Genomic DNA, 57671 nt, shown 5'->3' with positions numbered 1-57671 from the left:
CGGCGGTCGTGTCCATTTCCTCCTTTATTTCCACCCCAATGAATGGCAGTACCTGGAGAACAATAATGAAAAAAACATTCTGCGCCTCTTTGATCGCCTCTTTTCTGAGCCTGACCGCCGGCACGGCAATGGCCGCCGACGCCAGCGACTGGCCAAGCCGACCCGTGCAGGTGGTGGTCATTGCCAACGCCGGTGGTGATACGGATTTCAATGCCCGAATGATGGCCAAGTACTTCACCAAGCTCACTGGCAAATCCATGGTCGTGACCAACATGGCCGGCGGGGGCGGGACGATTGCCGCCGATGCGGTCAAGAGCGCGGCGCCGGATGGCAACACGATCCTGTTTACTCATACCGGCCAGTTGATCGTGAACGAGGTGGCAGGGCTCTCGGAGGACCGTTTTGACGCATTTGATATCTCCTGCATCGCAGGCGTCGACAAAGGAGCGGTGTTTGTCTCGGCGAAAAGCTCGGGCATCGACACCCTTGATCAACTGATCGAAAAAGCCAAGGCCAAGCCCGGCACCATCACCTACGGTACCGAGATGGGTAACTTCTCCCATCTCCAGGGGCTGATGTTCGAGAAGCTGGCCGGCGTGAAACTGAAAATGGTCGACAGCGGCACAGTGTCCGAAAAAATCGTTGCCTTGCTGGGCAAGCGCATCGACCTCGGCGCCATCAGCTATGGCTCGGTCCAGGATTACATCGCCAGCGGCAAAATGACTGCCCTGGGTCAACCCAACGCCGAGCGCAATGCACTGCTGGGTGAGGTCAAGACTTTCAAGGAACAAGGCGTGGACCTGATTCTGGACAAGCCTTACGTCGTGGCCTTCCCGAAGGGTACGGACCCGGCCATCGTCAAGAAAATGGCCGATACGATGAAGAAAATCACCGAAGAGCCGGAATACGCCGAGGAGCTGAAGAAGTCGTTCAAGCAGCCAGTCAGTTTCCAGGGCACCGAAGAAGCCATTGCCACCCTGAACAAAACCCGCGACAGCTTCATGCAGTTCAAGGACGACATGCGTAAAGCCAAATAACACCGCATGACGGGCTCGGGTGCTAGTGGCCTGTACGGTTGATTTGAGTACACGAATTAGCCACACAGGCCACTAGCACCCGAGAGTCCAGTCCTTCCCAGCAAGAGGAGCCTGTATGGATTCCTATAAAAGAAAAGAGCTGATTGCCGGATTGGCAATGCTCGGTGCCGGCGTAGCGTATCTGGTGTTGACCCTGAATCTGCCGCGCCGCAGTTTCATCGATGCCGCGTTTGTACCCTGGGTGCTCGCCATTGCGCTGTGCCTGTTGGGCGCGTTGCAATTATGGGCTTGGCGAAAGCTGCCGGATCAACCTGCCGAGCCCGCTGAAAAAGCCGAGCCGATTGACTATCCGACGGTCTTCAAATCCCTCGCGTTGGTATTGCTTTACACCGCGCTGCTCCAACCCGCGGGATTCATCGTCATGACCGTGCTTTATCTGTACGCCCAATTCATCGTGTTGACCCCTGCGGAGCAGAAGGTCAAGCACCTCCTGTACGGGTTTATCGCGGTCGTTTCGTCGGTGTTGATTTTTTACATTTTTCGCCATGGCTTCGACTTGCTCCTGCCTGTCGGTCTATTGGATTTCTAGGAGACGGCCATGATTGAACTCATGCAGCAAGGCTTCGGTGCCGTACTGACTCCCTACGTGTTTTTCCTCATCACTCTCGGCGTTGCGGTGGGGATTGTTTTTGGTGCGGTGCCTGGGCTTTCGGCCACCATGGCTATCGCGTTGTGCTTGCCACTGACGTACTCGATGGGGCCCGGTGCGGGACTATCGCTGCTGGTTGCGCTGTTTGTCGGTGCGACCTCGGGAGGGCTGATATCGGCGATATTGCTCAACATACCGGGAACGCCGGCGTCGATCGCCACGACGTTCGACGGTTGGCCGTTGATGAAGAAGGGAATGGGCGTCAAGGCGCTGGGGCTCGGCGTGGTGTTCTCGTTCCTGGGCACCATTTTCAGTATCGCCGCGCTGATGTTCATCGCTCCGATCCTGGCGGATCTGGCCTTGAGTTTCGGCCCGCACGAATACTTTTCCATCGCGATTTTCTCGCTGACGTTGATCGCCACGCTGTCCACCGGCTCGCTGGTCAAAGGCTTGTTCGCCGGAGCCCTGGGCTTTGCCTTTTCGACCGTGGGGATTGCCCCGGTCGAGGCCATCCGCCGTTTTACGTTTGACCTGCCGAGCCTCAATGGCGGCTTCGCCATGCTCACTGTCATGATCGGTATGTTTGCAGTGGCCGAAGTGCTGAAATTTGCTGAAAGCGCACGCCTGAGCCATCGGGCCAAACCACAGCACGTCAGTATGAAAGGCGTAAAAGGTTTTGGTTTTTCGATGAAGGAGTTCGTCGGTCAACTGCCCAATGCCACCCGTTCATCCCTGATCGGCCTGGGCATTGGTATCCTGCCCGGCATCGGTGCCGGTACCTCGAACATCGTTTCCTATATCGTGGCGAAGAAACGTTCCAAAACCCCGGAAGAATTCGGCAAAGGCAAGATCGATGGCGTGGTTGCCAGCGAGACGGCAAACAACGCCGGCATTGGCGGCGCGATGATTCCGCTGTTGACCCTGGGCATTCCCGGCGATACCACCACGGCTGTGATGCTTGGCGGCTTCATGATTCACGGCATCCAGCCCGGTCCTCTGCTGTTCATCAGCCAGGCGCCGCTGGTCTACACGATCTTCGCCGCGCTGATCCTCGCTTCGGTCCTGATGCTGGTGCTCGAGTTCTACGGACTGCGCATGTTCATCAAACTGCTGGCGGTGCCCAAGCACATTCTGTTGCCGATCATCCTGGTGCTCTGTGTGGTCGGCGCATTTGGCCTGAACAGCCGGATCTTCGACGTCTGGGCGGTGCTGCTGTTTGGCTTGCTGGGCTACGGGTTCGTCAAGAGCGGGCTGCCGATTGCACCGTTCATCATCGGTTTCATCCTCGGTCCCATGGCGGAAACCAACTTGCGTCGTGGCCTGATGCTGTCCGATGGCAACTTCGGCGGCTTCCTGTCCAACCCCATCTCAGCAGGCTTTCTCATCCTGGCCGCCGCGTCTATTTCCTGGCACTTGGTGACGGTCATTCGCAACAGGAAAAGCGCTGCTATCGAATTGATGCGCAGCTAGCCCGTTTTCATTGCTGCGTATACGCCGCTGTCACACGAGCCCGTGCGGCAGCGGCTGAACCCGGACGTTCGGAGCATAGCCATGCAAGACACGCCTCCATTACCTTCCGCCGACGACGACCGTATTGCCTGGGTGCGCGTGGCCTCGGTCTTCCTGCCGCTGGCCAATCCCATCAGCGACGCCAAGGTGCTCACCGGTCGGCAAAAGCCGATGACGGAAATCGCCATTCTGTTTGTGGAAATCGAAACCCGGGACGGCCATCAGGGTCTGGGATTCAGCTATTCCAAGCGCGCCGGTGGTCCCGGGCAATTTGCCCATGCCCAGGAAGTCGCCCCCAGCCTCATCGGTGAAAACCCCAGCGACATCTCCAAGTTGTGGGACAAGCTCTGCTGGGCCGGTGCTTCGGTGGGGCGCAGCGGTCTGGCCACCCAGGCGATTGGTGCGTTTGATGTCGCCTTGTGGGATCTGAAAGCCAAGCGGGCAAATCTTTCCCTGGCTCGCTTGCTGGGCGCCCATCGCGATTCCGTTCAGTGCTACAACACGTCGGGTGGGTTCCTCCACACACCGCTTGACCAATTAATGATCAATACCGACCTCTCCCGGGAGAAGGGCATCGGGGGCATCAAGCTCAAGGTCGGCCAGCCTGACCAGGCGCTGGATCTGCGCCGTGTCAGCACCATCCGCAAACATTTGGGGGATGATTTTCCGCTGATGGTCGACGCTAACCAGCAATGGGACCGACCTACTGCACAGCGAATGTGTCGACGTCTCGAGCCGTTCAACCTGGTCTGGATCGAGGAGCCGTTGGATTGCTACGACGCCGAAGGTCATGCCGCGCTGGCCCTGCAATTCGATACGCCGATCGCGACCGGTGAAATGCTCACCAGCGTTGCCGAGCACTGGGAATTCATCAAGCTGCGCGCCGCCGATTACCTGATGCCCGATGCGCCCCGTGTCGGTGGCATCACCCCGTACCTCAAGGTCCAGGCCTTGGCCGAGCAAGCGGGATTGATGATCGCGCCGCACTTTGCCATGGAGCTGCACATTCATCTGGCCGCCACGTACAGCCGCGAGCCATGGGTTGAGCATTTCGAATGGCTGGAGCCACTGTTCAACGAACGCATGCAGACCCGCGATGGACGCATGTTAGTGCCTACCCGGCCTGGCCTTGGGTTGTCCTTGAGCGAGCGGATGGCTGGCTGGACGGCGAACCAGGCAGCGTTCGGGCAGCGTCCGTAAACCAGTCGAGGACAGAGGATGCCATCATTGAGCCTAGAGGTGCTGCAACGCATCGAGCGGGTGGTCGGGCAAGCAGGATTGGTGCGCGACCCTGAGCTGATGCAGGGCTATCTGACGGATTGGCGTAACGCCTATCAAGGCCAGGCGGCCTTGGTGGTACGTCCGGCCACGACCGAAGAAGTGGCCGAGGTGGTACGCATCTGTCATGACGCCCAGGTTGCCCTGGTGCCGCAAGGCGGCAACACCGGCTTATGCGGCGGCTCGATCCCTGACGCCTCTGGCAGCCAACTGGTGTTGTCCTTGACCCGGATGAAACGTATCCGTGAAATCGACCTGGCTAACGAAACCATCACAGTCGAGGCCGGTGTGATACTCCAACAATTACAGGAGACCGCCCACCAGGCCGGTCGCCTGTTTCCGCTCTCACTGGGAGCGGAGGGCAGCTGCACGGTGGGCGGCAACCTGGCGACCAATGCCGGCGGCACGGCAGTGCTGCGATACGGCAACATGCGTGAGCTCACCCTCGGCCTGGAAGTGGTGCTGCCTGACGGCCGCGTCTGGAACGGGTTGCGGGGCTTGCGCAAAGACAATACCGGTTACGATCTCAAGCATCTATTCATCGGCTCGGAGGGCACGCTCGGCATCATCACGGCGGCGGTGCTCAAACTGTTCCCGATGACCCACAGCACGGCGACAGCCTGGGTCGCGCTGCCTTCGCCGCAGGCAGCGGTGAACTTGATCGGTCATGTTCGCGGCTTGTGTGCCGACCGCCTGACGGGCTTCGAGATGATGTCGCGCCAGAGCCTGGATTTTGTCCTGGACCATGTGGCCGGCTGCAGCGACCCGCTGGCTGCGAAGCACCCTTGGTACGCCTTGATCGAATTGCGCGACACCGTGCCCGACGCGCCCCTGGCGCTGCTGCTTGAAAACGCCCTGGCCAGCGCCTTGGAGCGCGGCTGGATCAACGATGCGGTACTGGCCGGCAGCCAGGCACAAGCTGCGGCGCTCTGGGCGCTGCGCGAGGGCATTTCCGAGGCGCAGAATCATGAAGGTCCGAGTCTCAAGCATGACATCAGCGTGCCGGTGAGCCGGATACCGGAATTCATCGAGTGCACCGACAAGGCCCTGCAACAGGACTTCCCTGGCGTGCGCATTGTTTCTTATGGGCACATGGGCGATGGCAACCTGCACTACAACATCAGCAAACCGCTCGGAGATACGGACGCCTCGTTCAAGACCCATGAACACGCGATCATGCAGGTCATCTACCGGATGACGAGTGCCTTCAACGGCAGCATCAGCGCCGAACATGGCCTGGGGCAAGCCAAGCCTGAGGCGGCAGTCCGCTTCAAGGACCCTGTGGAAATCGAGTTGATGCGTGCCATCAAACGCACGCTGGACCCCGCCGGCTTAATGAACCCCGGCAAAGTCTTCGCCACTGTACTGGAGTGACCGCGCCGGGCTCTGCTAGCCTGCTGCTCAAACACCAGGCATGGAGTGGTTAATGTCACACGTCACCACCACGAAAGATCGCGTGCGTATCAAGAACGTCGAAGTCCTCTCGGACAACTGGTACGTCCTGCGCAAAACCACCTACGACTACCTCGGTCGCAACGGCCAATGGCGTGAGCTGACCCGCGAAACCTATGATCGCGGCAACGGCGCGACCATCCTGCTGTATAGCAAGGCCAAGCAAACCGTCGTGCTGACCCGGCAATTCCGCTTCCCGGCCTTCGTCAATGGGCACGATGGCCTGTTGATCGAAACCTGCGCCGGCCTGTTGGATAACGACGATCCACATACGTGCATCCGCAAGGAAACCCAGGAGGAAACCGGTTATATCGTCCAGGACGTGCGCAAGGTCTTCGAAGCCTTCATGAGCCCTGGCTCGGTGACGGAGCGGGTGCATTTTTTCGTCGGCGAGTATTTCGACGAAGACAAGCGGCACGAAGGCGGTGGGCTGGAAGAAGAAGGCGAGGAAATCGAGGTGTTGGAACTGCCGCTCGATCAGGCCCTGGGCATGATCGAGAGCGGGGAAATCTGCGACGGCAAGACCATCATGCTGTTGCAGTACGCCAAGTTGCATCGATTGCTGGGTTAGTTTCAGCTCCCGGCCCGTAGGCGTAGCGAGGCCTTTGGCGAAAGACCAGTGGGCATGGCCGAATATCGCCAGCGCAATACCCATCCTGATAGACAGATGCCTCATAAACGAGAATTGCACGGTCCCTGGAAAGGTGTGCATTTGGCGTAAAACTACCGTTTGTTGTCGTCTGTTGCACTGTAGCGAACAGTTCCATCGTCCTACAATCGGACCATGGATGGAGCAATGAATGAGTAATCGAAAAGCACGTCGGGCCTTGATGGATGTGGAACAGGACCTTTCCAGACCCTTCCAGGATTTCCTCAACAATGAAATCCGGATGAAGCAGGTTCGCAACGCGTTTCGCCGGGATGGCTATTTCCACTTCAAGGACTTTTCATTTCTACCTGGCGAGATGTGGGAAGAGCTTCATGCCGAAGTGCATGGGTTGCTCGATGAATATTCGGCAGGACACGAGGCGACCGTCCTGTTTATCCATGATCCCCACCGCCAGATCCATGTGATCCCTCAAGCGCAGATTGCCGAGGGTGGAGCCGTGGTTCCGGCGCTTTATCACTCCGAGTCACTACGCCACTTCCTCGGCAGTATTGCAGGCGAAGACCTGGTGTCTTGCCAGGATCGCGGTCAGTACCTGATCAGCCGGCTGAATCATCCAGACGATACCCACGGTTGGCATTGGGGCGATTATCCCTACACCCTGGTCTGGATCATCGAGGCGCCGGAGGACCCGGAGGGCGGCGATGTCCTGCAATGCGTGCCCTACAGCAACGACAACAAGGATGACTTGCACGTCTGGGAATACAGCCTGGACAGCCCCGGCAAGGCCTGTCACCACCTCAAGGGTGATGTGTATTTCCTCAAGTCCGGTACCACGCTGCACCATCTGGTGCCGATTCAGCGAAACGCCACACGGATCATCCTCAGTACCAGTTGGCAGGTAGCTCCGGCCGGTGAAGCGATGCCTTGTGGATAAGTATTGAAACGTAGCGATCAGCCCCGATGATTCAACGGTTTATTGTTCAACTGGACTGGGCCTGGCTGTCGTCCTGCATATCGTCCAGGTATTCGGGCTGGTCCTCCTGCTCCGGCAGTTCGGTCACGACGCTGAAATCGGTGATTTCGATGGCACCTTCCCCGTGACCCAGCAAATGGAAGGAGAACGCCTTGCGTGTCTGCGGGTTATCGAAACGGATGTTCATCACCAGCGGTTGTTCGGGCGTCACCGCTACATCGGTGGGCAGTTCCATGGGCACATCCCGCTCGAACTCCTTGGCCTTGAGGGAAATGTAGGCTGTATGGTTCGCCTCTATGGCTCGGATGCTCAGGCTGACGCGGGTTTGTGAGCCCTTGGGCATTTCCAGGTACTGGGCGCCGATCAGGTTGTCGGTCCAGTCGTTGGACACATGGGCTGGAAGTGGAATTTTCTCGGTGCTGCCGAACTGATAATGCTGGTTCAGGGGAGTGCGCAGCAGCGTCTGGTCCAGGGCCGTTGCCCGTGCGCTGATCAGCCTGGCCCGCTGGCCGCTGTAGTGCCCGCCATAGGTCGCCCGGTCAGTGATGAAGCCTTCGCTGGTGTAATAGCGGCAACGCTGCAGGAAGTCGCATTCGGTAAACGTGTTCTTGCCGTCGTGGTAGCGCAGCATGCCATTGGTGAACGACATGATTTCCCGGCCCGTCGTGTAGTGCCGCAACATCGAACGGCCAGACAACGACGCAGGCACCGGGAAACCGAAGTAGTCGAGGATCGAGGCGGTGAGGTCCACGTGACCATAGGTCCCAGACTTGATGCGCGGCAAGGGTTCCGGCGCCAGCATCAGGTTGAAGCCCCAGGAGGACGCCAGGCGTACATCGTCGATGCCATGGGACTCGTCCGAGGTGATCACCACCAGGGTGTCTTTCAGGATGCCCTGGCGTTCCAGGCCGATGAGGAAACTGTCCAGCGCATCGTCCAGGTACCCCACGGCGGCCTGTTTGGCGGTGTCATAGCGCTGCAGGTAGTCATCCGGGGCAGAATAGGGCTGGTGCGTGCCCACGGTCAGCAGGGTGAGCATCCAGGGCTTGTCCGTTTGTTGCAGTTGCCCGACATAGTCCAGTGCGCCTTCGAAGAACGTCTTGTCGTCCTTGCCCCAGGGGAATTCCAGGTATGCGGGTTGGGTGAACCACTCCATGCCCAGGGTCGTGTCGAAACCGATGTGGGGCATGATCCGGTCCTTGGCCATGAACCGCAGGCCCGCACCCTGCAGGAAGTGCGTGACAAAGCCATGCTGGCGCAACTGGGCCGGCAGGCAGGCCAGGTTGCGCTGGGTCTGGTTGAGCATTTCGACGCCCTTGGGCGTGCCGTCGTCGAGCTTGTCGTAGTCGCCGCACAACATCGCGTACAGGCCGCGGATGGTCTGGTGGCTGTGCAGGACGTAATCGGGCGTATTCATACCTCGCTCGGCCCAGGCGCTGAGGCGCGGCATGGGGTTTTCCTGATAGCCGGCGTTCAGGGCCTGACGGTTGGCACTGATATAGGCACCGGGGATGCCTTCCAGGGTGATGACCAGCACGTTGCGCGCCTGGCCTGGCGCGGCCAGCAGTTTCTCTCCATCAAGGTCCAGCCGGGTAAGGCCTTCCATCGGCGGCACCTGGACGCCGGCATCACCTTCAAGCCAATGCTGGATCCGGTCCTGCCCGGCTGCGACCGCCGCCGTGGCGAGTTGATGGGGTAGATTGAACACATTCCATTGGTCCGCCTCGGTGGGACGCCAGGATTGCAGGGTGCCATGGAACAGCAGGAGCAGCGCCGGCAATGCCCAGGCGTGGCACGGCAAGGGCGGTGCGCGGCGTGAGCGGCCTGCCCACTGGACCATCAACCAGATCGCCAGCGCTGTCAGTTGCAGCGCGGCCAACCAGGGATGGGCGAAGCCGCCACTGCTGGAGTTTCCGACGAATTGCGGATCGGTCAGGTAGCGCAGGTCCGAGGGATTGGGCATGCGTCCGACGGCGCTGATCAGCTCGATGTTGGCCAACGTCAGTGCGGTCCAGGCCAGCAGCACAGGCAGCGCCAGCCAGAGGGGGCGCCGGTAAAGCAGCGCGAGCAGCAACCCGCCAACGCCCAGGTCGGACAGGTAGCCCAACGGATCGGACCAACCCAGTGCGAGACGCAGGGCGAGGGGAACGATCAGGACCAGCCCGGCCAAGGTGATCAAAGAGGCGAGGGGACGGGTCAATTCACGGTATAAAACGTTCACGAAAATGGCCTTGTACTGAGTCTACAACCGGCACAAATCCCTGTGGGAGCGAGCCTGCTCGCGATAGCTATAGATCAGTAATAAGGTGGCGACTGATTTACCGCTATCGCGAGCAGGCTCGCTCCCACAGGGTTCTGTGCTGTTTATTAGTCATCAAACGGTAATGATGAGCAAGATGGTAGCAAGGCTGGCCAACTGCAACCGGGTCGCCACGCTACGGTTCGTTTGCCCAGGCCCTACAATGGCCGTGCGGCCTGGCTTTGCGGTGTTTGGAAAACTTGTATCAGGATTTCTCATCGGGGGATGGATGGACAGGTTTCAGGAAATGCAGGTGTTTATCGCTGTTGCCCAGGAGTCGGGTTTTTCGGCGGCGTCGCGGCGCCTGGGTCTGTCGGCGGCCAGTGTGACCCGTGCGGTGGCGGCGCTGGAGCAACGCATCGGCACGCCTTTGCTGGTTCGCACCACCCGCAGCGTGTACCTGAGCGAAGCTGGCCAGCGCTTTCTGGAAGATTGTCGACGGATCCTGGGTGACCTCCAGGAGGCCGAGGATTCGGCGGCCGGCAGCCATGCCCAGCCCAGGGGGCAACTGACGATTACCGCGCCGGTGCTGTTCGGTCAGTTATTCGTCACGCCGTTGCTGGTGCAGTACCTGCAGCAGTATCCGGAAGTGAGCATCAATGCCTTGCTGCTGGACCGTAATGTCAGCATGGTGGAGGAGGGCGTAGACGTCGCCGTGCGCATTGGCGAGCTGCCCGACAGCAACCAGCATGCCGTCCGCGTTGGCGAAGTGCGGCAGGTCGTCTGCGGCTCTCCCGCGTTCTTCGCACAGCATGGTCGGCCCCGGCATCCGCAAGAGCTGGAACGTTCGCTGGTGGTAGCCTCCTCGGCCATCGGCCAGATCAGAAACTGGACCTTTGTCGACGCCGGACAATCATTGGCGGTTCGACCGGTGCCCCGGCTGGTGGTCACAGCCAACCAGGCTGCCATTACCGCCGCCAGCCAAGGGCTGGGCATGACGCGAGTCCTGTCTTATCAAGTGGCGGAGGAGATCGCCAATGGAGGGCTGGAAATCGTCCTGGCCGATTTCGAACTGCCGCCTCTGCCGATTCATGTGATTTACCAAGGGGGCCGCAATGCGCCGGCTCGGGTCCGCAGTTTTGTCGATTTCACGGTCAGTGCCCTGCGCAGAGACCCGGCCTTGAGAGGCTGACGGATTGTTTCGTTGAAAGAAATAATGGATTGCGTTTACGGGTGATTCTCTAGTTTTTAACTGAGAGGGAAGATGACGCCCTCGATGCCGTTCTGCTGACGGCGTCATTTTCAGCGGAGTCGACCATGAACCCCATCAAGCTCTATCACTTCCCGCTTTCCGGACATGCCCACCGTGTTCAACTGATGCTTTCGCTGCTCGAACTGCCGGTCGAGGTGGTTTTCGTCGATCTGGCCAAGGGAGCGCACAAACAGGCGGACTTCCTGGCTCTCAACCCGTTTGGCCAAGTACCGGTGATCGACGATGACGGTGTGGTCCTGGCCGACTCCAACGCCATCCTGGTGTACCTGGCGCAGAAATATGGCAAGGGCCGCTGGCTTCCGAGCGATCCGTTGGGTGCCGCCCGGGTGCAGCGCTGGTTGTCGGTGGCAGCCGGGCCAATCCATGCGGGACCCGCCACGGCGCGACTGATCACGGTGTTCGGCGCGCCTTATAACGCCGAGGATGTGATCGCTCGATCCCACAATTTGTTGAAAGTCATCGATCAACATTTAAGCAGCAGCACCTGGCTCGCCGGTGATGCGCCCACCATCGCCGATGTCGCCGGCTACACCTATATCGCCCACGCGCCGGAGGGCAACGTGTCGCTGGCGGACTACGTCCATGTCCGCGAGTGGCTGGCGCGGGTCGAGGCCCTGCCCGGGTTCGTGGGCATGCCGCGTACGGCTGTCGGCTTGCAGAAGCCCGTCTGAGGGTAGCCTGTAGCACGCGGGAAGGGCCGTTCGGCAATATCGCGGCCCTGACCGGGTTGTGGCACATGAAAACTACGGTGCGATGTCCTCGCCCTATGCCCGTCCAGCGCAAGACACGGTAATCTGCCGGGTTTTAGCGGGTGACGAAGGTTCATGACTTTTCTTTTCCGGACAGCGCTGGTACTCGTCGCGTTGCTATTGCAGGGCTGTGAGCCACCGCCCGCCGCGCCTCTCGATCAACAACTCTATATCTGGCAACGCCAGTGGACCCCGGCCCACGCATTGGCGCTGCGCCAGAGCCATCAGGACTTCTCGAGCTTGCGGGTACTGGCCTTGCAGGCTTTTCCCGGCGCGGGCTGGAGCCGTGCGCGGATCGATCCGGCCTTGCTCAAGGTCGATGGCCGGCCGCTGATCGCGGTGATCCGCCTGGACGGCCAGCTCGGAACCCTGGATCAGGACGAGGTCATTACACAGATCCAGCAAGTGTTGAGTGACTGGCAAGCCCAAGGCCTGACACCGGTGGGCGTGGAGATCGACCATGATGCCGGTACCGCACGACTGCCGGCCTACGGAACGTTCCTGAAACGGTTGCGCCTGACCTTGCCAGCCACGTTGCGATTGAGTATCACGGCCTTGCCGGCCTGGCTCGACAGCCCCGCGCTGCCCGGGCTGCTGGAAGCCGTGGACAGCAGCGTGTTACAGGTCCATGCGGTGAGCGACCCGCGACAGGGGCTGTTCGATCCGCAACAGGCCCGGCACTGGGCCGAACGCTGGAGCAAGGTCACCACGCGGCCGTTCTACCTGGCCCTGCCGGCTTATGGGGTGGCGCTGTTGACCCAGGAGAGCGGCGTGCCGGTGGTTGAAAGCGAAGTGCCGATCGATAGGGGAGGCGAACGGCGGGAGCTCTTGGCAGACCCGCAGCAAGTGGCCGGGCTGGCCGCAACTCTGCGCGCCGAACCGCCAAAGCACCTGTCTGGCTTGATCTGGTTTCGGCTGCCGCTGGCAGGTGACCGACGTGCCTGGAGCCTGACCACCCTCGGCGCGGTGGCTCGTGGAGACACACTGGACAGCCACCTGGCCCTGACGGTGGAGGAAAAAGACGGTTTGTACGATATCCGGTTGGCCAATCGAGGCAATCTCGACAGCCCCTGGCCTCAACGGGTGACGCTTGCCGTCGGCGCATGTGATGGGGTCGATGCCTTGCTTGGTTATACGTTGCAACAAACTCCCGGACTGCTTACCTTCACCCGCATTCAGGAAGGCCGTCTCGCCGCCGGTGCCCAACGGGCCATGGGCTGGGCGCGTTGTACGAAAATTGAACAAGGAGCTTTCAATGTCTACCCGTAAGTGGCCTCGTCGTTTGGTCTGCCCGGTGTTTTGTATGAGCCTCGGCTTGCCGTTGGGCCAGGCGCTGGCCTGTGGTCCGGAATTCCCGATGCGCTTGCTGGACAACCGCGCCCAATCGTTAGCTGAATTACCCGAAGGCAACTTTCGCTTCGAGATCAAGCGTCTGGGCCATGCCATTGCCGGACTCAAGCTCGCCAGCGAGGCGACGCGCAACCCGGATTACAACTACGACGATTCGTCTCCCTACGTGGCACAGCGCAACGAGGCTGAACGGATTGGCCTGACCCCGCCGCAGCAAGCGTTGGTGGAGCGGTTGCGGGCGTTGAATGATATCGACGAGGTCGCTGCGCAAGCGGCGAACCTGCCTGCCGAGCTACGGTTGTATGCCATTGGCGCGGCAGCCTTTGGTGCCGGTGAAAACCAGAGGGCTGTGCAGGCATTCCAGGAGTTGCTGGCGTTGCCGGCGGACCAGCGCCCGTTGCGCAGTACCTGGGCCGCCTATTCCCTGGGGCGGGCCTTGTTTGCCGTAAGTACCGAGGCGGGCAACGAAGATCCGGCGGCATCGCGGGATCAGGCCCGAGCGGCGTTTCGTCAGGCCCGTGACCTGAGCGTGGCCGGTTTCAGCGATCCCCTGGAGCTGGGCATCGCCAGTCTCGGCGAAGAAGCTAGGGTGGCCTATACGGCTGACGATTGGGACAGTGCGATCACGCTGTATGCAGCCCAGTCGCTGCACGGGTCTGAGGTCGGTTACAGCTCGTTGCTGTACCTGGCGGCAGACCTCAATGGCCAGCCGGATGATCGCCTGAGCGAGTTGCTCAAGACCGATGCCGTGCAGCGGTTGTTGACGAGCTACTTGCTCAGCCACATCAGTTGGTGGGATGGAGAGGAGCCATCCGGTGAGAAGAGGCTGGTCAAGCTGCTGCAAGCCAGCAGTCAGGGCAATCTGGATGATGCCGATCGGCTGGCGGCGGTGATCTATCAGCACGGCGATTACGCCAGCGCCAAAGCCTTTGTGGACAAAGCCGGCGACAGTGGATTGGCCTGGTGGCTGCGGGCCAAGCTGGCCGTGCGTGATGGTGACAAGACGGCTGCGGCTGCGGCCTATGCCAAGGCGGCCCAGGCGTTTCCGAAGGATGAATCCTGGGGCAATCGGCGTACGCCGGATTGGGATTACGAGACGGTTCAGCCCAAGTGCCGGGTTGAAGGCGAAAGTGCGATCCTGGCCCTGCAACGGGGCGATTATCTGCAAGCGTTCGATCAGCTTTATCGCGGCCAGGGCAATTATTGGTACGACGCCGCTGCAGTCGCCGAACGGGTACTGACGGTCGAGGAACTGAAACAGTACGTCGACGCCCAAGTCCCGGCGCCACCCCCATTGAGCCAGCAGGATCGCGACAACTACGTGCAACTGCCGGTAGCCGCGCAGCTGCGTAACCTGCTGGGCCGCCGCTTGTTGCGGGAAGGGCGCTATGACGAGGCACCGGCTTACTTCGATAACGCCGATCTACAGAACAAGGCCCGGACCTATGGGCAACTGCGCCAGGAGGCCGAGTCCAAATGGTGGCCTACCCGTCGGGCCGAGGCGTATTTCAACGCATCCTGGGTGGCGCGCGAATGGGGCATGGAGCTGCTCGGCTACGAAATGGCGCCGGACTACGCCTCCATGGGAGGCAACTACAGCCTGGAACCGGTTGAACTGAAGGTCGGGCCGTTGGTGGCCGAGGGGGAGGTGCAGCGCCAGCAGGCTAGCGCCGCGCAACCGAACGAGCGCTATCACTACCGTTTTGTCGCCACTGCCCTGGCGAGCAAGGCTGCGGACAACCTGCCCCATACCAGCCAGGCGTTCGCGGCAGTGTTGTGCAAGGCCGTGGGGTACAACTCGAGCCTGGAGGAACAAAGCGCGTTGTATCAGCGTTACGTGAAAGAAGGTCCTTATGTGGCTTGGGCCGGGTATTTTGGTCATCAGTGCCCCTATCCCGAGTTTAACAAGGCGGACAAACGCTACGTCACCCAGGCGCTCGACCCGGTTCGTTCCGCGTTGCGTCCCTACAAACGCTGGTTGCAGATCGGTGGCGTGGTGCTGGTGGTGGCGGGCGCGCTGGGGTTGATCAATCGACGTCGCAAGGCGCAGAGGTCGGCTGGCTGACTTCGATCCATATGAAAATCTCGTGGCGAGGGGATTTATCCCCGCTGGGCTGCGCAGCAGCCCTTAAACCAGTCAACACACCCTTTGTCTGGTAACCCGCGAGGGTCAGGGTCTAGGGGCTGCTTCGCAGCCCTGCGGGGATAAATCCCCTCGCCACAAAGGCCCCTGTTCATTTTCACCGGTTTGCATCCAGCATGAAGAATTAAAAACAGAAATTTCACAGCTATGGTTATAAGGTAACGCCCTATAACGCAAAGGCTGTGGAATCTGTCCACATGCCCGGTTTTTGATCGCCAAATGCTGGGGTGGTATGCAAGTCGATCTTGATGTCGAGGGAGCACAAGTGGCCGAGCGGCCACGCTTTCAGCAGGCGCAGTCCCAGGGGCGACGCCTTCGGCGGATCGCTTTCGCCCTGGCTGTCCTGGCGGGTCTGGGGTTGGTGTCCGGCTTCTTTGTCGGGCTGTTTTCGCCGCAATCGATGTGGCCGGCCTTGTTGGCGAGTCAAAGTGCGGCATTGCTGGTGCTGGTGGCCGGCCTGCAATCTGCCTGGTGGGTGACGCAGTGGCGCAGCAGGGCATTGCTGCCGATGGCGGTTATCCCGGTCATCGAACGCGAACCGGTAGAGCCATCCGGCTGGTATGAGCGATTGCTGGAGCGCATCGGCGCGCGCTGGATCGGCCTGCTGAACCAGATCGGCGCGCCGACGTTGTGGCTGGCCGGTTGGGCAGGGTTGGCGCTGCTGAGTCTGGAGCAAGCCTGGGATCTGACCCTGCCGGCGGCCACGCTTGGCGCATCGGCCAATGTGGGGGCAGTGCTCTCAGTGCTGTTGGCGTTCGGCTTGTTGGTACTTGAACGCCAACTGGCTCAGCAATCCACCCTTGAATGGCCGGAAGCGCCGCCGCTGGCGCAACTGACCCGCCTGGCGATTATCGTGCTGGTGCTCGGCGCGCTGTGCCTGTTGTTTGCTGATGAGTCGTCCATCTGGCCGGTGCGCCTGGCAGTGCTGATGGGGTTGTTGCCTGGGCTGGCGGCGGTGGAGTTGCTGCTGCGGGCCCTGCTGTCATTGTTCAGCCCGCGCCGGGACTCCCTGGAGCCGACCTTGCTGGGTCGTAGCGTCATCGCCGATCTGCTGCGCTGGCCACCGCAACCCTTGTTGGCCCTGCAGCATGAATTGCACAACCGTTTCGGCATTGACCTGCGCCAGATCTGGGCATTCAGCTACATGCGCCGGGCCTTTTTGCCGGTGCTGGCGCTGGTGTCGCTGGTGGGCTGGCTGCTCACGGGTGTGCATGAAGTACCACTGCAAGGGCGCGGCATTTACGAGCGTTTTGGAAAACCGGTGGAGGTGTTCGGTCCTGGCCTGCAGTTCGGCTTGCCGTGGCCGTTGGGTCGGGTGCTGAACGTCGAAAATGGCATCGTCCATGAACTGGCCACCAGCGTCAGCGAAAGCCGTGCGAGCACGGAGGCCGATTCAGCGGAAGGGCCGGCACCGGCGATTGCCAATCGGTTGTGGGATGCCAGCCATGTGAACGATAAATCCCAAGTGATTGCCAGCCGTCGTGCCGATCAGCAGAGCTTTCAGATCGTCAACATGGATGTGCGCTTTGTCTATCGCATTGGCCTTACCGATGCGGCGGCGCTGGCAGCCACCTACAACAGCGCCGACATCCCCACGTTGATTCGCAGTACCGCCAGCCGCATTCTGGTGCATGAGTTCGCCTCGCGCACGCTGGACGGTTTGTTGGGCGCGGATCGTGTCAGCCTGGCCGATGAAATCGGTCGGGCTGTACAAACCGATTTGCAGACGCTCGACAGCGGCGTGGAAATCCTGGCTACCGTGGTGGAGGCGATCCATCCGCCGGCGGGAGCGGCCAATGCCTATCACGGTGTACAAGCGGCACAAATCGGTGCCCAGGCATTGATTGCCCGGGAACGCGGTGCGGCGGCGGAGCAGACCAATCAGGCACAACTGCAAGCCAGTATTGCCCACGACCAGGCCCAGGCCACTGCCCGGGAAATCAACGCCACCGCCCAGGCTTCCGACTTGCGCTTTAGTGCTGAACGCAAGGCCTACGCCACGGCCGGCCACGCCTTTGTGCTGGAGCAGTACCTCAGCCAACTGAGCCGGGGCCTTGGCAATGCCAAGTTGCTGATCCTCGATCACCGTCTGGGCGGCAGCGGCAACGCGCCGACCATCGACCTGCGCACTTTCACGCTTCCGGCAGATCCCGCATCGCCGCGTAACCTTATCCAGCCAGGAGCTGCCCATTGAGCCAGTCTTCTTCCCACGATCATCACGATCACTCCGGTCATGACCACGGCCATGCCGGTCATCATCATGGGCATCACCACCATCATCATGGCGACCCACAGGAAGCGGGTCCGTTTCCCTGGCGGCGAATGGGCTGGGCGGCGCTGCTGGTAGCTTTTGCCGTCGCGGCCGCGAGCCTGGTCCAGGTGCGCTCGGGGGAGGCGACCGTCATCACCCGCTTCGGCAATCCGGCGCGGGTATTGTTGCAGCCCGGCCTGGGCTGGCGTTGGCCGGCGCCGTTCGAGGCGGCGATTCCGGTGGACTTGCGGCTGCGCACGACGTCCAGCGGTCTGCAGGACGTCGGCACCCGTGACGGCTTACGCATCATTGTCCAGGCCTACGTGGCGTGGCAGGTGCAGGGTGATCCGGACGACGTCCAGCGTTTCATGCGCGCAGTGCAGAACCAACCGGACGAGGCCGCCCGGCAGATTCGCACGTTCGTGGGATCGGCCCTGGAAACCACGGCCGCCAGTTTTGACTTGGCGAATCTGGTCAACACCGACGCCAGCCAGGTACGCATCGGCGATTTCGAAGCGCAGTTGCGCCAGCAGATTGAACAGCAACTGCTCGCCACCTACGGCGTGCGGGTGCTGCAAGTGGGGATCGAGCGTCTGACCTTGCCTTCGGTGACGTTGACCGCGACGGTGGATCGCATGCGTGCCGAGCGGGAAACCATCGCCACCGAACGCACCGCCGTAGGTAAACGCGAAGCCGCGCAAATTCGCTCGGCCGCCGAACGCGATGCGCGGATCGTGCAGGCGGATGCTACGGTGAAGGCGGCCGATATCGAGGCACAGTCCCGGGTCGAGGCCGCTGAAATTTATGGCAAGGCTTACGCCGGTTCGCCCCAGCTGTATAACCTGCTGCGTTCGCTGGACACCCTGGGCACCATTGTCAGCCCTGGCACCAAACTGATCCTGCGCACCGATGCGGCGCCTTTCCGGGTGTTGGTTGATGGTCCGCCTTCAGTGGAACTCAAAGGTGGAACACAACCATGAGTTTGGTTCCACGTGGAACAAATGAGTTATCCAGCCCTTGGATTCAAGCGGGGCGAGTGGCGTTTCTGGCTCTGTACGCAGTCACAATCCTGGCTGCGTTGGCTTGGGTCTTTTCCAACGTTCGACAGATCGACCCTCAAAACCGCGCCGTGGTGCTGCACTTTGGCGCGCTGGATCGCATTCAAAATGCCGGGCTGCTATTGGCGTGGCCGCGTCCCGTGGAACAAGTCATCCTGCTGCCGGCCGCGGATCGAGTCCTGGAGCGGCGCGTGGAAAACCTGCTGCGCTCGGATGCGGCCTTGCAGGCTGATCGGGTCGCCAGTTTTGCCTCGCCGGTCAGTGATGCCCTGGCCGGCTCTGGCTATTTATTGACCGGTGACGCCGGAGTGGTGCAACTGGATGTGCGGGTGTTCTACAAAGTTACCGAGCCCTATGCGTTCGTTTTGCAGGGTGAGCATGTTCTGCCGGCACTGGATCGCCTGGTCACCCGTAGCGCGGTAACCCTCGCAGCGGCTCGGGACCTGGACACGATTCTGGTCGCCCGTCCCGAGCTGATCGGCAGTGACAACCAGGCCGCCGAACGCCGCGAACGCCTGCGCGGCGATCTCGTGCAAGGCATCAACCGACGGCTGACCGATCTTGCCGCAACGGGGCAGGGCTTGGGGATCGAAGTGGTGCGGGTCGACGTCCAGTCGAGTCTGCCGGGCCCGGCGGTGAACGCGTTCAATGCGGTGCTGACGGCCAGCCAGCAAGCTGATAAGGCCGTTGCCAATGCCCGCACCGAAGCCGAGAAACTGACCCAGACCGCTCGCCAGGATTCCGACCGCACTCTGCAAGTGGCCCATGCCCAGGCCAGCGAACGGCTCGCCAAGGCCTCGGCCGACACCGCTACCGTGCTCAGCCTGGCGAAGACCAAGGACACTGATCCGCAACTGCTGTTGCGCTTATACCGCGAGCGCATGCCCGCCATTCTCCGTCAGGCCGGGTCAGTGACCACGGTCGACCCGAAAGACGATTCCCGCCTGATTATTCAGGGAGCTGAGCAATGAGCGCGCAAACCGTCACCGTTCCAATGTTGTCTAGCGCCGAACAACGTATGGCCGCCCGCCAGTTGACCCTGGCGATGCTCGCCCTCGGCCTGCTCGCGTTGGGTCTGGTATGGCGCGTCTGGTCGCCGGAGCAGACCGGGGTCAGCCAGTTGCTACTGGGTGTCGCTTCGCTGTTGGTCGCGGTGCCGGTGATGCGGTCGGCTTGGTACAGCCTGCGTTATCCGAGCCTGCATGGCATCACCGACCAGTTGATCGCCTTGGCGATGCTGGGGGCCTGGGCCACGGGGGATCTGCTGACGGCTGCGCTGCTGCCGATCATCATGATCTTTGGCCATGTGCTGGAAGAGCGCAGCGTCATCGGTTCCCAGGAAGCCATCCACGCCTTGGGTCAACTGACACGTAGTTTGGGACGCAAGATGTTGGCCGATGGTTCGATCATTGAAGTCGACAACGCCACGCTGCGACCCGGCGACACGGTAGAGGTGCGTGCCGGTGATCGCGTACCGGCCGATGGCCGGGTGCTGTCCGGCCAGGCCAGCCTCGACACCGCGCCCATTACCGGTGAGTCGGTGCCGCTGGAAGCGGTGGTGGGCACCGAGGTGTTTGGTGGCGCGATCAATCTCGATGGATTGCTGCGTCTGGAAGTGACTCGCACAGGCCACGAGTCGACGCTGGGCAAGGTCATCGCGCTGATGCAAAACGCCGAACGTTCGAAGCCGCCCATCACCCGATTGCTGGAGCGTTATGCCGGCAGCTATCTGGTGCTGGTGTTGCTGCTGGCGGCGGTGACCTGGTTCGTTACCAACGATGCCCAGGCGATGTTGGCGGTGCTGGTGGCGGCCTGTCCTTGCGCGCTGGTGTTGTCGGCGCCGGCGACCGCTATTGCAGGGATCGCGGTAGCGGCACGCCATGGCATCCTGATTCGTAGCTCGGCTTTCCTGGAAGAGCTGGCGGACTTGACGTCACTGGTGGTCGATAAGACCGGAACCCTGACTTATGGCGCTTTGCGCCTGCAGTCCATCGAAAGCCCACAGAGCGATCGGGCGTCCCTGTTGTCGTTGGCCGCGAGCCTTGGATCCGCCAGCAGCCATCCGGTCAGCCGGGCATTGGCAGGGTTGGTGGAACCGGAAAAATATCTGCCATTGACGGACATTCACGAGCGCCAGGGCCTGGGTGTGGTGGCGATGACCAGCCAGGGCGAAGCGGCTCTGGGCCGGCCCGAGTTGTTTGTTCAGCAGGGTATCGAAACGTCGGTGGTACCTGATCATGACGGCCCGATTGCCGGGCTGGCGCTGGGTGGACAATTCCTCGCCTGGCTGCTGCTGGCCGATAGCGTCAAGCCGGAAGCCCAGGTCGCCATGGCTGAGTTGCGGACGTTGGGTCTGGGGCGGCAACTGTTGCTCACGGGTGACCGCCAGAGCGTGGCCAGCACGCTGGCGCGGGAAGTGGGAATTACCGACGTACAGGCCCAGGCGTTGCCGGAGGACAAGCTCAAGCGGGTCATGACGGAAATCGACAATGGCTTCCGGCCCATGGTCGTCGGCGACGGTATCAATGACTCCCTGGCGCTCAAGGCCGGGGTGGTGGGGGTCGCGATGGGCGCGGGCGGTGCGGACATCGCCCTGGCGTCGGCGGATATCGTATTGATCGGCAGCGACCTGAGGCGGCTCGGTACCTGCGTACGCCTCAGCCGCCAGTGTCGGCGTACGCTTCAGGTCAACGTGATCATCGGCCTGGGCTGGACGCTGGCGATTGTCGCTTTTGCTGCGTTCGGTTGGCTTGGCGCGGCGGGGGCGATGATCGCGGCCCTGCTGCATAATCTGAGCACTTTGCTGGTACTGGGAAATGCCGGAAGACTGCTACGCTTTCAGGAGCCATTGCTCAAAGTCCAGGAGCCAGGGTAGAACTTGTGCGTGGCTCTGGCAGTCCATGGTGAAGAGGGTTAACAGTTGGCAGTTCCGGCTCAAGGAGCGATTCCGGGCGACAATAGAAGAAGGCTATAAACTCGATAGCCTGCTATTTTTCTACGATGGTCTACCCTCATTTCAGACGTCTGAAACAAGGGGGGATATTTCATGCTCGCGCAACTTCCACCGGCCTTACAGAATCTGCAACTGCCGCTTCGGCTGCGGCTCTGGGACGGCCATGAATTCACGCTGGGTGCCGATCCCAGCGTCACGATCGTGGTCAAGGACCCACAGATGGTCGCGAAACTTACCCATCCCAGCCTGGATGCACTGGGTGCGGCGTTTGTAGAAGGCAAGCTTGAGCTCGAAGGCTCGATCAGCGAAGTGATCCGGGTCTGCGATGAATGGAGTCAGGCACTGGTGGACGCGGAGGACGACAGCCTGCCGGTACGTTCAGCCCACGACAAGGAAACCGACGCCAAGGCGATCTCTTATCACTACGACCTTTCCAACGCGTTCTATCAGTTGTGGCTCGACAGCGACATGGCTTATTCCTGCGCCTATTTCGAGACGGGCAGCGAAACCATCGAGCAGGCCCAACAAGCCAAGTTCCGCCACCTGTGCCGAAAACTGCGCCTGCAACCCGGTGAGTACCTGCTGGATGTCGGCTGCGGATGGGGTGGGTTGGCGCGTTACGCGGCGCGGGAATTCGGCGTCAAGGTGTTCGGTATCACCTTGAGCACGGCGCAGCTGGCCCTGGCCCGGGAGCGGGTCAAAACGGAGGGCCTGGAGGACCGGGTGGAGCTGCAGTTGCTGGACTACCGGGACCTCCCGCAGGATGGCCGCTTCGACAAGGTGGTCAGCGTCGGCATGTTCGAACATGTGGGTCACGCCAATCTGGAGCAATACTGCAAGACGTTGTTTGGCGCGGTCCGCGAGGGTGGGCTGGTGATGAACCATGGCATCACGGCCAAACATACCGATGGCCGTCCGGTGGGCCGTGGCGCCGGGGACTTCATCGAGAAGTATGTGTTCCCCAATGGCGAGCTGCCGCACCTGTCGATGATTTCAGCCCAGATCAGCGAGGCCGGGTTGGAAATTGTCGATGTGGAGAGCTTGCGCTTGCACTACGCGCGGACCCTGGATCACTGGAGTGAACGGCTCGAAGACAATCTGGAAGCCGCGTCGAAAGAGGTGCCGGAGCAGGCGCTACGAATCTGGCGACTGTACCTGGCCGGATGCGCCTATGCGTTCGCCAAGGGCTGGATCAATCTGCATCAGATCCTGGCGGTGAAGGCTTACGCCGATGGCAGCCATGATTTGCCCTGGACCCGTGACGATATCTACACACCTTAAAGTATCGGCGAAATAAGCCGGGCGATCCGCATGCCGACCTTCTGCAGGCGGTGGGTTTCCCGGCTTTCCTCTTTGGCGATTTCGTGGGCTTGAGCGAAATCTTTTTCAAGCATCTGCTCGACCTCGGTGGCGAACGGAATATCCACCGTCAGTAGCATCACTTCGAAATTCAACCGGAACGAACGGTTGTCCAGGTTCGCACTGCCGATGGCGCTGATTTCCCGGTCGATCAGTACCACTTTCTGATGCAAGAACCCGGGCTCATAGCGGAAGACACGGACACCGGCCCGCACCGCTTCGAATGCGTACAGGCTGGAGGCGGCGTAGACGATCTTATGGTCCGGTCGTGAGGGCAGGAGGATGCGTACGTCAACCCCGCGCAGTACCGCCAGGCGCAACGCGGCGAATACCGATTCGTCAGGAATGAAGTAGGGCGTGGTAATCCAGACCCGTTCGCTGGCCGCATGAATGGCTTCGACAAAAAAAAGCGAGCAGGTTTCCTGGGCATCGGCCGGTCCGCTGGCCAGCAACTGGCAGAGCACGCCATCTTCGGGGTAGGTGTCCGGCAGGATCAGGGGCGGCAGCGAACGGGCGGCCCAGAACCAGTCTTCGGCAAATGATTCCTGCATACTCGCCACCACGGGGCCGCGCACTTCGACATGGGTGTCGCGCCATGGGGACAATGGCGGCATCTCCCCCATGTATTCGTCGCCCACGTTGTGCCCACCGACGAACCCCAATACGCCGTCCACCGCAACGATCTTGCGGTGGTTGCGAAAATTGACCTGGAAGCGATTGAGCCAGCCACTGCGGGTAGCGAACGCCTTGACGTGGATACCTCCGTCGCGCAATGCCTGGACATAGCGATGGGGCAGGGAGTGGCTGCCGATCCGGTCATACAACAGATACACCGCAACCCCTTCGGCGGCTTTCTTCAGGAGTAACGCTTGCAGGCGCTGACCCAGTCGGTCGTCATGAATGATGAAGAACTGGATCAATACAGCTTCCCGGGCGTTTTCGATGGCCTGGAAAATGGCCTCGAACGTGTCGTGACCGTTGATGAGCAGACGCACTTCGTTGTTCGCCAGGCAGGGCGTTCGGCCCAGTTTGGGCATGGCCCGTAGCGAGGCGTAGGCCTGGGATGCACGGGCAGTCAGGGCCTCTTCCACCCATGGGCGCCAGTTCAGCTCGGACACGGCCTTGCGCATCTCTTCGTTGGCCTGGCGGCGCGCCTTGATGTAGCCGTCGAAGGTGCTACGACCGAACACCAGGTAAGGGATCAACGTCAGGTAGGGAATAAACACCAGTGACAGGGCCCAGGCGATCGAACCTTGAGCGGTGCGTACCGTCAGCACCGCATGCACCGCGGCGATGGAACCCAGGGTATGAAGCAGCGCAATCAGGTAACCGAAAACATGGGGTCCAAAATAATCCATGGGCAGCCTTGCTCCTGAAGTCCAATGCCTAACAGACCATGTTCCATGGCGAATGTCGCTATTTAATTCACTGTCGCAGAGCCTGAACCGAAGCCCGCGGGCGGCGTCTAACGGCCACTTGTCCTCTGGAGTTCTTGCAATGAATGTTCGTCTGCTGGGTTGGGCCTTGGCGGTTGGCTTATCAGTTCCTGTGGCGGCTCAGGCGCAGATGCTTCAGCCAGGTTTGTGGGAATTGACTACAAGCAATATGAAAGTCGATAACCAGAACCTGCCAGACCTGCAACTTATTCTCGGCCAGTTGCAGAACCAGATCACCCCAGAGCAACGGGCGATGCTGGAAAAGCAGGGCATTACCATGGGCGGGAAGGGGATCCGGGTATGCCTGACGCCGGCGCAGGTCCAGAGCAATGACATCCCACTGCAAGATCCGCAATCGGGATGCAAACAGCAGATCACCGAGCGGACCGGCAATCAGTGGAAGTTTCGCTTCAGTTGCCCTAAAGCCCAGGGCAACGGAATCGCGACATTCCAGAGCGACCGGGAATTTACCACTAAGGTCAATGGCACCTTCAATGCCACCGGCATCCAGCAGAATGGCAGCCTCGATACCCGTGCCGTGTGGTTGGGGCAGGATTGCGGAACGGTCAAGCCGAGAGCATGACCGCTGCGCAGATGAAACGGATGGCTACGGTTTGGACAGCGCGTCGTACAGCGTATTGAGGTTGTATTCGAACAGGCCGGTGAAGGTACTGGCCGGACCGCTGGCGGCGAGGGCATCGGAATACAATGTGCCGCCGATGTGAGCGCCGCTTTCATCGGCGATCTGCTTGAGCAGGCGCGCGTCCTTGATGTTTTCCATGAACACCGCTTTGACGTGTGCCTGGCGAATCTGGGTAATCAGCGCTGCAACTTCGGCGGCTGACGGTTCGCGTTCGGTGGACAACCCCTGTGGCGCCATGAAGTCGATGCCATAGGCCTGACCCAGATAACCGAACGCATCGTGAGACGTCACGATCTTGCGATTGCCAGGCGGCAGGGAGCCGAGCTTGGCCTTGGCATCTGTGAGCAGCGCATAGACCTTCTTCAGGTACGCTTGGCTGTTGCGCTCATAGTCGGCTTTGTTGGCCGGATCGGCGGCTTCCAGCGCCTTGGCGATATTATTTATATACAGCTCGGCATTCGCCAGATTATGCCAGGCGTGAGGGTCGGGGATGGTCTCACCGTCTTCATCCAGCGAACGCGGAATTACGCCGCGACTGGCGCTGATGACTTGGGCGTGGGTTTCCGTGCTGGTGACCAGGCGATCCAGCCACGGCTCGAAGCCCAATCCATTCTTGATGATCAATTTTGCAGCGAGCAATGCCTTGGCATCGTCCGGCGTTGGTTCGTATGTGTGCGCGTCGGCATCCGGCCCGACCATGTTGGTGATCTGGATATGCTCGCCACCGACCTGTCGGGTCATGTCGGCGAGAATGCTGAAGCTGGTGACCACCTGAAGTTTCTCGGCGGCGGACAAGGACATCGACAGCATCAGACTGAACAGCACGAGCAGAGCGCGCATCGGGGAACACCTCATGGGGATGTGAGCAAGGGCGGGCGGCGCAGCAGACCGTGCACCGGACCGAATATCACGGACAACAGATACAACACTCCCGCAACCAGCACGATGGCCGGGCCGCTGGGCAGGGAGAAATAGAAGGACAGCAACAGGCCGAACCAGACCGAGAGGCAACCGAGCAGCGCCGCGATGGCCATCAGGGCCGGCAAGCGGCGGCTCCAGAACCGCGAGGAGGCGGCTGGCAACATCATCAGACCGACCACCATGAGAGCGCCAATCGCTTGGAAACCGATCACCAGGTTCAACACCACCAGGGTCAGGAACACACCGTGGGCCAACGGGCCGAGACGGCTGACGGTTTGCAGGAACAACGGATCCAGGGTGTCGAGCAACAAAGGTCGGTAGATCAGCGCCATGGCAATCAGGCTGGCCGCCGATACCCAAAGCATGCCGGTGAGTGTCGGGCCGTCCACCGCCAAGGCCGAACCGAACAACAGGTGCAGCAGATCCAGACGTTTACCGGCCATGCCGAGGATCAACACGCCGGCCGCCAGGGAGATGGGATAAATCGCCGCGAGGCTGGCGTCTTCCCGCAGACCGGTTCGGCGCGTCACCCAAGCCGCGAGCCCGGCCATGCCCAGGCCCGCGCCGAGGCCTCCCAACGTCAAGGCTGGCAGGCTCAATCCGGCGAACCAGAAGCCCAGCGCGGCACCGGGCAGAATGCCATGGGCGACGGCGTCGCCGATCAGGCTCATGCGGCGCAGGATCAGAAATACCCCCAACGGTGCCGTGCTGCAGGCCAGTACCAGGCCGCCCAGCAAAGCCCGGCGCATGAAGACGAATTCCTGGAAGGGCTGCCAGAGGTGGGTGGCCGCGAGCATCAAGCCACCTTCATATGGGGTTGTTGGGCGATCACATCGACGCTGCGCCCCAATGTGCAGCCCATGTGGCTTACCAACAAAGTGTGGGGAATATGCCGGCGTACAGCGGCAAGGTCATGACACACCACCACCAGGGTACGACCCTCGGCATGCCAGCCATGAATATGTTTCCACAACAGTGTCTGGCCTTCTTCGTCGAGTGCCGCGTGGGGTTCATCGAGTAACAGCAATGGCGCTTCGGCCAGGCTCAGGCGAGCGAGCAGGGCACGTTGCAATTCGCCTCCGGACAACGCCATGAGCGGACGATTTTCCAGGCCCGTCAACGCCCAGTTCTCCAATACCGTTCCGAGTCGCTGGCTTCGCTGGGCCGCTGTTTGTCGGCTGCCCCAAGCCCCAGCGGCCACCAGCTCTTGCAGGCTGATGGGAAATTGTCGATCCAGGTGTTGCTGCTGCGCCAGGAAGGACACGCCACCCCGACGAGGAACTGTCAGCGTGAGCTTTCCGGACAGAGGTTTTTGCAGCCCAGCGAGGACCTTCAGCAAGCTGCTTTTACCCGAGCCATTGGCACCGATGATCGCTGTCAGGCTGCCAGTGGGGCGCTCCAGATTCAGTTCGGGTGTCAGAGGGCGCCCGGGCGGGCCCCAGCGCAAAGCCTGGCAATTGATCATGCTGCCTCCCGGGTCCAGCGGCTTTGCGCCACTGCGTCATGGGCATGCAGGCTTTCTGCGTGAACGACGCGCACATTGAGTGCGATGATGTCGGGGGACTGCCTCAAGGCCAGGCTCAATCGTCGAGCGGCGTCTTCGCAGAACATCAGGTTCTGGCCATTGGCGAGGGCGAATGCTTGTTCATCGGCGCGTTTGACCGCGGTTTGTACCGCGGTGCCCAAGGCTGCTTCAGCCTGATTGATGAACAGCGACAGTGGCAAGTGGTGGATATCTGCGTTCAACCGAACGTTCAGGGACGCGACGCTGCGTTGACTGTGGGGTGTGGCGACAATGCCTTTTGTGGAACCCAGCCAGGCCAGAATTTCTCCGTGCTCCACGGCTTTATTGGCAAAGTCCTCCACGAATTGCTGCTGGATCAGTTGTCTGGCAAGGGCAGCCGAGCATGGACAGGTGGATGAATAAGGAATCTGGACGTTCAGTTCCACGTGGAACACAGCGTTTTTCAGCTGAGCTTCGATACTCACCGGATAGCGTTTCCAGCCCGATAACGGGCTGACGAGGGCAGGGCGTTTGAGCAGCAGTTCGGTATGAATGGTCAGGGATGCGGCGTGGGAGAGGCCCTCATGGCTGTCGAGGAATTGCAGCAAGACACGTTGCAGCAGCGAAGGTGACAGTGGTGAATGCTCGAGCATCTCCAGTGCCAGGTACAGGCGGGACATATGGATGCCGCGAGCTTCGCCATCGTCGAGACTGACGCCAAGATCAGCGGTGGCGCTCAGTGGTTGACCATCGATCAACACAGGCAAGACGACGCCGCACATACCTACCCAGTCGAGAGGCAAGGCTTGGCGCGAAGCTTGGGCAGCAATGTCCGGAAGCGTAAACGCGTTCATGGTCAAGATCCGTCATGGGGTCAATTTAATGTTATAGTGTAACAATAAATTCGACCAGATCTTTTTCATGAACAGAATTTCATGCTTTCCTTCTTGTTCGTTCCACGTGAAACATCAGCGTGAATCCTGGCAGCCATTCACGCGCCCGCAGATAAATTTGCCGGCTGCACCACCCGAACTGGAGAAGCGATTCAACGTCGTCCACCCGACACGTCGGCTGTAGCCGACCCAGGCTTCACCGTCGGAGGCCAAGCCAGTGAAGAAGGTCAACTGCCCATAACGGCTTGTCGTTTGTGCCCAATGACGCTTGCCCATCACCTCGAAACCGCGCAGATACACCGTATTTCCGGCCGTCATGACGCTATAGGCATTTCCTTGTTCGTCAGAACAAGCCAGCAAGTTCGCGCTACGCGTGCAATTTGCCAATAGCGAGGCCTGGGCGGACGTCTCCATGGCGATTGACAGCGTCAGACCAGCACATATGAATTTCAAAAGAATGCGCATCAATGACTCTCAAAGAGTTGAATTCTCAGCTAGCGAGCATTTATCGTTATACTATAACATAATCTGAGCCGTCTTGACCGAACGGCAGCCTGACCCAACGTGCCGCAAAACACACCTTCCAACACGGCCGCCCGATGAGGATATACCTGATGCCCAATCGTCTTCCCGTAACTGTGCTCTCCGGGTTCCTCGGTGCCGGTAAAAGCACGTTGCTCAATCATGTCCTGCGAAATCGTGACAACCTGCGTGTCGCGGTAATCGTCAACGATATGAGCGAAATCAATATCGATGGCAGCGAAATCCAGCGCGATGTCAGCCTGAACCGCGCCGAAGAAAAGCTGGTGGAGATGAGCAACGGGTGCATCTGCTGCACGCTGCGTGAAGATCTGCTGGAAGAAGTCGGGCAACTCGCCAGAGAGGGGCGCTTCGATTACCTGTTGATCGAGTCCACCGGGATCTCCGAACCCTTGCCGGTGGCTGAGACCTTCACCTTCCGCGATGAAGAAGGTCGCAGCCTGGCCGATGTCGCACGGCTCGACACCATGGTCACGGTGGTCGACGGCGTAAATTTCCTGCCGGATTTCCAGGCCGCCGAGAACCTGGCATCACGGGGCGAAACCTTGGGGGAGGAAGATGAACGCTCGATCACGGATCTGCTGATCGAGCAGATCGAGTTCGCCGACGTGATTCTGATCAGCAAGATCGACCTGATCAGCCGCCACGAACGGGAAGAGCTGGTGGCTATCCTCAAGCGTCTAAACGCTCACGCGAAGATTATGCCCATGGTCATGGGGCAGGTGCCTCTGGGAGAAATCCTTGACACCGGTCGTTTTGATTTCGAGCGCGCAGCTCAAGCTCCCGGCTGGCTGCAAGAGTTGCGCGGCGAGCACTCGCCTGAAACCGAGGAGTACGGCATCGCTTCGACTGTCTACCGGGCGCGCGGGCCTTTCCACCCCCAGCGCTTCTTTGACCTGATCGAACGACCTTGGCTCAACGGCAAGTTGCTGCGCTCCAAAGGCTTCTTCTGGCTGGCCAGCAAACCCGAAGAGGCGGGTAGTTGGTCCCAGGCAGGCGGGTTGATGCGGCATGGTTTTGCCGGGCGCTGGTGGCGGTTCGTACCCAAGAATCAATGGCCCCAGGACGCGGAAAGCACCGCAGCGATCATGAAGAACTGGCTGCCCGGCACTGGGGATTGCCGCCAGGAATTGGTCTTCATCGGGCAGAACATCGACTTCGATCAGCTCGCTGAAGAGCTGGACGGATGCCTGCTCACGGATGCGGAAATGGCCCTGGGTATGGAGGGTTGGCGCTTGCTGCCAGACCCTTTCGGCTCCTGGCATGACGAGGTCGCGGCCTGATGCTGGCGCCTACGCTGAAGCAGCAACGCCAGGTTCTGCAGGTTCAGGGCGATACCCCGCGGACCCTGACGCAGATCCTGAAGGACGACACCAACCTGGCGGTCTGGCAGCGTCAGCTTCCGGCGCATATCAGTGATTTTGCGGCGTTGGTGCGTTCGATGGATCAACCGCTGGCTGAGTCCCTGGTGCTCGATATGCCTGAGGAGGACACTCAACCTGAGCTGAAGGGGCTTGCCGCCGGTTTCAGCGACCTGCACGGCTACGAAGGCTTCGTTGCCGATGTCGCCTGGCTGGTCAGCGCTTTCGCCTGCCTGTTGGGCGCCAAGCGGGTCGGCCTGCGCCTGCGGACGTTGGACAAGGCCATGTGCCCGCGCTTTCATGTGGATCATGTGCCGGTGCGGTTGATCACGACGTATGCCGGTGCCGGCAGCGAATGGCTCGAGGAGGGCGCCATGGATCGTCGGTGGCTGGCTCAACCTGACGCCGAGCCCCGCGATCGGCAAAGGATCCAGCAGCTTTGCAGCGGCGAGGTGGCGCTGCTCAAGGGTGAGAAGTGGCTGGGCAATGAAGGCTTCGGCCTGATTCATCGCTCGCCGGAGCTGGCCCCGGGCGAACGCCGGTTGATCCTCACGCTGGACTGGCTGGCCTGAAACCTGGGCTCTGTATGAAAAGCCTTGATACTCGGTGATGCTGCGTTGAAAACAGCCTCGGAATGCTCATTTACAACCCGTAAAGTCGAGCGCGACCCCGGCCGTTCCTCGGCTGTTTTCGCCTTGCCTGACCTGCGTCTCAAGACTTTTTACACAGAGCCTAAGGTTTGAGCCAGGTACCCTGGCTTTTGCCTTCACAAAACGGCTTGAGATAAGCGGTATCGGTGGCGACGCCGTAATAGTGAATATCCTGTCGGTAAGGCATATTGGCAACCTGGGCGTTGCTGCAGATGCCAAAGGCACCGCCGGGGCATTGATCGACGTATTGCACGTCGACTTTCTGCCCGGCGAGGTTCGGTTGGCAGAAGCCGTCGGCGAACAGTTTGGGCGGGATACTGCGGTTCTGCTGGCAGACTTTCACATCGAGCCGCTCCGCTTGACTGTGAACCACGCAAGCCTGGGCCAGTGCCTGGTCCGAAAACAGCGCCAACAAGCACCAACCGATTATCCGCATCGTTCACCTCCATCAAAAGTCGCCGAGTATGTTGCAGAACATCCCCACCCATGTCATTGCCGGTTCCCTGGGAGCCGGCAAAACCAGCCTGATCAGGCAATTGCTGGCCCAACGCCCGGCCGATGAGCGCTGGGCGGTGCTGATCAACGAGTTCGGCCAGATCGGCCTGGATGCCGCCTTGTTGACTCAGACGGCCGATGGTATCGCACTGGGGGAAGTGGCTGGGGGCTGCCTGTGCTGCGTCAACGGCGCGCCGTTTCAGATCGGCCTCGGCCGTCTGCTGCGCAAGGCGCGACCGGACCGGCTGTTTATCGAGCCCTCCGGCCTGGGCCATCCTGCGCAACTGCTGCTGCAGCTCCAACAGCCGCCGTGGCTCGGCGTGCTGGCGGTCCAGCCCTGCGTGATGGTCCTGGATGCCCAGGCGCTGGCCCAAGGCAAACCTTTGCCCGAGGCGCAGCAGCAAGCGCTGGCCGATGCCGGGCTGCTGGTGCTGAACAAGTCCGAAGGCCTCAGTGAAACCGACCGCGCCCGCATCGCCGCCCAGCTACCGCCCCTTGCGCAGCACTGGACGCAACAGGCCGCATTGCCCCTCGGCAGGCTGCCGGGGTGGGGTGCGCGGGGGAGTGGGGCTGTGGATAACTCGAGCCTGCCCAGGGATGTGGGTCAGATGCCGGCGATCTGGAGTGATCCAACGTTGCCGATCTGCCTGTATCAGGAGCGAGAAGAGGGTTGGAGCATCGGCTGGCGTTGGCATCCAAGTCAACGTTTCGACACTGCGGCCGTGACGGGATGGCTGCGAGGCGGGAACTGGAAACGGGCGAAGCTGGTTATCCACAGTCACGACGGCTGGGTGTCAGCCAATGCATTGGATGGAGGGGCGCTGACTTGGCAAGCCAGCGAATGGCGCCAGGATTCACGGCTCGAACTGATTTTCGGCCAGCCGCAAGACGTTGAAGCGTTGCAAGCCGGCTTGGCGAACTGTCGGCGCTTCTGAGTCAGACCTGTTTCAAGGCTTCCACTTGTTGTGTTCCTGACGCCACTGGCTTAGCTCGATGACCTCGGCCCGGGGTCTGGTCTGGATCGGCCCAACCGGCGTTTCGGGGGGTTCTTCGAAGGGCATCGGATACGGCGCGAGTTCAATCTGCGCGCTGTGGGCACCAAACTGGGTAATGGTGCCGGCATGACGGGACTCGCCGGTGACGGTGAACTCGAAATTGTAGACACGGGCCAGCCTTCGCCGACCACTGCCATCCTTCACGAAACCGATCTTCTTCAGCGCTACGTTACCGTCCAGCAGCTCGATCTTGAGGTTGGCGCAATGCTGCACGACCCTCGCCAGGGCCCGTTCGCGCAAACCATGGTTGTGCCACAACCAGGCGCCGCCGGTGGCCAGCAGCATCAGCACGAAGATGTTTCCAAGAGTCAGCATGAACGAAGTGCTCCCACAAGTTGCTGTCAGCTTAACTGTGTCGCCGGTCTGTCGTACAGGCTGCGTTTAGTCGCATACTGCGCGGCTTGAATTTCAATCGTTTTACGGAAAACCCTCCCCATGAAACGGACGCCTCATCTGCTTGCCATCCAGTCTCACGTGGTATTCGGTCACGCAGGCAACAGCGCTGCGGTATTTCCCATGCAGCGTATCGGCGTGAATGTCTGGCCGCTCAATACCGTGCAGTTCTCCAATCACACCCAGTACGGCCAATGGGCTGGCGAGGTGCTCGCATCGCAGCAGATACCGGCATTGGTCGAGGGCATTGCAGCGATTGGTGAACTGGGTCATTGCGACGGGGTGCTGTCCGGCTATCTGGGCAGTGCCGCCCAGGGGCGGGCGATTCTGACGGGCGTGGCTCGGATCAAGGCCGCTAACCCCAAGGCGCTGTATCTGTGCGATCCGGTCATGGGGCACCCGGAGAAGGGCTGTATCGTGGCGCCGGAGGTCAGTGAGTTCCTGTTGAATGAGGCTGCGGCCGTGGCTGACCTCATGTGCCCGAATCAACTGGAGCTGGACAGCTTCTCGGGGCGCAAGGCGCAGTCGTTGCTCGATTGCCTCGCCATGGCTCGCGCACTCATGGCTCGCGGACCGAAGGCTGTCCTGGTCAAGCACTTGGCCTACCCCGGCAAGCCCGAGGATCGCTTCGAGATGTTGCTGGTGACTGCCGATGACAGCTGGCACCTGAGCCGTCCCCTGCTGGCTTTCCCTCGCCAGCCAGTGGGCGTGGGTGACCTGACCTCGGGGTTGTTCCTGGCGCGGATCCTGCTGGGAGACAGCCTGGTGGCGGCTTTCGAATTCACCGCTGCTGCAGTGCATGAGGTGCTGTTGGAAACCCAGGCTTGCGCCAGCTATGAGCTGGAGCTGGTCCGTGCCCAGGATCGGATCGCTCATCCGCGGGTACGCTTCGAGGCAGTGCCGATCAATCTTTGATCAATGCCGGCCCCTTCGCGAGCAGGCTCACTCCCACAGTTGACCGAGTAGGTTCAGATACTGTGGGAGTGAGCCTGCTCGCGAAGGGCGCAAGTCGGTCCCACAAGCTGAATGGTTAAGGCCCGTCCGCCTTGATCTCCTGGTAACGCCTCTCCAGTTCCTGGCGGATCTGCCGGCGCTGCTGCGCTTGCTCGTAGCGGCGCTTTGCTTCGCTGTTCTGTGGCTGCAAGGGCGGGACCGTCGCGGGTTTACGCTGGTCATCCACCGCAACCATGGTGAAGAAGCAGCTATTGGTGTGGCGTACCGAGCGTTCGCGAATGTTTTCGGTCACGACCTTGATGCCCACTTCCATCGACGTGTTGCCGGTGTAGTTCACCGAGGCCAGGAAGGTCACCAGTTCGCCGACATGAATCGGCTCGCGAAAGATCACCTGATCCACCGACAAGGTCACCACGTAGCGTCCCGCATAACGGCTGGCACAAGCGTAGGCGACTTCGTCGAGGTATTTGAGCAGGGTACCGCCATGGACATTGCCAGAGAAGTTGGCCATATCGGGGGTCATCAACACCGTCATCGACAGTTGGGCGTTTCCGGGTTCCATAACGTACTCACGGTTCAAGGCAGCAATTCAGGGAGTGCGCCTCTGCGGACGCTGGTCGCTGGCCCATAGGCCATCAGGTTTTTCAAAACCACCGATATCGGGACGCTGCGCCTGTGCCCGCCGTCACGCGTCGATGGATCTGTTTCCATATATTGCACCGTCTTTTTGTCGGAAGTCGCGGTGTTAACCTGCAAAAGCCCATCGCAAGGGCATTTCCTACAAAGGAAGTGGACTTATCCAGCTTGGCGATGAGTCATTTTGATCAGGGAGCCCGACCGATGCACGCCATCAATTTCATTCAAGACCTGGCAATCATCATGATGGCGGCCGGGTTGGTGACCGTGCTCTTCCATCGTTTCAAGCAACCGGTGGTGTTGGGCTACATCGTTGCCGGTTTTCTTATCGGCCCCCATACGCCGCCATTCGGCTTCATCCATGACGAAGACACCATCAAGACCCTCGCCGAGCTGGGTGTGATCTTCCTCATGTTCTGTCTGGGCCTGGAATTCAGCCTGCGCAAGTTGTTCAAGGTTGGCGCCACGGCGTTTATCGCAGCGTTCCTCGAAATCGTGCTGATGATTTGGATCGGCTATGAAATCGGTCGCTGGTTCGACTGGAATACCATGGACTCGCTATTCCTGGGCGCCATCCTGGCCATTTCCTCGACCACGATCATCGTCAAGGCGCTCAACGATCTGAAGATGAAGAACGAGCGCTTCGCGCAGCTGATTTTCGGTGTGCTGATCGTTGAAGACATCCTGGGCATCGGCATCATCGCCTTGTTATCGAGCATCGCCGTCAGCGGAACGGTGAGCTCCGGCGAGGTGTTCTCCACCGTTGGCAAGCTGTCTTTGTTCATGATCGTCGCGCTGGTCGTCGGTATCCTGCTGGTGCCGAGGCTGCTGGCCTACGTGGCGAAGTTCGACAGCAACGAGATGCTGCTGATCACCGTGTTGGGCCTGTGTTTCGGCTTCTGCCTGCTGGTGGTAAAACTGGAATACAGCATGGTGCTGGGGGCCTTCCTGATCGGGGCGATCATGGCCGAGTCCCGGCAGTTGCTGAAAATCGAGCGGCTGGTAGAGCCGGTGCGTGATCTGTTCAGTGCAATTTTTTTCGTCGCCATAGGCCTGATGCTCGACCCGGCCATATTGCTGCAGTACGCTTGGCCGATTGCCGTGATCACGGCGGCCGTGGTGCTGGGCAAGATGTTGTCCTGCGGCCTCGGCGCCTTTATCGCCGGCAACGATGGACGCACCTCGTTGCGAGTCGGGATGGGGCTTTCGCAGATTGGCGAATTCTCCTTCATCATCGCCTCACTGGGGATGACGCTGCAGGTCACCAGTGACTTCCTCTATCCGGTAGCGGTCGCCGTCTCGGTGCTGACCACACTGTTGACGCCTTATTTGATCCGTGCCGCCGATCCGTTGTCCCTCAAGTTGGCGGCTGTCATGCCGCAACGGCTGACGCGGGTGTTGGGCATGTACGGTGAATGGCTGCGCAGCATCCAGCCTCAGGGCGAAGGAGCATTGGTCGCGTCGATGATCAGGCGGATCTTGCTGCAGGTGGGCATCAACCTGGCACTGGTGATCGCGATTTTTGTGTCGGGCGGGTATTTCGCCGAGCGGATGTCGGTCTACATGCAGGACTGGATCAGTGACCCGAGCTGGCGGAAGGCGTTGATCTGGGGCGGGGCGCTGCTGTTGTCGCTGCCCTTCCTGATCGCGGCCTATCGCAAGCTCAAGGCATTGTCGATGCTGTTGGCGGAGATGGGCGTGAAGGCCGAGATGGCCGGTCGTCACACCCAGCGGGTGCGGCGGGTGATCGCCGAAGTGATCCCTATCCTCTCGCTGCTGGTGATTTTCCTGCTGTTGGCAGCCTTGTCGGCCAGTATCCTGCCGACCAACAAGTTGCTGGTGTTGATTGCCGTGGTGGCGACAGCCGTGGCGGCATTGCTCTGGCGCTGGTTTGTCCGCCTGCATACACGGATGCAGGTGGCCTTGATGGAAACCCTGGACAACCACAAGGAGTCGTCCGGGCATTGATCCCTGGTGCTGATCAGCTTTCCAGCCAGACGTCCCGCGCCCAATGCCAGACGGACTCCCAGGTTTCTTCGGCAACCAGTTCTTCTTCGGCTTGCCAGAGCACCACGGTTCCGTCTTCTTCGACGCAATAATAATCGTCGCCGTCCTGGCAGATCGGAATCAGGCTGCGGTCCACACCTGCATCCCAGGCAGTGGCGGCCACTTCCGGCAGGTAGGTATGGGAATTGGGATCTGTAACGGTGACCGGTTCCAGGCTGCCATAGATGACATCGCTGACGGTCAGCAAAAACTCCCTGAAGACGAATGGGATATCGATGAACAACTGCTCTTCGATCTCTACCAGCAAGTCTTCGTCGGGCAACTCCAGTGGAACCGGTACCGGTTCGTTGGCTTCACGCAATTGTTCGATGATTTCTTCCACGTCCAGGTGTCCTCGTTCTCGATGGCGCGGTTTTACATGAGGCGGTTTATACAGTAGCGCGCCATAGATGCAACCGCGAAATAAGAGAACCCCGGCTTGAGCCGGGGTTCTCTTATTTCAACAGGCGAAATGCGCAAAGGTTCAACCGTTCTGGCGAATACCTGCCACCAGCCAAGGCTGGTTTTCGCCTTGGGCACGCTCCATGTTCCAGCTTTCGCTGAACGCTTCGCCCTGGTCGAAGCGAGAGTCCTTCGATACACCGCTGAAGGTCAGGGTGGCGATGGTCTTGTCGGCACGATCATCGACACCGTCCAACTGCACCTGAAGGTTGTCGATGTAGGTGGACTGGTAGCCATCACCCAGGTCGGCGCGCTCGCGCTTGAGGAACTCCAGCAGTTGCGGGGTCACGAACTCGGCGATCTTGTCCATTTCGTTCGCGTCCCAATGTTGCTGCAGGGAGTGGAAGTGGGTGCGCGCGGCTTCGACGAAGTTCTTTTCGTTGAACCAGGCGGGGGCGTTGATCACCGGACGGGCGGCAACGGGTGCCGAGCCGCCGAAGATCGAGCCACCGGCAGGCTGCTGGTTGAATGTTTCACGCTGCATCGGCGCATGACCGGCCGGAGCGTATTGTTCCTGCTGCTTGCGACGACGGGCGGCAATGAAGCGGAACACCAGGAAGGCGATGACCCCGAGGATGAGGATGTCGAAGATCTGCATGCCCTGGAAGCCGCCGCCCATGAACATGGAGGCAAGCAGGCCACCGGCGGCGATGCCGGCCAGGGGGCCGAGCCAGCGCGAAGCACCGCCGGCCTTGGTGGCAGCACCCGCGGCACCGGCCGCGCCTGCGGTGGCGGCAGTCGGACCGGCTGCCGAGGACGGAGCCATCTGGCTGGTCTGGTGAGTCGGGGCCGCGCCCGCACTTTTACCACCGCCAAAGCGTTTGGCGGCATTGGCGTCGATGGCCATCGTCAGGCCGATGCACAACGCCATGGCGATGCTCAGAAAACGTTTCATATAAAGGCATTCCCATTTGTGAGTAGCACGCGCGCCATGTTGCACAGGTGAACTGTTGCTGGCTAGCGACAGAGTGTTTCGGGCTTTTGCGTGACAGCTTAGGTTCAGCTTCAGAGGCGCAGGAGGGCCTGTTCGCTTTGGGCCGTAGGAAAGGGGGACAAGTTCTATCGGAAAGCAGCCAGATGCCGAAAGGTCACTGTGGGAGCGAGCCTGCTCGCTCCCACATAAAGTATCGAGCAATCTTTCTAGATCGCCTCGAGCTTGGCATACCCCAGCATCAGCCATTTGCTGCCTTCGCTGAAATTCACCTGCACCCGGGCCTGGGCGCCGGCGCCTTCGAAATTGAGGATCACGCCATCGCCGAACACCGAGTGCCGCACGGCCTGGCCGAGGCTGAAGCCGGTCTCCGGGATGTCGCTGCCGCCGAACAGGCTGCTGGTGCCGTGCTGTTGGCTGCCACCGAACGGACGGCTGACACTGTTGGACAGACGCACTTCCTGGATCAGGCCTTTCGGCACCTCACGTACGAAGCGCGACACCTTGTTGTAGGTCTCGCTGCCATACAGGCGTCGGGTTTCGGCGTAGGTCAGCACCAGGTTCTGCATCGCCCGGGTAATGCCGACATAGGCCAGGCGGCGTTCCTCTTCCAGGCGCCCCGGTTCTTCCAGGCTCATCTTGTGGGGGAACAGGCCTTCTTCCATGCCCACCAGGAACACATAGGGGAACTCCAGGCCCTTGGCGCTGTGCAGGGTCATCAACTGGATGCTGTCTTCGTGCTCCTCGGCCTGGGTGTCGCCGGCTTCCAGGGAGGCGTGGCCGAGGAAGGCCGCCAGGGGCGACAGGTCCGCATCTTCTTCGGTGTTCTCGAAGTTGCGGGCGGCGCTGACCAGTTCCTCGAGGTTTTCTACCCGGGCCTGGCCTTTCTCGCCTTTTTCCGCTTCGTGATAGGCAATCAGGCCGGACTGTTCGATGACGGTCTGGGTCATCAAGTGCAGCGGCATCTCCGCGCATTTGGCGGCCAGGTCCTCGATGAGGTCCATGAAAGCCTTCAGAGCGCCGGCGGCGCGACCGGTCACGCCCTTGTTGGCCACCAGCAGACGCATGGATTCCCACATGGAGACATGGCTGTGACGCGCATGATCGCGGATCGCTTCGACGGTTTTCTCGCCGATGCCCCGGGTCGGTACGTTGATCACCCGCTCCAGGGCGGCGTCGTTGCCGCGACCTTCGAGCAGGCGCAGGTAGGCCATGGCGTTCTTGATTTCGGCGCGCTCGAAGAAGCGCTGGCCGCCGTAGATGCGATAGGGGATCCGCTCGCGCAACAATGCTTCTTCCAATACCCGCGACTGGGCGTTGGAGCGATACAGGATGGCGATGTCGCTGCGGGCCAGGCCGGTTTTCAGCGCGTTCTCGATGGTTTCCACCACGTAGCGGGCTTCATCGTGCTCGTTGAAGGCGGCGTAGAGGTTGATGGCTTCGCCTTCGCTGCCGTCGGTCCACAATTCCTTGCCCAGGCGCCCGGTGTTGTTGGCGATCAAGGCGTTGGCGGCCTTGAGGATGCCAGCGGTGGAGCGGTAATTCTGTTCCAGGCGGATCACTTCGGCGTCAGGAAAATCCGCCGAGTACTGATGGATGTTCTCGATCTTGGCACCGCGCCAGCCATAGATCGACTGATCATCGTCACCCACCACCATCAGGCTGTCGCCGCCTTTGGCCAGCAGGCGCAACCAGGCGTATTGCACGGCGTTGGTGTCCTGGAACTCGTCCACCAGCACATGCCGGAAGCGCTTCTGGTAGTGCGCCAGCAGCCCCGGGTGATCACGCCAAAGGTCCAGCGCCCGCAGCAGCAGTTCGGAAAAATCGATGACCCCGGCGCGCTGGCACGCGGCCTCGTAGGCTTCGTAGATGCTGCGCATGGTTGCCAGGAACAGGTCGCCGCTGGCCTGGATATGTTGCGGACGCAGACCTTCGTCCTTCTGGCCGTTGATGAACCATTGGGCCTGGCGGGCCGGCCAGCGCTGTTCGTCCAGGCCTAGCTCGCGGATCACCCGCTTGACCAGCCGCTGCTGGTCGTCGCTGTCCAGGATCTGGAAGGTCTGGCTCAGGCCGGCCTCCTGCCAATGGGCCCGCAACAGGCGGTGCGCCAGGCCGTGGAACGTACCGACCCACATGCCGGCGGGGTTGATGCCCATCAGCTGTTCGATGCGGTGACGCATCTCGGCGGCGGCCTTGTTGGTGAAGGTCACCGACAGGATCGAATGGGGCGAGGCGTTCTCGACCTGGATCAACCAGGCGATACGGTGCACCAGCACCCGGGTTTTACCGGAACCGGCACCGGCCAGGACCAACTGTCGACCCACGGAGGCTGCTACGGCCTGGCGTTGGGCATCGTTGAGGGAGTTCAGCAGAAGGGAGAGGTCATCGCGCATCGGCGCATTCTAGGGTGCGGCGCCACCCCGGGCAAACCCAGCTTTGCCTCAGCCGATAAAAGACCGCTCGGGATGACTGGTAAGTCATGGGGCACAAGCGTTGGCGCAGCTCACTCGAAGAGCTCGTCGTCCAACGAAATAGCGACATTTTTAGATATTTTTGTGAGCGGGAGCAGTGTGGGATGGCCTCTGGCTTGTGTATGCTCGGTGCTCGTTTCGGGTTCTCCGTGCCCCTAAGAACAAGAACAGTGCCTATGACCCTCAATTCCGATCTGGCGGGCCCCTCTGTGGAGCCGCGGGTCATCTGCAAGCAGTACGCCACGGAGATGGCTGTAGAGCGTACACGGTTGCTGTACCAGGGCTCGCTGCTGCCCACGTTGTTCATGCTGGTCAACGGCCTGGTTTGCGCCGCCCTGTTGTGGGGACCGTCGCGCTATGTCCTGGTCAGTGTGTGGCTGATCTGGCTGTTGTCGCTAGTGGCGCTACGGGTGATACAGGTCGCTGCCTTTGATTCGGCGATACCCAGCCGCCAGGCGCACCCGATCTGGTTGCGCATGTTCCTGCTCGGTTCGGCGATGACTGGCCTGACGCTGGCCGGGGCCGGCATCGCCCTGGTTCCTGCCGACAGCTTCCAGCAACAAGCCTGGGTGTTCGGCCTGATCGGTGCGGCCACCCTGTCGGCCAGCGTTGCCTATGCCGTGAGCCTTCCGGCTTTTCTTTCCTTCACTTTGCCTTGCCTGTTGCCGGCCATCGGTTTCCTGTTCTGGGGCGGTGACGAACAGCAGCGCGGATGGGGTTGGCTCGGCCTGGTGGTGCTGGTCTCCCTGAGCGTGGTGGCCTGGCAGGTCAATCGACTGATGCAAAGCGGCATGCTGCGACGGTTCCAGAATCAGGCACTGATCGAGCATCTGCAACAGACGCAAATCCGCAGTGCCCAGCTTAACGGAGCCCTGGAACGGGAGGTCGAACAGCGTCGTCTTGCCGAGGAACAACTGCGTGCGGCCCAGGTAAGTCTCGAGGCGCGGGTCGCCCAGCGCAGCCTCGAACTGCAGGCGGCCAGCCAGGCCTTGAGCAAGAGCGAGGCGCGTCTGGCCCTGGCTCTCAAGGCCAGTGAGCTGGGGCTATGGGACTGGAACCTGCAGACCGATGAAGTCCATCACACCCAGCTCAAGGAATTGCTGGGCCTGGAGCCGGAATACATCACGGCAATGCTCAGCCACCTCACGCCACGCCTGCACCCCCAGGACCTGCCCGCGCTCAAGCGAGCCCTGGTCGAACACCTCAAGGGTCGCAGCGAGGACTACCAGATCGAGTACCGCATCCGCCACGGCGATGGCCACTGGGTCTGGATCGAAGACCGCGGCCGGGCCGTGGAACGCAGCGCCAGCGGCCGGGTGCTGCGCATGGTCGGCACCCGAAGAAACATCAGCGTCAGTAAGGAGCTGGAACAGCAGCGGCAATTGGCGGCCACGGTGTTCGAGGCCGCCAGCGAAGGCATCGTGATCTTCGACCCCCATTACGCGCTGCTCGCCGCGAACCAGGCATTCACCCGGATTACCGGCTTCAACATCGAGGACATGCTGGGGCGTAACGTCGTCGACCTGCCGTGCAGTCGCGATGCGCGCCGGCACTATCCGGTCATTCGCCAGGCGCTCAAGCAGCACGGCACCTGGCAGGGTGAACTGGTGGAAGCGCGGGCCAATGGCGAGTTGTATCCGCAGTGGCTGCAACTGAGCATCGTGCGGGATTCCCGGGGAAGCGTCAGTCATATCGTAGGCTTTTTCGCCGATCTGTCGGCTAGACGCGAATCCGAAGAGCGGATGCGCTACCTCACCCATTACGACGAGTTGACCGGCCTGGCGAATCGCTCGCTGTTCCGCGAACGCCTGCAGGAAGCGCAACAGCGGGTGCGCCAGGGCGGGCGCCGCAGCCTGGCCTTGCTGCACATCGACCTGGACCGTTTTAAACTGCTCAATGACAGCCTCGGCCACGACATTGCCGACCAGTTGTTGCAGAAGATGGCCCGGCGCCTGATCAATGCGCTGCCGGAGGCCAACACCATTGCCCGGTTGTCCGGCGATGAGTTCGCGGTACTGTTCGATGCCTATGGCAATCTCTCAAGCCTGGCGCGCATGGCCACCCGCTTGTCCGCCAAGTTGCGGTTGCCACAGACCATCGAAGGTCACGAGCTGGTGGTCAGCGCTTCCATCGGCATCAGCCTGTTGCCCGACAACGCGCGGGACGTTTCCACCCTGGTCAGCCAGGCGAACATGGCCATGCAACATGCCAAGCACCTGGGCGGCAATAACTTCCAGTTCTACACCGACAGCCTCCAGGCCAGTACGCTGGAGCGCCTGCAACTGGAGAACCAGCTGCGCAAGGCCCTCGAAGAGCAACAGTTGAAGGTCTTCTACCAGCCCAAATTGTGCCTGGCGAGCGGTCGTCTGAAGGCGGCGGAAGCGCTGGTGCGCTGGGACCATCCGGCCATGGGGCGGGTGCCGCCGGGGCATTTCATCGGCCTCGCCGAGGAGACCGGGTTGATCGGGCCCATTGGTGAATTCGTGCTGCGCCAGGCCTGTTGGCAGGCGTGCGAATGGCAGCGCCAGGGGCTTGCGCCGATCCGGGTGTCGGTGAATCTGTCGGTGCACCAGTTGCGCCAGGGCAAGCTCGTCAGCCTCGTGCGCCAAGTGCTTGAAGAAACCGGCCTGGCTCCCGAATACCTGGAGCTGGAGTTGACCGAGAGCCAGTTGCTCGACAGCGTCGAGCACATCATCGCCACCTTCCAGCAGTTGCGTGACCTTGGGGTCAAGCTGGCGATCGACGACTTCGGTACCGGCTATTCGTCCCTGAGTTACCTCAAGCGTATTCCGGTGGATTACGTGAAGATCGACCAGGCGTTCATCCGTGGGTTGGAGGAGGGCGGCGAGGACGCGGCCATCACCCGGGCGATCATCGCCATGGCTCACGGTCTATCGCTGAAGGTGGTGGCCGAAGGTGTCGAGCGGCCGGGGCAGCTCGAATTCCTGAAGGCCGAGCGTTGCGACGAAGTCCAGGGCTACCTCATCAGCCGTCCTGTCGAGGCCGAGGGCCTGGCTGCCTTGCTGCGGGCCAATGAAGACGGTTTATAGCGCCGGACTGCTACATGGCGTGCATACGGCATGAAACAGGGATATCGAGTTACGTATTGGGCGGGCAAAAAGGCATTTCCTGTAGTATAACTACAAACTTGCTACATCCCGGCCACCGCCAATAACAAGAGTCCAGCCCCTTGAACCTGTTGCAACACATCGCCCAGTCACGCCACCTGCTGCGCAAGTCGGAACTGAAAGTCGCCGATCACGTACTGCTTGATCCCGCGGCCGTGATGCACAGCTCCATGGCCGATCTTGCCCACAGTGTCGGTATCAGCGAACCGACCATCGTGCGCTTCTGCCGCGCCATCGGTTGCTCCGGTTTCCAGGACCTGAAACTCAAGCTGGCGCAGAGCCTGGCGGCCGGTGCGAGTTTCGGCCAGTTTGCGATCCATGAAGACGATTCGGTCGCCGACTACAGCCTGAAGATCTTCGACACCACCCTGCACACCCTCATGGAGGTCCGCGAGAAGCTCGATCCGGTGGCGCTGCAGAAAGCCGTCACGGCCATGTCCCAGGCCCAGCGTGTCGAGTTCTACGGCTTCGGCGCGTCGGGCGCGGTGGCGGCGGATGCGCAGCACAAGTTCTTCCGGTTGTTGCTCACGGCGGCCGCCTATTCCGATCCACACATGCAGGCCATGTCCGCGGTCACCCTGAAGCCCACCGATGTGGCGATCTGCATTTCCCAGTCGGGACGTTCCAAGGATCTGTTGATCACCGCCAACCTGGTTCGCGAAAGCGGCGCCTCGCTGATTACCCTGTGCCCGAGCCAGACGCCGTTGGCCGAACTCTCGACGGTGAACCTGGCCATCGACGTGCACGAAGACACCGAGATCTACACGCCGCTGACCTCGCGTATCGCTCACCTGGTGGTGATCGATGTGCTGGCGATGGGCGTTGCCATGGCCCGCGGGCCGAGCCTGGTCAACCACCTCAAGAGCGTCAAGCGCAGCCTTCGTAGCCTGCGGTTGTCGCCCAAGTCGGTGAAGGCGTTGGATGATTAGAAGCTGCAAGAGGCCACTAGTCGCAACATTCATCGTTCTGTAACCCGCGCGCCGCCAAATCGTCATCCCGTATTGTCATCGTGAAACTCCCGTATACGTCTTGGGAGTCTCGACATGACCCAGTCCTACGAAGAACGCAGCGCCGTCAAAACCCGCCGTCAACAGGAAGACCAGCGCCGCATGGCGTTTCGTCGTGCGATCGAAGACCGTTATGAGCAGCGCCAGCTCCTGGCGGAAATCAGCGAATATCCCGACGTCACGGAGTTCAATTACTGGCAGGCAACGCCGGCGGCTTCCCGTCGAAACGCTCAACCAGGCCAATGATCTGAGCGCGCTCGCCGCGCACAAACGCCAGGAAGGCGTGGGCCACCGGTGACAAGCGTTTCGCCCTGGCCTGTACCAGGCACCAACTGCGGTACAACGGCAGTTCCTCGATCGGCAACTCGATGAGTGCGCCGGACGACAGCTCACGGCTCACGGCGTGGCGCGTCAACAATGCCACGCCCAGGCCCGCCACCACGCATTCGCGCTGGGCCTCCGCTGAAGCCACTTCCAGTGTCTGGGTGAAATGCACCCGTTTCTCCTTGAAGTATTCCTCGCAGGCCAGTCGCGTGCCTGAACCCGGCTCGCGCAGCAACAACGTGTACGGCTCCAGATCCTGCAAGCGCAGCGGGCCCATGTGACACAAGGGATGGTCCGGCGGCGCCACGGCCACGATCGGATTGTTGAGAAACGGCAGGAACTCCAACCCCATGTCCTGGGGCACCATGGACATGATCACCAGGTCGTCCCGGTTATCCGAGAGGCGACGGATGACTTGCCCACGATTGACCACCGTGAGGCTCAGGTTGACCTCCGGGTGCTGGCGCTTGAACGCGGCAAACAGGTGCGGCACGAAGTATTTGGCGCTGGACTCCACCGCCAGCTTCAGTTGACCTTGCAGCGAACCCTGCATGTCCGAGAGCTGCATGTCGAGATTTTCCAGGCGCCCGAAGATGTCCCGGCTGGCGCGTTGCAGGGCTTCGGCGGCTTCGGTCATGTAGAGCTTTTTGCCAACGTATTCAAACAGCGGCTGGCCAATCAGCTCTTCAAGGGATCGAATCTGTAGGCTGACGGCCGGCTGAGTGAGAGACATTTCATCGGCTGCGCGGCTGTAGGACCTCAGGTCGCACACTTCGTTGAAAATCTGCAGTTGACGCAATGTCATACGCATCAATGACTTACGCATTTTCTAGGCACCTTGGTCCGAATCGGATAGCTCAACTATAAGTCTTCGCTTATGCCTGACCCAATAAATATTCATTTTTGTTAATCAACGGCCAGGACTAGTGTGGGTGCTGCGACCGATTGTTACATCTGGTCACGCGTCGGCCTGAACCTCAGGCCGTGGTATCACCGGCTCAAGGGAACCTCCAATTGATAAAAAAGATCTTGATCGCCAACCGTGGTGAGATTGCCGTCCGCATCGTGCGCGCTTGCGCCGAGATGGGCATTCGCTCGGTCGCGGTCTATTCCGACGCTGATCGCCATGCCCTGCATGTCAAGCGCGCGGACGAGGCCCACAGCATCGGCGTTGACCCGCTGGCCGGCTATCTCAATCCGCGCAAATTGGTGAACCTGGCGGTCGAAACCGGCTGCGACGCCTTGCATCCTGGCTACGGCTTTCTTTCAGAGAACGCCGAACTGGCGGACATCTGCGCCGAACGCGGAATCAAATTCATTGGCCCGGCGGCGGAAGTCATTCGTCGCATGGGCGACAAGACCGAAGCCCGGCGCAGCATGATCAAGGCCGGCGTGCCGGTCACGCCGGGTACCGAAGGCAACGTGTCGGGTATCGAAGAGGCCTTGGCCGAGGGTGACCGGATCGGTTACCCGGTGATGCTCAAGGCCACGTCCGGCGGCGGCGGTCGGGGTATCCGACGTTGCAACAGCCGCGAAGAACTGGAACAGGCCTTCCCGCGAGTCATTTCCGAAGCCACCAAGGCGTTCGGTTCGGCGGAAGTGTTCCTGGAAAAGTGCATCGTCAATCCCAAGCACATCGAAGCGCAGATCCTGGGTGACAGTTTCGGCAACGTGGTGCATCTGTTCGAACGGGATTGCTCGATCCAGCGGCGCAACCAGAAACTGATCGAAATCGCCCCCAGCCCGCAACTGACGCCCGAGCAGCGCGCCTACATCGGCGACCTGTCGGTGCGCGCCGCCAAGGCCGTGGGCTACGAGAACGCCGGCACCGTGGAGTTCCTGCTCGCCGAGGGCGAGGTGTACTTCATGGAAATGAACACCCGGGTGCAGGTGGAACACACCATCACCGAAGAAATCACCGGTATCGATATCGTTCGCGAGCAGATCCGCATCGCGTCCGGCCTGCCGCTGTCGGTCAAGCAGGAAGACATCCAGCACCGTGGCTTTGCCTTGCAGTTCCGGATCAACGCCGAGGACCCGAAGAACAACTTCCTGCCCAGCTTCGGCAAGATCACCCGCTACTACGCCCCCGGCGGCCCTGGCGTGCGTACTGATACGGCGATCTACACCGGTTATACCATTCCACCGTTCTACGATTCGATGTGTCTGAAACTGGTGGTCTGGGCATTGACCTGGGAAGAAGCGATGGACCGAGGCCTGCGCGCCCTGGATGACATGCGCCTGCAGGGGGTCAAGACCACTGCCGCGTACTACCAGGAAATCCTGCGCAACCCGGAATTCCGGAGCGGCCAGTTCAATACCAGCTTCGTCGAAAGCCACCCTGAACTGACCAACTACTCGATCAAGCGCAAACCCGAAGAGCTGGCCCTGGCCATCGCCGCCGCCATTGCCGCCCACGCAGGCCTGTAAGGAAGTATGACCATGTCCAAGAAGATCTTTGTTACCGACACAATCCTGCGCGACGCCCACCAATCGCTGCTCGCCACCCGCATGCGCACCGAAGACATGCTGCCTATCTGCGACAAGCTCGACAAAGTCGGCTACTGGTCGCTGGAAGTCTGGGGCGGCGCGACGTTCGACGCCTGCGTGCGTTTCCTGAAAGAAGACCCGTGGGAGCGCCTGCGCCAACTGCGCGCCGCGCTGCCCAACACCCGCCTGCAAATGTTGCTGCGTGGCCAGAACCTGTTGGGCTATCGCCATTACAGCGATGACGTGGTCAAGGCGTTCGTGGCCAAGGCCGCGGTCAACGGCATCGATGTGTTCCGTATTTTCGATGCGATGAACGACGTGCGTAACCTGCGTGTCGCCATCGAGGCGGTGAAGGCTGCCGGCAAGCATGCCCAGGGCACCATCGCCTACACCACCAGCCCGGTGCACACCATCGACGCTTTCGTGGCCCAGGCCAAGCAGATGGAAGCCATGGGGTGCGATTCGGTGGCGATCAAGGACATGGCCGGTTTGCTGACCCCGTACGCCACCGGCGAACTGGTGAAGGCCTTGAAGGCCGAGCAATCGTTGCCGGTGTTCATCCACTCCCACGACACCGCCGGCCTGGCCGCGATGTGCCAGCTCAAGGCTGTCGAGAACGGCGCCGACCACATCGACACCGCCATCTCCAGCTTCGCCTGGGGCACCAGCCACCCGGGTACCGAATCGATGGTCGCGGCCCTCAAGGGCAGCGAGTTCGACACCGGCCTGGACTTGGAATTGCTGCAGGAAATCGGTCTGTATTTCTATGCGGTGCGCAAGAAGTATCACCAGTTCGAAAGCCAGTTCACGGCGGTGGATACCCGTGTCCAGGTCAACCAGGTACCGGGTGGGATGATTTCCAACCTGGCCAACCAGTTGAAAGAGCAGGGCGCGCTGAACCGCATGAACGAAGTGCTGGCGGAAATCCCGCGAGTGCGTGAAGACCTCGGCTTCCCGCCGTTGGTCACGCCGACCTCGCAGATCGTCGGTACCCAGGCCTTCTTCAACGTGCTGGCTGGCGAGCGCTACAAGACCATCACCAACGAAGTGAAGCTCTACCTGCAGGGCGGCTACGGCAAGGCGCCGGGCGAAGTGAACGAGAAGCTGCGTCGCCAGGCTATCGGTAGCGAGGACGTGATCGACGTGCGTCCGGCCGACCTGCTCAAGCCGGAAATGACCAAGCTGCGCGGCGAAATCGGCGCGCTGGCCAAATCCGAAGAAGACGTGCTGACCTATGCCATGTTCCCGGATATCGGGCGCAAGTTCCTGGAAGAGCGCGAAGCCGGCACCCTGACTCCGGAAGTGCTGCTGCCGATCCCTGAAGCAGGCAGCGTGAGCTCTGCGGGCGGCGAAGGTGTACCGACCGAGTTCGTCATCGACGTTCACGGCGAAACCTACCGTGTCGACATCACCGGCGTCGGCGTCAAGGCCGAAGGCAAGCGTCACTTCTACCTGTCCATCGATGGCATGCCGGAAGAAGTGGTTTTCGAACCGCTCAATGAATTCGTCAGCGGCGGCAGCAGCAAGCGCAAGCAAGCCTCTGCGCCTGGCCACGTCAGCACCACCATGCCGGGCAACATCGTCGATGTGCTGGTCAAGGAAGGCGACGTGGTGAAGGCCGGCCAGGCCGTACTGATCACCGAAGCCATGAAAATGGAGACCGAAGTACAGGCGGCCATCGCCGGCAAGGTCACCGCCATTCATGTGGCCAAGGGCGACCGGGTCAACCCGGGCGAGATCCTGATCGAGATCGAAGGCTGAGTTAACAGCCTCGATACAACGCTTTAACCTCGGGGGGGCATGTGCTCCCCTTTTTTTTGTGCGCAGATCCTGCCCCACACCAAACCCCTGTGGGAGCGAGCCTGCTCGCGATAGCGTCAGGTCAGCCAGTATCGATAGTGGCTGACACACCGCTATCGCGAGCAGGCTCGCTCCCACACGATGCTCCACCACGCTTGCCTGCAGCCTGCTCACGCAGTGATCAGAACATCATCCGCCAGTGTCCCGACAGCGTTCACGGTACGTGGCGCTGCCCTTCATCACACCCGGAACGGTCCTTATGACAGCGACGGCGCGTCAACTGCGCTTGAGATACGCCTTCCCATAATGCCGCTCCATCCGCGCCTGGATCAGTTCCAGTGCGATGGACATCAGCCAATAGATGATCGCCGCCGTGGTGAGCATTTCGATGTAGCGATAGCTGGAGCGACCATAGGACTGCGCCAGGAACATCACTTCCCAGACACCCATCACCGAGATCAGGGAGGAGTCCTTGAGCATGGAGATGAACTGGTTGGTGGTCGGCGGGATGATGGTGCGCATGGCCTGGGGCAGGGTGACGCGCCAGAAGATCACGGTTTCGCTCAGGCCCAGCGCCAGCGAGGCTTCGCGTTGGCCGTGGGGGACGCCGAGGATGCCGGCGCGGAAGATTTCGCTCAGGTAGGCGCCGTAGTTCAGCGACAGGGCAATGATCCCTGCAGTGACGGCGCCCGGAACCAAGCCCAGTTGCGGCAGGCCCAGGTAGATCAGCAGGATCTGGATCAGCAGCGGCGTGCCACGGAAGAACGACGCATAGAAACTGGCAATGCCGAACGCGACTGCGCTGCTGGACAGCCGCGCCAGGGCGGTGATGAAGCCCAGCAATGACGAGGCGACGATCGAACACAGGCACAGGAACAGCGTCAGCACCGCGCCCTGCAGAAAGCCGTTGGGCGCCAGGTGCAGGCCGATCAGGTTCGGCAACTTGTCCAGGATGATCGAGAACTTCAGGTCGAAGCCCAGGAAAAAACTGGCGAACAGCGCCAGCATGACTGCCCAGGTCAGGTACAACCGTGTGCGAAAACCGAAGATTTTCTTCAGGCGCGACTCAGCCACCGGTTGCGGTGGCTGGGATGGGGGTGGAAAAGAGGTCATTGAGTGATGTCGGCGCCGATCCATTTCTGCGAGAGTTTGCTCAAGGTGCCGTCCTGTTTCAACTGGGCGAAGACTTCACGCACCTTGCTGTCCCACTGGGCGTCGCCCTTTTCGATGGCCACCGAGTTCGGCTCGGAGTACAGCGGCTCGCCGGCCAGTTTGAAGCGCTTGTCCTCCGTCAGGCGTGGCTGCGCGGTCACCAGGTTGGTCAGCACCGCGTCCAGGCGTACCCCGGCGCCCAGGCCCAGGTCCTGGAAGGCCACGTTGTCGGTGTCATACGGGGCGATCTGCACATTCTCGAACGGATAGCTCAGCTGGGTATCCTCGGCGCCTTCGATCACCAGGTTCTTGTTCAGGTAGCTCTCGTAGCTGGAGGCACTGGTAAGGCCGACTTTTTTGTCGCTCAGGTCCTTGGCCCCGTGGATCCGGTCGTCCTTGGCGTTGACCACGATCACCGCCGGCGAGGCGTAGTACTGCACCGGGAAATCGAACACTTCGGCGCGGGCCTTGCTCGGTGTCATGGAGCAGATGCAGATGTCATAACGCCCGCTCCAGCGTCCGGCGGCGATCACGTCCCAGGACGGCGTTTCCAGGCGTAGCTTCACACCCAGCTTCTGCGCCACGGCTTTGGCCACGTCTACGTCAAACCCGTCGAGCTGGTTCTGATCGTTGAGAAACGAGAAAGGCGGGTAGCTTTCCATCAACACACCGACCAGTTCTTTTTTCTGCTCGATACGGTCCAGCGTGGTGCCAGCGAACGCCTGCGAAGAGGCGGCCAGAAGAGTCAGGCCCAGGGCCATCAATGGTTGAAGTTTCATGTAGGGCCCTGGCTGAAAATACAGGTTGTGGTTAACCGAAGAGTGCGTATTAAATAGTTATAAGAACAACTCCGGTAGTGAGTTATTTTCATAAGCTTATGAGTGAATCGCATATGGGCTCAGCAACGACAGTCATTCTCGACGGCGGCATGGGCCGCGAACTGCAACGCCGTGGCGCGCCATTCAGGCAGCCCGAGTGGTCGGCGTTGGCCCTGAGCGAAGCTCCCCAGGCGGTAGAGGCCGTGCACGCGGCCTATATTGCCAGCGGCGCCAATGTCATTACCAGCAACAGCTATGCCGTCGTGCCGTTTCACATTGGCGAAGCGCGTTTCGCCGCCGAAGGCCAGGCACTGGCGGCGCTGGCCGGCGAGCTGGCCCGGCGGGCGGTACAGGCATCCGGCAAGGCAGTGCGGGTGGCTGGCTCGTTGCCGCCGCTGTTCGGCTCCTATCGGCCTGATCTGTTCGATGCTTCCCGCGCCAGTGAGCTGCTGACGCCCCTGGTCACCGGCCTGGCGCCCCATGTCGACCTGTGGCTGGCCGAAACCCAAAGCTCGACGGTAGAGGCGAGGGCGATTCACGCCGGGTTGCCCAAGGATGGCAAGCCGTTCTGGCTGTCGTTCACCCTCAAGGATGAAGACACTGACGAAGTCCCGCGCCTGCGTTCCGGCGAACCGGTGGCGGACGCAGCGGCCGTCGCGGCCGAACTGGGCGTCGAGGCGCTGTTGTTCAACTGCAGCCAGCCGGAAGTGATCGGCGCTGCGATCGATGCCGCCCGGCAAACCTTCGAGCGCCTGGGGGTGAAGATCCACATCGGCGCCTACGCCAACGCCTTTCCGCCGCAACCCAAGGAAGCGACCGCCAACGACGGGCTGGACCCACTGCGTGAGGACCTCGATCCACCGGGCTACCTCCAATGGGCGGCGGACTGGCAGAAGCGTGGGGCCAGCCACTTGGGTGGCTGCTGCGGGATCGGACCGGAGCACATTGCGGTGCTGGCGCAGAAGCTGGCGTGAGCCAGCAGCGAATCATCGGCCGCTCGATTGTCATCGCGAGCGGGCTCGCTCCCACAGGAAAATACATTCCCATGTGGGAGCGAGCCTGCTCGCGATAGCGGACTTCAGCTATCCATAAATATCAGCTTACGCTTCCCTTCCCGTTTCACACCCCTCTATACATATGTACGTCATCTCGGGGCGAACAGCGCGATAGGGTCCGGACTCTTTCAATCAGAACCGGACCATTTAGATGTCGATTTCCCCCAAGGATGAACCGGGTGTTGCGTCACCTGTACCCCCATCAGAAACGATCGATGCCCAGGCGAAGGAACAGCTCAGGCAACTGGACTTGCTGGACACCCACCAGGTACAGCTGGCCCGTCTGTTCGCAGCCGTTCCCACCTTCGACCGGGTGATGGGCGCGCTGCTGGTCGGCCAGCTCAAAGCCAAGATCCCCGCCAAGAAGTTTCGTGCATCGCTGCTTCCGGACATCGAACCGGAGCAATGCTATGTAAGCCGCTTCACCACGAACCAGGCCGGTGGAGCCGTGCTGACCTCCTCGGACAGCTTTACCCACGTCATGCGCAACAGTTTGCTCAGCGACACGGCGCCTGACTTCCAGAAGGGGGACGTCGGGTTCTTCACCCGTCCGGACTCCCTGGAGGAGGCCGACAGCCTTTTTGCCGGCCCGCTGGACAAGGACACGTTGAGGGTCATGGAATCCGCGTTCTATCTTGCCCAGCCGACCACGAATGAACGGGTGAAGCGTCAGTTCCGTGACGAACTGGCGCTCTTTCGACAGCGCAAGGGCTGGGAGGCGTTGCCAGGCGTGACGGCGTCGTCCACGACCGAAGCCGCTCTCGCGCTGCTGTTGTTCCGGCGCTACCTGCATTTTTTCGACCTGTACAAAGCCGATCGGGACCCTGCCGCTCAACTCAGCCAGAACGAGCGAATCCAGCAAAGCGATGAAGACCGCCTGCTGGACATCATCACCACCCATCCTTCCCAGGCGGACCGAAGCCGCCTGTTGCGAGCGCCGATTCCCCATGTCTATGCGGTCAGGCTCGATAGCGGCGCAGCGCAGCCGCAGAAATGGCCCGGCGCGATGGTGATCAAGTTCACCGACCGGCCATCGCTGTTCCTGTATTCCCAGGAGCATGGGCTTCAGCGCTTCAACACTTTCCAGGACCTGGTCAGCCACGTACGCCCCACCCTTGAGGGCCAGGCGTGCACGGTCCGGGACATGTCCGTCGAACTGTCCGGGCACGTTTTTGAAGTGGCGGCGGCCGACCTGCTGCAGATGCAACGTGCGGCGCTGGAGAAGGTTCTGGATGCGCCAGGAAACGCAACGGTTGCGGTGAGTGACTTCGCCCGGCAAACCGAAGATGCCCTTGGCTTGCCCCTGTTGTCATTGGCCGGGCCACTGGCGGCGCGTCAGGAAACCCTGGTGGAGAACCGTCGCCCCGGTTTCTACAAGACCGCGACGTTTGCCGAGCGGGCCCGTTATCGCCATCTCGAAACAAAGGTATTCGAGGCCGTGTTCGCACTGGGCAGCGGTGTTCCGACGCTGGTGCAGTTCACGCGCCAGAAGATCAAGCAGTACCTCCAGCAAACCATCCACCCGCAGATCGACGTGGATCCGGAGCAAACCCTGGTCAGGCTGTTCTACAGTGACCGGGCCAACCCAAGGCAGTCCCGTACCAGCAGCTTGACCCAGTTGATGCTCGACAATCTGCGGGCGCAGCAATACCCGAACGCCATGCGCGAAGTGGTGGCTGTCTACCTTCTCGATCAACGCGGTCAACGTATCCGGCATCCGGAAAACGGTTTTCTGATCACGGTGACTGGGGGGGAACTGGCCAGGATGGCGACGAGCATCGATGTCGGTGGCAATTATGAAATCCTGCTGCGCCAGCAAATGAATGAGCCTCGATACAAAGCGGCCTGGCAGGCGTCGTACCTGGCCCACCTGGAATTCAAGAGCTATGAGGCCGCACTCAGGGGCGACGGGGTGTTCCAGGCCAGAGTGACGGATCCGCTTGCCAAGCCAGCCCATCCGCGAAAGCTGTTGGCTAGCTGGCTGGAGGCGGTCCTGCAATCACCCTCGGCGGCGAATCGGGCATGGGTGGGTGGGCGCAGGGTCCATGTCCATGGTCTCCTCCTGGGCGGCAGTGTCGGTGAGCAAGGTGGCACACCGCGCAATGCGCTCGGCATCGATGGCGTGCTGATCTTTTCAGACCAGCCTGGACCGGATATCAAAGGCACCGTGGGCGTGTATTTGCCGGACAGCCCCCAGGGCAATGACCTGCAAGAGTTTGCCGACCTGAGCGATGGCATTACCGGGCTGCTGCAACAGGACGAGTGGCGAGGGTATTTCCGCTCGCGCATTTCCGCCCTCGATCCAGAGGAGATAAAGCGCGCCTTGGGACAGCACCGCGGTCGCCCCCTGATCCGTGGCTTCCTGATCACCGATGATTGGCTTGAGCGCTTTCACCAGGCCCATGTCAACTTCCACAGCGCCTACGCGGATCATCGCTCCAACAGCAACCGGGACATCGGCCTGCAGACCGTTGCGCGGCTGGTGATGATGGCGGTTGAAATTGTCATGGACCTGGCCGGCCTGCTGTTGATCCCCGGTTTCCAGATGCTGACCCGTGCCGTCAGGACCGGCCTGTTGGTGCTCAGGACCGGTGCCGTGCCAACGAATACGACGACACTGGCGTTCGTCCACGCGGTGGCAAACACCCGAAAGGCTGTCGGCTTCGGTGGCGTGAGCGTCAACGTGCGGGGGCGATCCTCTTTTCTGGCGATAACGGCTCGACAAAATCAGACAGGTGCACGGTTTGGATTGCCCCTGGAAGAAGCGCTTTATCACCGCTATGCCGTGGCGGATACCACGGTGATCCGAGGGGTGCGCGCCGATGCCGGGGGTTTCTATCGTCCCGCGATCACGGACAGCGCCACGGGGCGCACCGTCCGCCAGGTGTATGTGCAGCAACCCGATGGCACGGTATTGCGGGTACACGACCACACGCCGCTCAAGGCCATAGAGGCCACCATTGTCGACCCGGCGACGGGGTTGAACATCCGCTCCAGTGGGGTGATGAGGAGCACGGTGGCCCGTGCGCCTGATGGCCAATGGCACGCCGTGGGCTTTGGTCTGGGCGGAGGGGGCAAGCGCCCGCGCGCAGGGATGCCGCAACCGGGCCCTTCGGATCCCAACCAACCCTCGACATCGCTTCGCGCCGTGGCCGATCTGATTCGCACCCCCAACGAATGGGACGTCGAGATCATGGATCTGGTCCCGTCAGTCATCACCCGTCTGCCAAGTTGGCCACAAAATCGCAGCTTGTTGATCGTCGATCAACGGCGTGGCCGGCAGGACTGGTCGATACGCTTTACCCCGGGGCAAGAAGAAAGCGGCTATCCAACGGGCACGCACCCGCTCAGGTCCAGCACCGACGTGGTGTTGCTACGAACCGGTGAAAATCATTACACCTTAAGGTTGGCTGATAACACTGACGTCACGTTCGCTGCCGACGGCAACTGCTTCTTCAATGCGGTAGCGCGTGGGCTGAACGAGGGGCAGCCTCAGCGACCGTTTTCGATGCAGGGGCTGCGCAATGAAACAGCCGCTTATATCGATCTCCACCCGGAGATGAGTCATTACCTGGTATCGCCGCCCTCCGGTCTGCAGCAAGCGCTCGCCGATAACGCACGTTCCCTGGAACACTTGTTGGGCAAGGCCGCGGTGTACGACGTGAGCCAGATTGTCTACGGCACGCGCAACCCGCATAACCTGTTTCAACCGTTGGTGAGATTCTTGAACCTGTATGCCGACGACATGGCGCGCAGAACACTGAACCAAGCCTGGAACGCTGTGCTGCCACCGGAGATCCTGCGTCACATCGGCAGCTACTTGTCCCCCCGGGCTCCGGGTCGTCCGATACTGAGCAGCATTCCTTACTACACGCAAACCGATCGATCCGTGCGGACCTTCTTCGAGGACACGTTGATCCGCCCCATCGAAAATTCGGAAATCGACGAACTGCTCAACAATGAACACCTCATGTTCTCCCAGGACGTGATTCATATCATGCTCGAATACGGGGTCAGGGCCCGAGAGCTGACCGATCATCATCCCAAGAACAGTCTGGCGTATGTTCTCTACGATGATGCCCTGCATGGTCATCTCGACGATACGCAGCTGGAGGAGGTGCTCAATGGTGCCTATCTGGTGGATCGCGATGATTTGAAGAAGGCCAAAAGACGGTACGAGCAAGAGACCGGCAATGTCATGGATGAAGACTCGGAGCTGTTGGAGCAACACATCTATTACGACCGCGCCGAGGATCTCGTCGATCTGCTCATTGTGGCGCTCGAGCGATTTCCTATGTTGCAGACGCGGGCAAATATTCTTCTCAAGTCGCCGGTGATCGCTTCCAACCTGGGTGGCCTGTTTCCCGTGAGTCTGCTTTCACAATGGATACGCAACCCGAGCATATCCAATACGCGACTTCAGCTCATCGGCGACTATGCCAGCGGTCGTTATGACGAACTGACGAGGTACGCTGGCGTCGATATCAACTGGATGCGGCCGTTCGATGACTGGAACCTGAGCAGTCTGTTCACGCATCGGCAGGCTTTGCTGGACTTCTTTTACTTTCTCCAGGAGGCCCGGTATTTCAGGGACAGTGACTTGTCCGCTGTCGCCAGGCTATTCAACACACCAGGGCAGCCGCTTTCCAATAGCCGGGTCGCTATTTTGTTCAACAGGCCGAACCTGTGGACGTCCATTCGAGCCATACGCGGGATCTCGCGGGATAGCGCCAAGGCCATCTGGCAGGATTTGATGGGGCCGGCATTCAGCGACGACAACATTCGATTCGCCCTCGGACGACCCGGCTCGCTCAACAGCGAGTCGGCTTTCACGGGTGCATTGATAGACAGTCTGGTTAATGATGAGGCCCGAGCGCATCAGTTGATCATGGGGGCCTACACCATGAGCGAACGACAGGTTCAGTACTTTCTCCACAATTTCGATTTCTCGCAGAGCCGTGCGGGGCACAGTCGGCTGGATTTCGCCAGTTATGTGAGTGCTCATGGATCCATACCGCAATGGGCCTGGCCCCATGCCCGAAGCGGGGTGACGCCTGAGGTGCTCAAGCCGTTCCTGGCCACCAGGAAACCGCCTGAGTCCTGATAGCCGGCCTTGATCGACCGCCATCGCGAATGGATTCGCGGTGGCGGTCATCTACCACTCACTGCGATGAGCGGCATTGCGTCAGGCTACGCACCTGTGCGCCCGCGCTTTGATTCTCTTCACTGAGCCATTGCTCGAACGCCGCCCCGATCGCTGGCCATTCCGAATCCAGCATCGAGTACCACGCGGTGTCGCGGTTCTGTCCCTTGACCACCATGTGCTGGCGGAACACCCCCTCAAACGTGAACCCCAATCGTTCGGCGGCGTATTTCGAGCGGGCATTGGCGTTGTTGCATTTCCATTCCAGGCGCCGGTAACCCAAGGCGAAGGACTCTTTCGCCAGCAGATAAACCGCCTCGGTGCTTTTCGGTGAGCGCTGCATGGAGGCGCCGAACGTCACATGGCCGATCTCGATGCGACCCTGGGCCGGCACGATGGACATCAGGCTGAGAATGCCCTGCACCTCGCCATTGGCGCGGTCGATTACCGTGAAGAAATACGGATCGATGTTCGCCGCAT

At 60.9% G+C, this 57671-nt stretch carries 46 protein-coding genes (1 of these 46 cut by a window edge); 29 read left to right on the top strand and 17 right to left on the bottom strand.

What is annotated here, in order from left to right:
* Positions 1 to 65: 65 nt before the first annotated feature.
* The 7 genes from LOY35_RS28255 to LOY35_RS28225 all read left to right on the top strand — a co-directional run bounded on the left by LOY35_RS28255 (position 66) and on the right by LOY35_RS28225 (position 7469).
* Complete coding sequence (locus LOY35_RS28255; RefSeq protein ID WP_258629430.1) at positions 66 to 1037, top strand: tripartite tricarboxylate transporter substrate binding protein; 972 nt, start codon at positions 66 to 68, stop codon at positions 1035 to 1037.
* Positions 1038 to 1152: 115 nt separating this feature from the next.
* A complete protein-coding gene (locus tag LOY35_RS28250; protein ID WP_258629428.1) occupies positions 1153 to 1626 on the top strand; it encodes a tripartite tricarboxylate transporter TctB family protein in 474 nt (157 codons plus the stop codon).
* A 9-nt stretch (positions 1627 to 1635) separates the two neighbouring features.
* Entirely contained in the window at positions 1636 to 3156 is a 1521-nt protein-coding gene (locus LOY35_RS28245; RefSeq protein WP_258629427.1) for a tripartite tricarboxylate transporter permease, read from the top strand.
* Positions 3157 to 3237: 81 nt separating this feature from the next.
* Positions 3238 to 4395, top strand: a complete 1158-nt coding sequence (locus LOY35_RS28240) for an L-talarate/galactarate dehydratase (RefSeq protein ID WP_258629425.1) — start codon at positions 3238 to 3240, stop codon at positions 4393 to 4395.
* An 18-nt stretch (positions 4396 to 4413) separates the two neighbouring features.
* Positions 4414 to 5847, top strand: coding sequence for an FAD-binding oxidoreductase (locus tag LOY35_RS28235; RefSeq protein WP_258629424.1), 1434 nt, complete (start codon positions 4414 to 4416; stop codon positions 5845 to 5847).
* A 52-nt stretch (positions 5848 to 5899) separates the two neighbouring features.
* A complete protein-coding gene (gene nudK, locus LOY35_RS28230) occupies positions 5900 to 6496 on the top strand; it encodes a GDP-mannose pyrophosphatase NudK (RefSeq protein WP_258629422.1) in 597 nt (198 codons plus the stop codon).
* A 229-nt stretch (positions 6497 to 6725) separates the two neighbouring features.
* On the top strand, positions 6726 to 7469 hold the full coding sequence (locus tag LOY35_RS28225; protein WP_258629421.1) for a hypothetical protein: 744 nt from the start codon (positions 6726 to 6728) through the stop codon (positions 7467 to 7469).
* A gap of 46 nt (positions 7470 to 7515) precedes the next feature.
* On the opposite strand, the gene LOY35_RS28220 is transcribed toward LOY35_RS28225, so the two are convergent.
* Positions 7516 to 9729, bottom strand: a complete 2214-nt coding sequence (locus LOY35_RS28220) for an LTA synthase family protein (protein WP_258629420.1) — start codon at positions 9727 to 9729, stop codon at positions 7516 to 7518.
* 307 nt (positions 9730 to 10036) lie between these two features.
* Here LOY35_RS28220 and LOY35_RS28215 point away from each other — a divergent pair, with 307 nt between their 5' ends.
* The 9 genes from LOY35_RS28215 to cfaB all read left to right on the top strand — a co-directional run bounded on the left by LOY35_RS28215 (position 10037) and on the right by cfaB (position 22805).
* Complete coding sequence (locus tag LOY35_RS28215; RefSeq protein ID WP_258629419.1) at positions 10037 to 10939, top strand: LysR family transcriptional regulator; 903 nt, start codon at positions 10037 to 10039, stop codon at positions 10937 to 10939.
* 125 nt (positions 10940 to 11064) lie between these two features.
* A complete protein-coding gene (locus LOY35_RS28210) occupies positions 11065 to 11691 on the top strand; it encodes a glutathione S-transferase family protein (RefSeq protein ID WP_258629418.1) in 627 nt (208 codons plus the stop codon).
* Positions 11692 to 11844: 153 nt separating this feature from the next.
* Entirely contained in the window at positions 11845 to 13038 is a 1194-nt protein-coding gene (locus tag LOY35_RS28205) for a DUF3142 domain-containing protein (protein WP_258629416.1), read from the top strand.
* Positions 13025 to 15184 carry a hypothetical protein gene (locus LOY35_RS28200; RefSeq protein ID WP_258629415.1) on the top strand — a complete coding sequence of 720 codons (2160 nt, stop codon included), beginning with the start codon at positions 13025 to 13027 and terminating at the stop codon, positions 15182 to 15184. The genes LOY35_RS28205 and LOY35_RS28200 overlap by 14 nt, the downstream gene beginning before the upstream one ends.
* A gap of 310 nt (positions 15185 to 15494) precedes the next feature.
* Positions 15495 to 17456, top strand: coding sequence for a protease modulator HflK (locus tag LOY35_RS28195; RefSeq protein WP_258629413.1), 1962 nt, complete (start codon positions 15495 to 15497; stop codon positions 17454 to 17456).
* Entirely contained in the window at positions 17453 to 18493 is a 1041-nt protein-coding gene (hflC, locus tag LOY35_RS28190) for a protease modulator HflC (RefSeq protein WP_258629411.1), read from the top strand. The genes LOY35_RS28195 and hflC overlap by 4 nt, the downstream gene beginning before the upstream one ends.
* On the top strand, positions 18490 to 19542 hold the full coding sequence (gene hflK / locus LOY35_RS28185; RefSeq protein WP_258629410.1) for a protease modulator HflK: 1053 nt from the start codon (positions 18490 to 18492) through the stop codon (positions 19540 to 19542). The genes hflC and hflK overlap by 4 nt, the downstream gene beginning before the upstream one ends.
* A complete protein-coding gene (locus LOY35_RS28180; protein ID WP_258629408.1) occupies positions 19539 to 21446 on the top strand; it encodes a heavy metal translocating P-type ATPase in 1908 nt (635 codons plus the stop codon). The genes hflK and LOY35_RS28180 overlap by 4 nt, the downstream gene beginning before the upstream one ends.
* Before the next feature lie 171 nt (positions 21447 to 21617).
* Positions 21618 to 22805: a C17 cyclopropane fatty acid synthase CfaB gene (gene cfaB, locus LOY35_RS28175; RefSeq protein WP_258629406.1), complete on the top strand. Its 1188-nt coding sequence runs from the start codon at positions 21618 to 21620 to the stop codon at positions 22803 to 22805.
* On the opposite strand, the gene cls is transcribed toward cfaB, so the two are convergent.
* A complete protein-coding gene (gene cls, locus LOY35_RS28170) occupies positions 22802 to 24241 on the bottom strand; it encodes a cardiolipin synthase (RefSeq protein WP_258629405.1) in 1440 nt (479 codons plus the stop codon). The two genes, cfaB and cls, sit on opposite strands and share 4 nt — an antisense overlap.
* 139 nt (positions 24242 to 24380) lie before the next feature.
* On the opposite strand from cls, the gene LOY35_RS28165 reads away from it, so the two are divergent.
* A complete protein-coding gene (locus tag LOY35_RS28165) occupies positions 24381 to 24902 on the top strand; it encodes a DUF3617 domain-containing protein (protein WP_258629403.1) in 522 nt (173 codons plus the stop codon).
* A 24-nt stretch (positions 24903 to 24926) separates the two neighbouring features.
* Here LOY35_RS28165 and LOY35_RS28160 read toward each other — a convergent pair whose 3' ends face one another.
* The 5 genes from LOY35_RS28160 to LOY35_RS28140 form a co-directional block, all read right to left on the bottom strand.
* The gene (locus tag LOY35_RS28160; RefSeq protein WP_258629402.1) at positions 24927 to 25802 is read right to left on the bottom strand and encodes a metal ABC transporter substrate-binding protein; all 876 of its coding nucleotides are present in this window, start codon (positions 25800 to 25802) and stop codon (positions 24927 to 24929) included.
* Between the two features lie 11 nt (positions 25803 to 25813).
* On the bottom strand, positions 25814 to 26680 hold the full coding sequence (locus LOY35_RS28155) for a metal ABC transporter permease (protein ID WP_258629400.1): 867 nt from the start codon (positions 26678 to 26680) through the stop codon (positions 25814 to 25816).
* Complete coding sequence (locus LOY35_RS28150; protein WP_258629399.1) at positions 26680 to 27348, bottom strand: metal ABC transporter ATP-binding protein; 669 nt, start codon at positions 27346 to 27348, stop codon at positions 26680 to 26682. Before LOY35_RS28150 ends, LOY35_RS28155 begins: the two co-directional genes overlap by 1 nt.
* Positions 27345 to 28241 (bottom strand): GTP cyclohydrolase FolE2, encoded by an 897-nt coding sequence (folE2, locus tag LOY35_RS28145; RefSeq protein ID WP_258629398.1) that lies wholly within the window; start codon positions 28239 to 28241, stop codon positions 27345 to 27347. Before folE2 ends, LOY35_RS28150 begins: the two co-directional genes overlap by 4 nt.
* Before the next feature lie 114 nt (positions 28242 to 28355).
* The gene (locus tag LOY35_RS28140) at positions 28356 to 28745 is read right to left on the bottom strand and encodes a glutamine synthetase (protein ID WP_408981175.1); all 390 of its coding nucleotides are present in this window, start codon (positions 28743 to 28745) and stop codon (positions 28356 to 28358) included.
* Between the two features lie 149 nt (positions 28746 to 28894).
* On the opposite strand from LOY35_RS28140, the gene zigA reads away from it, so the two are divergent.
* Both zigA and LOY35_RS28130 read left to right on the top strand, forming a co-directional pair.
* Positions 28895 to 30103, top strand: a complete 1209-nt coding sequence (gene zigA / locus LOY35_RS28135) for a zinc metallochaperone GTPase ZigA (RefSeq protein WP_258629397.1) — start codon at positions 28895 to 28897, stop codon at positions 30101 to 30103.
* Complete coding sequence (locus LOY35_RS28130; protein WP_258629396.1) at positions 30103 to 30753, top strand: DUF1826 domain-containing protein; 651 nt, start codon at positions 30103 to 30105, stop codon at positions 30751 to 30753. Before zigA ends, LOY35_RS28130 begins: the two co-directional genes overlap by 1 nt.
* A gap of 160 nt (positions 30754 to 30913) precedes the next feature.
* Here the strand turns inward: LOY35_RS28130 and LOY35_RS28125 are convergent, their stop codons facing one another.
* A complete protein-coding gene (locus tag LOY35_RS28125; RefSeq protein WP_258629395.1) occupies positions 30914 to 31267 on the bottom strand; it encodes an NADH:ubiquinone oxidoreductase in 354 nt (117 codons plus the stop codon).
* A 28-nt stretch (positions 31268 to 31295) separates the two neighbouring features.
* Between LOY35_RS28125 and LOY35_RS28120 the strand changes: the two genes are divergently transcribed.
* Positions 31296 to 32261 carry a GTP-binding protein gene (locus LOY35_RS28120; protein WP_258629394.1) on the top strand — a complete coding sequence of 322 codons (966 nt, stop codon included), beginning with the start codon at positions 31296 to 31298 and terminating at the stop codon, positions 32259 to 32261.
* Positions 32262 to 32273: 12 nt separating this feature from the next.
* Here LOY35_RS28120 and LOY35_RS28115 read toward each other — a convergent pair whose 3' ends face one another.
* Entirely contained in the window at positions 32274 to 32696 is a 423-nt protein-coding gene (locus LOY35_RS28115; protein WP_258629393.1) for a DUF3301 domain-containing protein, read from the bottom strand.
* Positions 32697 to 32816: 120 nt separating this feature from the next.
* On the opposite strand from LOY35_RS28115, the gene pdxY reads away from it, so the two are divergent.
* Positions 32817 to 33689: a pyridoxal kinase PdxY gene (gene pdxY / locus LOY35_RS28110; RefSeq protein WP_258629391.1), complete on the top strand. Its 873-nt coding sequence runs from the start codon at positions 32817 to 32819 to the stop codon at positions 33687 to 33689.
* A 115-nt stretch (positions 33690 to 33804) separates the two neighbouring features.
* Here the strand turns inward: pdxY and LOY35_RS28105 are convergent, their stop codons facing one another.
* Complete coding sequence (locus LOY35_RS28105; RefSeq protein ID WP_047703887.1) at positions 33805 to 34290, bottom strand: acyl-CoA thioesterase; 486 nt, start codon at positions 34288 to 34290, stop codon at positions 33805 to 33807.
* A 278-nt stretch (positions 34291 to 34568) separates the two neighbouring features.
* Between LOY35_RS28105 and LOY35_RS28100 the strand changes: the two genes are divergently transcribed.
* Entirely contained in the window at positions 34569 to 36332 is a 1764-nt protein-coding gene (locus tag LOY35_RS28100) for a cation:proton antiporter (protein ID WP_258629390.1), read from the top strand.
* Between the two features lie 13 nt (positions 36333 to 36345).
* On the opposite strand, the gene LOY35_RS28095 is transcribed toward LOY35_RS28100, so the two are convergent.
* The 3 genes from LOY35_RS28095 to uvrD all read right to left on the bottom strand — a co-directional run bounded on the left by LOY35_RS28095 (position 36346) and on the right by uvrD (position 40196).
* Complete coding sequence (locus LOY35_RS28095) at positions 36346 to 36753, bottom strand: SMI1/KNR4 family protein (protein WP_047703885.1); 408 nt, start codon at positions 36751 to 36753, stop codon at positions 36346 to 36348.
* A 141-nt stretch (positions 36754 to 36894) separates the two neighbouring features.
* Positions 36895 to 37767, bottom strand: coding sequence for a Tim44 domain-containing protein (locus LOY35_RS28090; protein ID WP_258629389.1), 873 nt, complete (start codon positions 37765 to 37767; stop codon positions 36895 to 36897).
* A 245-nt stretch (positions 37768 to 38012) separates the two neighbouring features.
* Complete coding sequence (uvrD, locus tag LOY35_RS28085) at positions 38013 to 40196, bottom strand: DNA helicase II (protein ID WP_258629388.1); 2184 nt, start codon at positions 40194 to 40196, stop codon at positions 38013 to 38015.
* A gap of 254 nt (positions 40197 to 40450) precedes the next feature.
* On the opposite strand from uvrD, the gene LOY35_RS28080 reads away from it, so the two are divergent.
* From LOY35_RS28080 to LOY35_RS28070, 3 genes are all read left to right on the top strand, one after another.
* Positions 40451 to 43324, top strand: a complete 2874-nt coding sequence (locus LOY35_RS28080; RefSeq protein WP_258629387.1) for an EAL domain-containing protein — start codon at positions 40451 to 40453, stop codon at positions 43322 to 43324.
* A 140-nt stretch (positions 43325 to 43464) separates the two neighbouring features.
* Positions 43465 to 44331: a transcriptional regulator HexR gene (hexR, locus tag LOY35_RS28075; RefSeq protein ID WP_003187110.1), complete on the top strand. Its 867-nt coding sequence runs from the start codon at positions 43465 to 43467 to the stop codon at positions 44329 to 44331.
* Between the two features lie 114 nt (positions 44332 to 44445).
* Positions 44446 to 44655, top strand: coding sequence for a PA3496 family putative envelope integrity protein (locus LOY35_RS28070; protein WP_024777835.1), 210 nt, complete (start codon positions 44446 to 44448; stop codon positions 44653 to 44655).
* Here LOY35_RS28070 and LOY35_RS28065 read toward each other — a convergent pair.
* Entirely contained in the window at positions 44597 to 45559 is a 963-nt protein-coding gene (locus LOY35_RS28065; protein ID WP_309475894.1) for a LysR family transcriptional regulator, read from the bottom strand. The two genes, LOY35_RS28070 and LOY35_RS28065, sit on opposite strands and share 59 nt — an antisense overlap.
* A 188-nt stretch (positions 45560 to 45747) precedes the next feature.
* Between LOY35_RS28065 and LOY35_RS28060 the strand changes: the two genes are divergently transcribed.
* Both LOY35_RS28060 and oadA read left to right on the top strand, forming a co-directional pair.
* The gene (locus LOY35_RS28060) at positions 45748 to 47163 is read left to right on the top strand and encodes an acetyl-CoA carboxylase biotin carboxylase subunit (RefSeq protein WP_258629386.1); all 1416 of its coding nucleotides are present in this window, start codon (positions 45748 to 45750) and stop codon (positions 47161 to 47163) included.
* A 12-nt stretch (positions 47164 to 47175) separates the two neighbouring features.
* A complete protein-coding gene (oadA, locus tag LOY35_RS28055; protein ID WP_258629384.1) occupies positions 47176 to 48984 on the top strand; it encodes a sodium-extruding oxaloacetate decarboxylase subunit alpha in 1809 nt (602 codons plus the stop codon).
* 315 nt (positions 48985 to 49299) lie between these two features.
* Here oadA and LOY35_RS28050 read toward each other — a convergent pair whose 3' ends face one another.
* Positions 49300 to 50136 (bottom strand): amino acid ABC transporter permease, encoded by an 837-nt coding sequence (locus LOY35_RS28050; protein WP_258629382.1) that lies wholly within the window; start codon positions 50134 to 50136, stop codon positions 49300 to 49302.
* Positions 50133 to 50954, bottom strand: coding sequence for an ABC transporter substrate-binding protein (locus tag LOY35_RS28045; RefSeq protein ID WP_258629381.1), 822 nt, complete (start codon positions 50952 to 50954; stop codon positions 50133 to 50135). The genes LOY35_RS28050 and LOY35_RS28045 overlap by 4 nt, the downstream gene beginning before the upstream one ends.
* 113 nt (positions 50955 to 51067) lie before the next feature.
* Here LOY35_RS28045 and LOY35_RS28040 point away from each other — a divergent pair, with 113 nt between their 5' ends.
* Both LOY35_RS28040 and LOY35_RS28035 read left to right on the top strand, forming a co-directional pair.
* The gene (locus LOY35_RS28040; RefSeq protein WP_258629380.1) at positions 51068 to 51967 is read left to right on the top strand and encodes a homocysteine S-methyltransferase family protein; all 900 of its coding nucleotides are present in this window, start codon (positions 51068 to 51070) and stop codon (positions 51965 to 51967) included.
* Positions 51968 to 52199: 232 nt separating this feature from the next.
* Positions 52200 to 57152: an OTU family ubiquitin thioesterase gene (locus tag LOY35_RS28035; protein ID WP_258629379.1), complete on the top strand. Its 4953-nt coding sequence runs from the start codon at positions 52200 to 52202 to the stop codon at positions 57150 to 57152.
* A 58-nt stretch (positions 57153 to 57210) separates the two neighbouring features.
* Here LOY35_RS28035 and LOY35_RS28030 read toward each other — a convergent pair whose 3' ends face one another.
* Positions 57211 to 57671 carry the 3' portion of a GNAT family N-acetyltransferase gene (locus LOY35_RS28030; RefSeq protein WP_258629378.1) on the bottom strand. 217 nt of this gene lie beyond the right edge of the window, so only the last 461 of its 678 coding nucleotides appear in the window; the start codon falls outside the window, past its right edge — the gene reads right to left on this strand; its stop codon occupies positions 57211 to 57213.

The organism is Pseudomonas sp. B21-028 (assembly GCF_024749045.1).
Classification (GTDB): Bacteria; Pseudomonadota; Gammaproteobacteria; order Pseudomonadales; family Pseudomonadaceae; genus Aquipseudomonas.
This window is presented reverse-complemented; position numbering and strand designations above follow the sequence as displayed.

What these genes read in the sequence shown, in the direction of transcription:
- LOY35_RS28255 (WP_258629430.1), top strand. Translation starts at nt 66, where the DNA reads ATGAAAAAAACATTCTGCGCCTCTTTGATCGCCTCTTTTCTGAGCCTG.
- LOY35_RS28250 (WP_258629428.1), top strand. Translation starts at nt 1,153, where the DNA reads ATGGATTCCTATAAAAGAAAAGAGCTGATTGCCGGATTGGCAATGCTC.
- LOY35_RS28245 (WP_258629427.1), top strand. Translation starts at nt 1,636, where the DNA reads ATGATTGAACTCATGCAGCAAGGCTTCGGTGCCGTACTGACTCCCTAC.
- LOY35_RS28240 (WP_258629425.1), top strand. Translation starts at nt 3,238, where the DNA reads ATGCAAGACACGCCTCCATTACCTTCCGCCGACGACGACCGTATTGCC.
- LOY35_RS28235 (WP_258629424.1), top strand. Translation starts at nt 4,414, where the DNA reads ATGCCATCATTGAGCCTAGAGGTGCTGCAACGCATCGAGCGGGTGGTC.
- nudK (WP_258629422.1), top strand. Translation starts at nt 5,900, where the DNA reads ATGTCACACGTCACCACCACGAAAGATCGCGTGCGTATCAAGAACGTC.
- LOY35_RS28225 (WP_258629421.1), top strand. Translation starts at nt 6,726, where the DNA reads ATGAGTAATCGAAAAGCACGTCGGGCCTTGATGGATGTGGAACAGGAC.
- LOY35_RS28215 (WP_258629419.1), top strand. Translation starts at nt 10,037, where the DNA reads ATGGACAGGTTTCAGGAAATGCAGGTGTTTATCGCTGTTGCCCAGGAG.
- LOY35_RS28210 (WP_258629418.1), top strand. Translation starts at nt 11,065, where the DNA reads ATGAACCCCATCAAGCTCTATCACTTCCCGCTTTCCGGACATGCCCAC.
- LOY35_RS28205 (WP_258629416.1), top strand. Translation starts at nt 11,845, where the DNA reads ATGACTTTTCTTTTCCGGACAGCGCTGGTACTCGTCGCGTTGCTATTG.
- LOY35_RS28200 (WP_258629415.1), top strand. Translation starts at nt 13,025, where the DNA reads ATGTCTACCCGTAAGTGGCCTCGTCGTTTGGTCTGCCCGGTGTTTTGT.
- LOY35_RS28195 (WP_258629413.1), top strand. Translation starts at nt 15,495, where the DNA reads ATGCAAGTCGATCTTGATGTCGAGGGAGCACAAGTGGCCGAGCGGCCA.
- hflK (WP_258629410.1), top strand. Translation starts at nt 18,490, where the DNA reads ATGAGTTTGGTTCCACGTGGAACAAATGAGTTATCCAGCCCTTGGATT.
- LOY35_RS28180 (WP_258629408.1), top strand. Translation starts at nt 19,539, where the DNA reads ATGAGCGCGCAAACCGTCACCGTTCCAATGTTGTCTAGCGCCGAACAA.
- cfaB (WP_258629406.1), top strand. Translation starts at nt 21,618, where the DNA reads ATGCTCGCGCAACTTCCACCGGCCTTACAGAATCTGCAACTGCCGCTT.
- cls (WP_258629405.1), bottom strand. Translation starts at nt 24,241, where the DNA reads ATGGATTATTTTGGACCCCATGTTTTCGGTTACCTGATTGCGCTGCTT.
- LOY35_RS28165 (WP_258629403.1), top strand. Translation starts at nt 24,381, where the DNA reads ATGAATGTTCGTCTGCTGGGTTGGGCCTTGGCGGTTGGCTTATCAGTT.
- LOY35_RS28160 (WP_258629402.1), bottom strand. Translation starts at nt 25,802, where the DNA reads ATGCGCGCTCTGCTCGTGCTGTTCAGTCTGATGCTGTCGATGTCCTTG.
- LOY35_RS28155 (WP_258629400.1), bottom strand. Translation starts at nt 26,680, where the DNA reads ATGCTCGCGGCCACCCACCTCTGGCAGCCCTTCCAGGAATTCGTCTTC.
- LOY35_RS28150 (WP_258629399.1), bottom strand. Translation starts at nt 27,348, where the DNA reads ATGATCAATTGCCAGGCTTTGCGCTGGGGCCCGCCCGGGCGCCCTCTG.
- folE2 (WP_258629398.1), bottom strand. Translation starts at nt 28,241, where the DNA reads ATGAACGCGTTTACGCTTCCGGACATTGCTGCCCAAGCTTCGCGCCAA.
- LOY35_RS28140 (WP_408981175.1), bottom strand. Translation starts at nt 28,745, where the DNA reads ATGCGCATTCTTTTGAAATTCATATGTGCTGGTCTGACGCTGTCAATC.
- zigA (WP_258629397.1), top strand. Translation starts at nt 28,895, where the DNA reads ATGCCCAATCGTCTTCCCGTAACTGTGCTCTCCGGGTTCCTCGGTGCC.
- LOY35_RS28130 (WP_258629396.1), top strand. Translation starts at nt 30,103, where the DNA reads ATGCTGGCGCCTACGCTGAAGCAGCAACGCCAGGTTCTGCAGGTTCAG.
- LOY35_RS28125 (WP_258629395.1), bottom strand. Translation starts at nt 31,267, where the DNA reads ATGCGGATAATCGGTTGGTGCTTGTTGGCGCTGTTTTCGGACCAGGCA.
- LOY35_RS28120 (WP_258629394.1), top strand. Translation starts at nt 31,296, where the DNA reads ATGTTGCAGAACATCCCCACCCATGTCATTGCCGGTTCCCTGGGAGCC.
- LOY35_RS28115 (WP_258629393.1), bottom strand. Translation starts at nt 32,696, where the DNA reads ATGCTGACTCTTGGAAACATCTTCGTGCTGATGCTGCTGGCCACCGGC.
- pdxY (WP_258629391.1), top strand. Translation starts at nt 32,817, where the DNA reads ATGAAACGGACGCCTCATCTGCTTGCCATCCAGTCTCACGTGGTATTC.
- LOY35_RS28105 (WP_047703887.1), bottom strand. Translation starts at nt 34,290, where the DNA reads ATGGAACCCGGAAACGCCCAACTGTCGATGACGGTGTTGATGACCCCC.
- LOY35_RS28100 (WP_258629390.1), top strand. Translation starts at nt 34,569, where the DNA reads ATGCACGCCATCAATTTCATTCAAGACCTGGCAATCATCATGATGGCG.
- LOY35_RS28090 (WP_258629389.1), bottom strand. Translation starts at nt 37,767, where the DNA reads ATGAAACGTTTTCTGAGCATCGCCATGGCGTTGTGCATCGGCCTGACG.
- uvrD (WP_258629388.1), bottom strand. Translation starts at nt 40,196, where the DNA reads ATGCGCGATGACCTCTCCCTTCTGCTGAACTCCCTCAACGATGCCCAA.
- LOY35_RS28080 (WP_258629387.1), top strand. Translation starts at nt 40,451, where the DNA reads ATGACCCTCAATTCCGATCTGGCGGGCCCCTCTGTGGAGCCGCGGGTC.
- LOY35_RS28070 (WP_024777835.1), top strand. Translation starts at nt 44,446, where the DNA reads ATGACCCAGTCCTACGAAGAACGCAGCGCCGTCAAAACCCGCCGTCAA.
- LOY35_RS28065 (WP_309475894.1), bottom strand. Translation starts at nt 45,559, where the DNA reads ATGCGTAAGTCATTGATGCGTATGACATTGCGTCAACTGCAGATTTTC.
- oadA (WP_258629384.1), top strand. Translation starts at nt 47,176, where the DNA reads ATGTCCAAGAAGATCTTTGTTACCGACACAATCCTGCGCGACGCCCAC.
- LOY35_RS28050 (WP_258629382.1), bottom strand. Translation starts at nt 50,136, where the DNA reads ATGACCTCTTTTCCACCCCCATCCCAGCCACCGCAACCGGTGGCTGAG.
- LOY35_RS28045 (WP_258629381.1), bottom strand. Translation starts at nt 50,954, where the DNA reads ATGAAACTTCAACCATTGATGGCCCTGGGCCTGACTCTTCTGGCCGCC.
- LOY35_RS28040 (WP_258629380.1), top strand. Translation starts at nt 51,068, where the DNA reads ATGGGCTCAGCAACGACAGTCATTCTCGACGGCGGCATGGGCCGCGAA.
- LOY35_RS28035 (WP_258629379.1), top strand. Translation starts at nt 52,200, where the DNA reads ATGTCGATTTCCCCCAAGGATGAACCGGGTGTTGCGTCACCTGTACCC.